Annotated in this window: 50 protein-coding genes (1 of these 50 running past the window's edge); 37 read left to right on the top strand and 13 right to left on the bottom strand. The window is 28.7% G+C overall.

Going from position 1 to position 57,671, the window contains the following annotated elements; all coding sequences use genetic code 11:
- Window positions 1-1,201, bottom strand: partial view of a glutamate formimidoyltransferase gene (gene ftcD / locus ABDX67_RS11915; protein WP_347175259.1) — the 5' portion only. 494 nt of this gene lie to the left of the window's left edge; only the first 1,201 of its 1,695 coding nucleotides appear in the window; the start codon lies at window positions 1,199-1,201; its stop codon lies beyond the left edge, outside the window.
- Window positions 1,202-1,337: 136 nt separating this feature from the next.
- Here ftcD and ABDX67_RS11910 point away from each other — a divergent pair, with 136 nt between their 5' ends.
- From ABDX67_RS11910 to ABDX67_RS11765, 30 genes are all read left to right on the top strand, one after another.
- Window positions 1,338-2,201 (top strand): ABC transporter permease, encoded by an 864-nt coding sequence (locus ABDX67_RS11910; protein ID WP_347175258.1) that lies wholly within the window; start codon window positions 1,338-1,340, stop codon window positions 2,199-2,201.
- 1 nt (window position 2,202) lies between these two features.
- A complete protein-coding gene (locus tag ABDX67_RS11905) occupies window positions 2,203-3,474 on the top strand; it encodes an ABC transporter ATP-binding protein (RefSeq protein ID WP_347175257.1) in 1,272 nt (423 codons plus the stop codon).
- A gap of 3 nt (window positions 3,475-3,477) precedes the next feature.
- The gene (locus tag ABDX67_RS11900) at window positions 3,478-4,557 is read left to right on the top strand and encodes a DegT/DnrJ/EryC1/StrS family aminotransferase (protein WP_347175256.1); all 1,080 of its coding nucleotides are present in this window, start codon (window positions 3,478-3,480) and stop codon (window positions 4,555-4,557) included.
- A 1-nt stretch (window position 4,558) separates the two neighbouring features.
- Window positions 4,559-5,260: a WbqC family protein gene (locus ABDX67_RS11895; protein WP_347175255.1), complete on the top strand. Its 702-nt coding sequence runs from the start codon at window positions 4,559-4,561 to the stop codon at window positions 5,258-5,260.
- Complete coding sequence (locus ABDX67_RS11890; protein ID WP_347175254.1) at window positions 5,260-6,816, top strand: amino acid adenylation domain-containing protein; 1,557 nt, start codon at window positions 5,260-5,262, stop codon at window positions 6,814-6,816. The genes ABDX67_RS11895 and ABDX67_RS11890 overlap by 1 nt, the downstream gene beginning before the upstream one ends.
- Complete coding sequence (locus tag ABDX67_RS11885; RefSeq protein WP_347175253.1) at window positions 6,816-7,496, top strand: acetyltransferase; 681 nt, start codon at window positions 6,816-6,818, stop codon at window positions 7,494-7,496. Before ABDX67_RS11890 ends, ABDX67_RS11885 begins: the two co-directional genes overlap by 1 nt.
- Window positions 7,497-7,503: 7 nt before the next feature.
- Entirely contained in the window at window positions 7,504-7,725 is a 222-nt protein-coding gene (locus ABDX67_RS11880) for an acyl carrier protein (RefSeq protein ID WP_347175252.1), read from the top strand.
- A gap of 8 nt (window positions 7,726-7,733) precedes the next feature.
- Window positions 7,734-8,486 carry an SDR family oxidoreductase gene (locus ABDX67_RS11875; protein ID WP_347175251.1) on the top strand — a complete coding sequence of 251 codons (753 nt, stop codon included), beginning with the start codon at window positions 7,734-7,736 and terminating at the stop codon, window positions 8,484-8,486.
- Window positions 8,483-9,022, top strand: coding sequence for a GNAT family N-acetyltransferase (locus tag ABDX67_RS11870; RefSeq protein WP_347175250.1), 540 nt, complete (start codon window positions 8,483-8,485; stop codon window positions 9,020-9,022). The genes ABDX67_RS11875 and ABDX67_RS11870 overlap by 4 nt, the downstream gene beginning before the upstream one ends.
- A 5-nt stretch (window positions 9,023-9,027) precedes the next feature.
- On the top strand, window positions 9,028-10,050 hold the full coding sequence (locus ABDX67_RS11865) for a class I SAM-dependent methyltransferase (RefSeq protein ID WP_347175249.1): 1,023 nt from the start codon (window positions 9,028-9,030) through the stop codon (window positions 10,048-10,050).
- A 2-nt stretch (window positions 10,051-10,052) separates the two neighbouring features.
- Window positions 10,053-11,000 carry a glycoside hydrolase family protein gene (locus ABDX67_RS11860; RefSeq protein WP_347175248.1) on the top strand — a complete coding sequence of 316 codons (948 nt, stop codon included), beginning with the start codon at window positions 10,053-10,055 and terminating at the stop codon, window positions 10,998-11,000.
- Window positions 11,001-11,006: 6 nt separating this feature from the next.
- Entirely contained in the window at window positions 11,007-11,864 is an 858-nt protein-coding gene (locus ABDX67_RS11855) for a glycosyltransferase (RefSeq protein ID WP_347175247.1), read from the top strand.
- Between the two features lie 31 nt (window positions 11,865-11,895).
- Window positions 11,896-12,699, top strand: coding sequence for a polysaccharide pyruvyl transferase family protein (locus ABDX67_RS11850; RefSeq protein WP_347175246.1), 804 nt, complete (start codon window positions 11,896-11,898; stop codon window positions 12,697-12,699).
- A gap of 51 nt (window positions 12,700-12,750) precedes the next feature.
- Window positions 12,751-13,707 (top strand): hypothetical protein, encoded by a 957-nt coding sequence (locus tag ABDX67_RS11845; RefSeq protein ID WP_347175245.1) that lies wholly within the window; start codon window positions 12,751-12,753, stop codon window positions 13,705-13,707.
- Window positions 13,708-13,752: 45 nt separating this feature from the next.
- Complete coding sequence (gene wecB, locus ABDX67_RS11840; protein ID WP_347175244.1) at window positions 13,753-14,868, top strand: non-hydrolyzing UDP-N-acetylglucosamine 2-epimerase; 1,116 nt, start codon at window positions 13,753-13,755, stop codon at window positions 14,866-14,868.
- Window positions 14,865-16,112 (top strand): glycosyltransferase, encoded by a 1,248-nt coding sequence (locus ABDX67_RS11835; protein ID WP_347175243.1) that lies wholly within the window; start codon window positions 14,865-14,867, stop codon window positions 16,110-16,112. Before wecB ends, ABDX67_RS11835 begins: the two co-directional genes overlap by 4 nt.
- On the top strand, window positions 16,100-17,095 hold the full coding sequence (locus ABDX67_RS11830) for an N-acetylneuraminate synthase family protein (protein ID WP_347175242.1): 996 nt from the start codon (window positions 16,100-16,102) through the stop codon (window positions 17,093-17,095). The genes ABDX67_RS11835 and ABDX67_RS11830 overlap by 13 nt, the downstream gene beginning before the upstream one ends.
- Window positions 17,096-17,100: 5 nt before the next feature.
- Window positions 17,101-18,258: a UDP-N-acetylglucosamine 2-epimerase gene (gene neuC / locus ABDX67_RS11825; protein ID WP_347175241.1), complete on the top strand. Its 1,158-nt coding sequence runs from the start codon at window positions 17,101-17,103 to the stop codon at window positions 18,256-18,258.
- Entirely contained in the window at window positions 18,258-18,956 is a 699-nt protein-coding gene (locus ABDX67_RS11820; RefSeq protein WP_347175240.1) for an acylneuraminate cytidylyltransferase family protein, read from the top strand. Before neuC ends, ABDX67_RS11820 begins: the two co-directional genes overlap by 1 nt.
- A gap of 5 nt (window positions 18,957-18,961) precedes the next feature.
- The gene (gene asnB / locus ABDX67_RS11815; RefSeq protein ID WP_347175239.1) at window positions 18,962-20,665 is read left to right on the top strand and encodes an asparagine synthase (glutamine-hydrolyzing); all 1,704 of its coding nucleotides are present in this window, start codon (window positions 18,962-18,964) and stop codon (window positions 20,663-20,665) included.
- A complete protein-coding gene (locus ABDX67_RS11810) occupies window positions 20,662-22,050 on the top strand; it encodes a glycosyltransferase family protein (protein ID WP_347175238.1) in 1,389 nt (462 codons plus the stop codon). The genes asnB and ABDX67_RS11810 overlap by 4 nt, the downstream gene beginning before the upstream one ends.
- Before the next feature lies 1 nt (window position 22,051).
- Complete coding sequence (locus tag ABDX67_RS11805; RefSeq protein WP_347175237.1) at window positions 22,052-23,191, top strand: glycosyltransferase family 4 protein; 1,140 nt, start codon at window positions 22,052-22,054, stop codon at window positions 23,189-23,191.
- A gap of 31 nt (window positions 23,192-23,222) precedes the next feature.
- Window positions 23,223-24,218, top strand: a complete 996-nt coding sequence (locus ABDX67_RS11800) for a glycosyltransferase family 2 protein (protein ID WP_347175236.1) — start codon at window positions 23,223-23,225, stop codon at window positions 24,216-24,218.
- Window positions 24,215-25,330: a glycosyltransferase gene (locus tag ABDX67_RS11795; protein ID WP_347175235.1), complete on the top strand. Its 1,116-nt coding sequence runs from the start codon at window positions 24,215-24,217 to the stop codon at window positions 25,328-25,330. Before ABDX67_RS11800 ends, ABDX67_RS11795 begins: the two co-directional genes overlap by 4 nt.
- The gene (locus ABDX67_RS11790; RefSeq protein WP_347175234.1) at window positions 25,331-26,401 is read left to right on the top strand and encodes a glycosyltransferase; all 1,071 of its coding nucleotides are present in this window, start codon (window positions 25,331-25,333) and stop codon (window positions 26,399-26,401) included.
- Window positions 26,401-27,726 (top strand): O-antigen ligase family protein, encoded by a 1,326-nt coding sequence (locus ABDX67_RS11785; RefSeq protein WP_347175233.1) that lies wholly within the window; start codon window positions 26,401-26,403, stop codon window positions 27,724-27,726. Before ABDX67_RS11790 ends, ABDX67_RS11785 begins: the two co-directional genes overlap by 1 nt.
- Complete coding sequence (locus ABDX67_RS11780) at window positions 27,713-28,729, top strand: glycosyltransferase family 4 protein (protein ID WP_347175232.1); 1,017 nt, start codon at window positions 27,713-27,715, stop codon at window positions 28,727-28,729. The genes ABDX67_RS11785 and ABDX67_RS11780 overlap by 14 nt, the downstream gene beginning before the upstream one ends.
- Window positions 28,729-30,126 (top strand): phenylacetate--CoA ligase family protein, encoded by a 1,398-nt coding sequence (locus ABDX67_RS11775; protein WP_347175231.1) that lies wholly within the window; start codon window positions 28,729-28,731, stop codon window positions 30,124-30,126. Before ABDX67_RS11780 ends, ABDX67_RS11775 begins: the two co-directional genes overlap by 1 nt.
- Window positions 30,119-31,333, top strand: a complete 1,215-nt coding sequence (locus ABDX67_RS11770; RefSeq protein ID WP_347175230.1) for a glycosyltransferase family 4 protein — start codon at window positions 30,119-30,121, stop codon at window positions 31,331-31,333. The genes ABDX67_RS11775 and ABDX67_RS11770 overlap by 8 nt, the downstream gene beginning before the upstream one ends.
- A gap of 87 nt (window positions 31,334-31,420) precedes the next feature.
- A complete protein-coding gene (locus ABDX67_RS11765) occupies window positions 31,421-32,803 on the top strand; it encodes an exopolysaccharide biosynthesis polyprenyl glycosylphosphotransferase (protein ID WP_347175229.1) in 1,383 nt (460 codons plus the stop codon).
- On the opposite strand, the gene ABDX67_RS11760 is transcribed toward ABDX67_RS11765, so the two are convergent.
- The 3 genes from ABDX67_RS11760 to ABDX67_RS11750 all read right to left on the bottom strand — a co-directional run bounded on the left by ABDX67_RS11760 (window position 32,783) and on the right by ABDX67_RS11750 (window position 36,332).
- Window positions 32,783-33,961, bottom strand: coding sequence for a lipoprotein N-acyltransferase Lnb domain-containing protein (locus ABDX67_RS11760; RefSeq protein WP_347175228.1), 1,179 nt, complete (start codon window positions 33,959-33,961; stop codon window positions 32,783-32,785). The genes ABDX67_RS11765 and ABDX67_RS11760 overlap by 21 nt on opposite strands.
- A 5-nt stretch (window positions 33,962-33,966) precedes the next feature.
- Entirely contained in the window at window positions 33,967-35,037 is a 1,071-nt protein-coding gene (locus ABDX67_RS11755; protein ID WP_347175227.1) for a putative type IX sorting system protein PorV2, read from the bottom strand.
- Between the two features lie 323 nt (window positions 35,038-35,360).
- Window positions 35,361-36,332: a YheT family hydrolase gene (locus tag ABDX67_RS11750; protein ID WP_347175226.1), complete on the bottom strand. Its 972-nt coding sequence runs from the start codon at window positions 36,330-36,332 to the stop codon at window positions 35,361-35,363.
- Window positions 36,333-36,442: 110 nt separating this feature from the next.
- Between ABDX67_RS11750 and ABDX67_RS11745 the strand changes: the two genes are divergently transcribed.
- Window positions 36,443-37,186, top strand: a complete 744-nt coding sequence (locus ABDX67_RS11745; RefSeq protein WP_347175225.1) for a CDP-alcohol phosphatidyltransferase family protein — start codon at window positions 36,443-36,445, stop codon at window positions 37,184-37,186.
- Between the two features lie 85 nt (window positions 37,187-37,271).
- On the opposite strand, the gene lptB is transcribed toward ABDX67_RS11745, so the two are convergent.
- From lptB to ABDX67_RS11725, 4 genes are read right to left on the bottom strand one after another with little or no spacing between them, the layout of a single operon-like run.
- Window positions 37,272-38,006, bottom strand: a complete 735-nt coding sequence (gene lptB, locus ABDX67_RS11740) for an LPS export ABC transporter ATP-binding protein (RefSeq protein WP_347175224.1) — start codon at window positions 38,004-38,006, stop codon at window positions 37,272-37,274.
- 43 nt (window positions 38,007-38,049) lie between these two features.
- Window positions 38,050-38,400 (bottom strand): carboxymuconolactone decarboxylase family protein, encoded by a 351-nt coding sequence (locus ABDX67_RS11735; RefSeq protein WP_347175223.1) that lies wholly within the window; start codon window positions 38,398-38,400, stop codon window positions 38,050-38,052.
- Window positions 38,390-39,202 carry a twin-arginine translocase subunit TatC gene (gene tatC, locus ABDX67_RS11730; protein WP_347175222.1) on the bottom strand — a complete coding sequence of 271 codons (813 nt, stop codon included), beginning with the start codon at window positions 39,200-39,202 and terminating at the stop codon, window positions 38,390-38,392. Before tatC ends, ABDX67_RS11735 begins: the two co-directional genes overlap by 11 nt.
- Window positions 39,203-40,171, bottom strand: a complete 969-nt coding sequence (locus ABDX67_RS11725) for a KpsF/GutQ family sugar-phosphate isomerase (protein ID WP_347175221.1) — start codon at window positions 40,169-40,171, stop codon at window positions 39,203-39,205.
- Window positions 40,172-40,333: 162 nt separating this feature from the next.
- Between ABDX67_RS11725 and recQ the strand changes: the two genes are divergently transcribed.
- Window positions 40,334-42,529: a DNA helicase RecQ gene (gene recQ / locus ABDX67_RS11720; protein WP_347175220.1), complete on the top strand. Its 2,196-nt coding sequence runs from the start codon at window positions 40,334-40,336 to the stop codon at window positions 42,527-42,529.
- Window positions 42,530-42,775: 246 nt separating this feature from the next.
- On the top strand, window positions 42,776-43,876 hold the full coding sequence (locus ABDX67_RS11715) for a hypothetical protein (RefSeq protein WP_347175219.1): 1,101 nt from the start codon (window positions 42,776-42,778) through the stop codon (window positions 43,874-43,876).
- 7 nt (window positions 43,877-43,883) lie between these two features.
- Here ABDX67_RS11715 and ABDX67_RS11710 read toward each other — a convergent pair whose 3' ends face one another.
- Genes ABDX67_RS11710 through ABDX67_RS11700 form a run of 3 tightly spaced genes read right to left on the bottom strand, consistent with a single transcriptional unit; the run spans window position 43,884 to window position 47,750 of the window.
- On the bottom strand, window positions 43,884-44,561 hold the full coding sequence (locus ABDX67_RS11710; protein ID WP_347175218.1) for a ZIP family metal transporter: 678 nt from the start codon (window positions 44,559-44,561) through the stop codon (window positions 43,884-43,886).
- Window positions 44,561-45,289, bottom strand: a complete 729-nt coding sequence (locus ABDX67_RS11705; RefSeq protein ID WP_347175217.1) for a class I SAM-dependent methyltransferase — start codon at window positions 45,287-45,289, stop codon at window positions 44,561-44,563. The genes ABDX67_RS11710 and ABDX67_RS11705 overlap by 1 nt, the downstream gene beginning before the upstream one ends.
- A gap of 7 nt (window positions 45,290-45,296) precedes the next feature.
- Window positions 45,297-47,750 (bottom strand): T9SS type A sorting domain-containing protein, encoded by a 2,454-nt coding sequence (locus ABDX67_RS11700; RefSeq protein WP_347175216.1) that lies wholly within the window; start codon window positions 47,748-47,750, stop codon window positions 45,297-45,299.
- Window positions 47,751-47,818: 68 nt separating this feature from the next.
- On the opposite strand from ABDX67_RS11700, the gene ABDX67_RS11695 reads away from it, so the two are divergent.
- The 4 genes from ABDX67_RS11695 to ABDX67_RS11680 all read left to right on the top strand — a co-directional run bounded on the left by ABDX67_RS11695 (window position 47,819) and on the right by ABDX67_RS11680 (window position 53,442).
- Window positions 47,819-49,009 (top strand): THUMP domain-containing class I SAM-dependent RNA methyltransferase, encoded by a 1,191-nt coding sequence (locus ABDX67_RS11695; protein ID WP_347175215.1) that lies wholly within the window; start codon window positions 47,819-47,821, stop codon window positions 49,007-49,009.
- 101 nt (window positions 49,010-49,110) lie between these two features.
- Window positions 49,111-51,537, top strand: a complete 2,427-nt coding sequence (gene pheT / locus ABDX67_RS11690; protein ID WP_347175214.1) for a phenylalanine--tRNA ligase subunit beta — start codon at window positions 49,111-49,113, stop codon at window positions 51,535-51,537.
- Between the two features lie 134 nt (window positions 51,538-51,671).
- Window positions 51,672-52,733 carry a quinone-dependent dihydroorotate dehydrogenase gene (locus ABDX67_RS11685; protein WP_347175213.1) on the top strand — a complete coding sequence of 354 codons (1,062 nt, stop codon included), beginning with the start codon at window positions 51,672-51,674 and terminating at the stop codon, window positions 52,731-52,733.
- 94 nt (window positions 52,734-52,827) lie between these two features.
- Complete coding sequence (locus ABDX67_RS11680; RefSeq protein ID WP_347175212.1) at window positions 52,828-53,442, top strand: LysE family translocator; 615 nt, start codon at window positions 52,828-52,830, stop codon at window positions 53,440-53,442.
- A 144-nt stretch (window positions 53,443-53,586) separates the two neighbouring features.
- Here the strand turns inward: ABDX67_RS11680 and ABDX67_RS11675 are convergent, their stop codons facing one another.
- Both ABDX67_RS11675 and ABDX67_RS11670 read right to left on the bottom strand, forming a co-directional pair.
- Window positions 53,587-55,152 carry a GMC family oxidoreductase gene (locus tag ABDX67_RS11675; protein ID WP_347175211.1) on the bottom strand — a complete coding sequence of 522 codons (1,566 nt, stop codon included), beginning with the start codon at window positions 55,150-55,152 and terminating at the stop codon, window positions 53,587-53,589.
- Window positions 55,153-57,519, bottom strand: a complete 2,367-nt coding sequence (locus ABDX67_RS11670) for a glycoside hydrolase family 95 protein (protein WP_347175210.1) — start codon at window positions 57,517-57,519, stop codon at window positions 55,153-55,155.
- Between the last annotated feature and the right edge of the window lie 152 nt (window positions 57,520-57,671).

Below are 57,671 nucleotides of genomic sequence, written 5' to 3'. Positions count from 1 at the left end.
AATTTGCAACCATTGTTCCGAGTGAAACACCTAAGGCTCCAACATAAGCAGCAATACTTCCGCCGCCAGGCGCCATAGATTCTGAAGCTGTTTCTTCGGCAAAATCTTTAACTGTAAAGTCGATTAATTTTTTATCAGCATCAGCATTCATCACGTACTCTATAATTCTTTCTTGCGGATTGAAAGGTTTTAAATCGTCTAATCCAAGGGATTTTATAGCAATTTTTATCTTTTCACTTTCGCTAACTCCCAAAGAACGTTCTTGTTTTTTTAAGAAATGATCTGCAGCATCCAGCATTGCTTGAAGTGGAACCAAACCAACTAATTCTGATCCAGTAACTCTTAATCCACGTTTTGTTGCCGATAAAACAGTTTCTTCAAAAGCTTCGTGCATCGATGTAATACTGATGTTTGTTAAATTGTATGAAATTTGTGCAATTCCATATTCATCAATAAACCAACCAATTCCTTTTACCGCTTTTAATTTTCCAGGAACTCTTTTTGGTTCGCCATTTTTATCCAATACTTTTTTTCCAGTAATAGGATTTCCTTCACGCAAAACTCTTCCAGCTTCTCTAACATCAAAAGCGATTGCATTTGCACGTCTTGTAGAAGTAGAGTTTAAGTTTACGTTATAAGCGATTAAAAAATCACGGGCAGAAATTGCCGTAACTCCAGAAGTAACAGTTTGTTTGTTAAATTCTGATGGTCCAAAGTCTGGTTTCCAGCTTTTATTATTTAGCTTTTCTTTTAAGCCTTCATATTCTCCAGAACGAACCGTTGCTAAATTTTTGCGTTCATCAGAAGTTGCAGCATTTTCGTAAAAATATCCAGAAATCCCTAATTCATCTCCAACTCGCTTTCCTAATTGATGCGCAAACTTTGCAGTTTCTCCCATTGAAATATTTGCAATCGGAACTAACGGACAAACATCAGTTGCGCCAAATCTTGGATGTTCACCAGAATGTTTGCTCATGTCTATTAATTCTGATGCTTTTTTTATCAACCTAAAAGCAGCTTCAATTACATTTTTAGGCTCACCAACAAAAGTAATAACAGTTCTATTCGTTGCTTTTCCAGGATCAATATCAAGTAATTTAACGCCATCAACTTCTTTTACAACGTTTGCGATGGTATTAATTTTATTTAAATCCCGTCCTTCGCTAATATTTGGCACACATTCTATAAGTTGTTTGTTCATTGGTAGTTTTGTTTGTTGAATTCAAAAGTAAAGAAATATCGATTTATAATTAAAGAAGAATTGTAAAAATTTCTTAAGAATTAACTATATTTGCTTTAGATCTCCCCAAAATTTGTTCAATCCCTATATTTTAAGAATGAAGAATGATAAATGGCTTTTTGAAATTACCCCAAAACAAAACTTATTTGACTTAAATTTAAAAGAGCTTTGGAGGTATAGAGATTTATTAATGCTCTTTGTAAAGAGAGATGTTATTACGCTCTATAAGCAAACAATATTAGGGCCTTTATGGTATATTATACAACCTTTATTTACTTCAGTTATTTTTACGCTGGTTTTTAATAATTTAGCTGATATTTCTACGAATGGAATCCCTCCTTTTTTATTCAATTTAGCTGGAATTACAGCTTGGAATTACTTTAAAGATTGTTTAATTAACACATCAGATACATTTAAGAAAAATGAACAAATTTTCGGAAAAGTATATTTTCCAAGAGTAATAATGCCAATGTCTATAATTGTTTCAAATTTATTAAAATTTGGAATTCAATTACTTATCTTTATTGTATTTTACATATATTTTGTTTCTATAAACGCATTAGACTTTAGTTTTTCTTTTGATTTATTATATCTTCCTTTTTTGTTTGTTTCAATGGGGTCTCTAGGTTTAGGTTTAGGAATGATAATATCTTCGATGGTAACAAAATATAGGGATTTAACATTCTTAGTTTCTTTTGGTGTACAATTGCTAATGTATTTGTCTGCGGTTGTTTATCCTGTTGAATTGATTATAGAGAAAGTTCCTAATTATTCTTGGCTAGTTGAATATAATCCTATGACAATTGTTATTGAAAATTTTAGAAAAATTGTTTTTCCTACTATAGATGCTAGAGTTTTACCTATAGATATATTTTATATGTTGTTAATTTCGTTTGTTGTTTTTATACTTGGATTACTTATTTTTAACAAGACTGAAAAAAGTTTTATTGATACAATTTAGGATGAAAGACGATGTAATATTAAAAGTAGAAAATTTATCTAAACAATATCGTTTAGGAATGGTTGGTACAGGAACTATTAGCCATGATTTAAATCGATTTTTTGCAAAAATTAGAGGAAAAGAAGATCCATATTTAAAAATTGGCGAATCTAATGACAGAAGCACTAAAAGTGATTCACAATATGTTTGGGCACTAAAAAATATTAATTTTGAAGTAAAAAGAGGAGAGGTTCTCGGGATTATTGGTAAAAACGGTGCGGGAAAATCTACGCTACTTAAAGTGCTATCTAAAGTTACTGGACCAACTACTGGTTCGATAAAATCTAAAGGAAGAATTGCTTCACTTTTAGAAGTTGGTACGGGTTTTCATCCAGAAATGACAGGTAAAGAAAATATTTTCTTGAATGGTGCTATTTTAGGAATGACCAAAAAAGAAATAGCAGATAAATTAGAGGAAATTGTCTCTTTTTCTGGTTGCGAACGCTATGTTAATACACCTGTAAAACGGTATTCAAGCGGAATGAAAGTTCGCCTTGCTTTCGCTGTTGCAGCTCATTTAGAACCAGATATTTTAATTGTAGATGAAGTGTTGGCTGTTGGTGATGCAGAGTTTCAAAAGAAAGCCATTGGTAAAATGCAAGATATTTCAGGAACAGACGGAAGGACTGTGTTGTTTGTGAGTCATAATATGGCAGCAGTAAAAAGTTTGTGTACCACAGGTATGGTATTAAGAAATGGCGTAACACAATTTGTAGGGGAAATAAATAATGCAGTTACTGAATATTTAAAACAATTTACAGAAGATAAAAGAGAAATTTCAATACCACTAGATGCAAATAATCATGATTTTGCACAATTTATTCATGCCAAAGTAGGTCCTTTAAAGGAACGGGAAAACGGATTAATTTTAGAAGGGGATGCTTTAAAATTAGAATTTGAATTTTTTAAAAAAGAAAAAGGAGAACATATATTAGGAATAACTTTTCATATTCATGATGAATTAGGAAGTTTAGTTTTTGTAAGTTCTTCATTTGAAAAAGAGAATGTTGTAAATGAAGGATATTATAAAGAAGAAGCTATAATACCTGAAAACTTGATGAATGAAGGAGTATATAATATTTCTAGGGTTATTCTTGTTCATAACGGAAGAGGTGTCTGTAGAGTAAAAGATATTTTACAATTTGAAATTATTCCAAAAAATAGAGGTTTTGGATATTCTGGTGGTAAAGAAGGGGTTGTAAAGCCTAAATTAAATTGGAAAAGAATTCATTAAAAAATGAAAAAAATTAATGTAACAAAAACGTTCTTACCGTCCATTGAAGATTATACCTTTCAATTAAATCGAATTTGGGATAAAGCGTGGCTAACTAATAGAGGTCCTTTAGCTTTAGAGTTAGAAACTAAATTAAAAGAGTTTTTAAAAAGTTCAGACTTAATTACTACTACAAATGGCACATTGCCTCTGCAAATAGCTTTAAAAGTTTTAGCTAAAAAAGGAGAGATCATTACCACTCCGTTTAGTTATGTGGCGACAACAGCATCAATTGTTTGGGAAAACTGTACACCTGTTTTTGTTGATATTCACCCAGAATATTTAACCATAGATGAAACTAAAATTGAGTCTGCAATTACAGATAAAACTACTGCAATTTTAGCGACTCATGTTTTTGGAAACCCTTGTAATGTGGAAGTAATTGAAAAAATAGCGCAAAAAAATAATTTAAAAATTATTTATGATGCTGCACATTGTTTTGGTGTAGAATATAAAAATAAATCCATATTTGAATATGGAGATGTAAGTACTTGTAGTTTTCATGCAACAAAAATATTCCATACTGGAGAGGGAGGAGCAATGTTTTGTTCAAATAAAGAGTTATTTAAACAACTTTTTTATAGTCATAATTTTGGTCATAAGAATGAGTTTGAGTTCTTTGGACTTGGTATTAATGGAAAAATTTCTGAATTACAAGCTGCAATGGGGTTAGCTGTGTTGCCAAATATGAGCGTTATACTTAAGGAAAGAAGGAAAGTAATTTCTTTTTATGATGAAAATTTAAATTTTAATCATTTAAGTAAAATTAAGATTAGAAATAATGTTAAATGGAATAATAGTTATTATCCAGTAATTTTTAAAAATGAAAACGCTTTATTACGTTGTAAAGAATTGTTAAATAAAAAAGATATTTTTCCAAGACGTTATTTCTACCCGTCATTAAATTCTTTACCTTATGTTGAAAACGTAAAAATGTCTGTTTCAGAAGATATTTCAAAAAAAGTATTATGCTTGCCCTTATATGTTGGATTATCAGAAGATAATTTAAAGCTTATTTGTTCAATAATTAATATATCTTTTTAATATGAAAATAGCTATAATGCAGCCTTATTTATTTCCATACATTGGGTATTTTCAATTAATTAACACTGTTGATACTTTTGTTATTTATGATGATGTTAATTTTATTAAAAAAGGATACATCAATAGAAACTCAATTTTAGATAATAGTAATAGAATGCTATTCTCTTTCCCATTAATAAAAGCTTCCCAAAATAAAAAAATAAATTCTATTAATATTGATAGTAGTTTAAAATGGAGAGAAAAATTTATAAAATCAATTCAACACAACTATAAAAAAGCACCTTTTTTTAACGAAGTTTTTCCAATAATTGAAGAAATTGTTTTTTATAATCAGAGTGAAAATCTTTCTCATTTTTTAATTAATTCATTAAAGTTAGTGAGTGGATATTTAAACATTGATACAGAATTTATTATTTCTTCTGCTTTGGAGAAAAATAATGATTTAAAAGGAGAAGATAAAATTTTAGAAATCTGTAAAATTTTGAAAGCAGATCAATATATAAACCCTATTGGAGGATTAGACTTATATAAAAAAGATTTTTTTTCAAGGGAAAACATTAAATTAAACTTTCTAAAATCAGAAGAAATTACTTATAAACAGTATAATAATAATTTTATACCTTGGTTGTCAATTATAGATGTTTTGATGTTTAATTCGAAAGAAAATATAGACGAAATTCTAAAAAGTTATAGTTTATTATAATGGAAATTAATTATCAATATAATTTAGGACAGTTATTCGATAGAGTAGCAACAAAAAACCCAGATAACATAGCTGTTAAGTCTATTGATTTTGACAATACAACATTTCAAGAATTAAATAATTTATCAAATAAAATAGCAAATTTTTTAATTTCAAATCATATTAAACGAAATGATGTTGTTGCTTTATTAAACGACAAATCTGCAACCTCTTACTCAATTATGTTGGCCTGTTTAAAAATTGGTGCTATTTATACCAATTTAGATGCAAAAAGCCCATTAGAGAGATTTAATAAAATGATTACAGTTTGCACCCCTAAAATTCTTTTTTATTACAAAGATGATACTTCAGTTATCAATGATTTTGAAAATATAAATATTAAAACGACTGATTATTCTTTGTGTAGTTTTAGTAATCTATTAAATGATTTTTCTGAAACACTGCCCAAAGAAAATAGTGCAGTTTGTTCAAATACACCTGCTTATATTATGTTTACTTCTGGATCGACAGGCTTTCCAAAAGGTGTTGTAATTTCTCATCAAAATGTTATAAATTTTATAAAATGGGCAAAGGAAACTTATCAAATTAAAAAAAATGATGTTTTTACAAACCTAAATCCGATGCACTTTGATAATTCGGTTTTTGATTTTTACGCATCTATATTTAATGCAGCGAGTATTGTACCTGTAAGTGAAAAATTAACACGAAACCCAAGAAAACTATTAGACGAATTAAACAGTGTACAACCTACAATATGGTTTAGTGTACCTTCTATGTTAGTTTATGTTTTAAACATGAGAGCTTTAAAAGAAACAGATTTACCAACTTTAAGAATTGTAACTTTTGGAGGAGAAGGGTTTCCAAAAAATCAGTTAAGAAAATTGTGGAAATTTTGGGGCGATAAAGTTTGTTTTATAAATGTTTATGGTCCAACGGAATGTACCTGTATTTGTTCTTCTTACATAGTTAATGAAAAAGATCTTATAAGCGATGATTTACTTCCTTTAGGATTTTTAGCACCAAATTTTCAAGGATTAATTATAGATGACTCTGGTAACGAAGTAAAAGAAGGCGAAATTGGTGAGTTGTATATTGGAGGTTCAAATGTTGGAATAGGATATTTTAATGAATTGGAGAAAACATCTCAAGTTTTTGTAAAAAATGCAACTATAAATACACATCAAGAAATAGTTTACAAAAGTGGTGATTTGGTGAAATTAGATTTGGAAACAAAAATGTTTCTATTTGCTGGTAGAAAAGATAACCAAATTAAACGAATGGGGTATAGAATAGAATTAGAAGAAATTGAAAATGCTTTAAATATAATAGATGCTATAAAAGAAAGTGCAGTGTTATATATTGATAATGATAAACATAAGTCTAAAATTATAGCGTGTTTAACTTCTAGCTTTGAAAATGATACTGAAATTTCTATGCATTTAAAAAAGTATTTACCTTCGTATATGCTTCCAGATTTGTTTTTTTATTATGATTCATTACCAAAAAATCAAAATGGAAAAATTGATAGATTAAAATTAAAAAAAGACCTTACTTAATGAAAAAACAACTAATTATATTTGGTGCAGGAAAAATTGCAGAAGCTGTAAGTTATTATTTTAATAGAGATTCTGAATATAACATCGTTGCTTATGTAGTCGATGATGTTTTTATTACAACAGAAAATTTTTTAGAAAAACCTTTAGTTAAATTATCAGAAATTGATAAAAAATATCCAGCTACAGAATTTTACGCTTTTGTAGCTACAGGCTACCAAGGTATTAACGAGTTAAGAACTACTAAATACGAGTTTTTAAAAAAATTAAAATACACTTTTGCTAGCTATGTTAGCCCTTATGTAAAAGGAGATTTTAAATTTGGAGAAAATACAATTATTATGGACAATGCTGTTATACAACCTTTTGCAAATTTCGGTAATAATGTTTTTGTTTGGGGGGGAGCCATGATTGGACACCACGCGACAATAGAAGATAATTGTTGGTTAACAGGTGGCTGTTTAATTGGTGGGATTACAAAAATTGGAAATAGTACATTTGTAGGTTTAGGCGCTTCCATTGGAAATGAAATTAATATTGGTGCTGAATGTATGATTGGCGCAGGTACATTAACTACCAAAAGTTTAAAAGATAAATCAGTTTTAATAAAAGAACCTACAGCAATTCATCGATTAAATGCAACACAATTTAAACGAATGTCTTCCTGTTTTAGAAGTTTATAAAAAAAATATGGATAAAGTAAATGAAATATTAGCAGAAGTTCTTAAAATAGACCTTAAGCAAACTACCGAAAATTTAACTATGGACGATGTGGACAATTGGGATTCACTAACTCACATGAGTTTAATTGTAGATATAGAAAGTAATTTAGACATTGAATTGTCTGGTGACGATATTGCAGAAATGACCACTTTTGATGCAATAAGAAAAATTGTAAGTAAATATCTATAAATTTAAATATGGATATAAAGAATACTAATGTTATTATAACTGGTGCAGCTGCTGGTTTCGGTAAAGCGATGAGTTTGCACTTTTTAGCAAAAGGAGCTACTATTTTTGCTTTAGATATTGATGAGGATTCTTTAAGTAGTTTAAGAAAAGAATCTAACTACAAAATTAACGTTTATAAATGTGATGTTTCAAATAACACGGAAGTTGAAGAGGTAATTGAAAATATATTTAAAACGGAGCGAAAAATAAATGTATTAATTAATAACGCAGGCATTATGAAAAATGCGCCGTTGGTTAATTTATTAAATCGCCCTGATGGTAGACATTCTACTGAATTATGGGATAGCGTAATAAAAGTAAATCAAAATTCGGTTTTTTATATGACTCGATCGGTTGTAAATCAAATGATTAAAAACCGAAATAAAGGAGTAATTATAAATATTAGTTCCATTGCCGCAAAAGGTAATATTGGGCAAACCGCTTATTCGGCAACAAAAGCAGCAGTAGAAGCCATGAGTAAAGTATGGTCTAAAGAATTAGGTGTTTTTGGAATACGATCTATGTGTGTGGCGCCAGGTTTTATAAATACCATTGGTGCTCACGATGCTTTAGAAGAAAAAATGCTATCTAATTGGGTAGCTAGAACACCTTTAAGAAGAACTGGTGAAGTGGAAGAAATAGTAAAATCGATTGACTTTATTATTGAAAATGATTTTTTAAACGGTGAAGTTATTCATGTAAATGGAGGATTATCAATATGATAAATTTTGATATTAAAACAGAACGATTAAACTTGTTGACACCAAAACAAGAAGATAAATTCAGGTTTTACGAATTAATGTCAAATAATAATCTTACTGAATTTTTAACTTGGGAAGCACATAAAGATGTGTTAACAACAGAAAAAGTATTAATTTCTTTAAAATTAGCGCAAGAGTCAGACAAAGGTTATCATTGGGCCATACATTTTAAAAATCAAATAGTAGGTTTAATATCTTTAATAGATGTAAAGCGAACAATAAGAACTTGGACAATAAATAAAGCAGAATTGTCTTATTGGATAGCAAAAGATTTTCAAGGAAAAGGCTTTGCTACAGAAGCTTCACAAGCTGTAATTGATTTTGGATTTAAAGAATTAAAATTACATAAAATAATAATAGCGCATGCTAAAGAAAATTATCAATCGAGTAGAATTTGTGAGAAATTAAAATTTGAGCAATTTTCTTACGAAAAAGATGCTTTTTTAAAAGATAAAAAATGGCATGACTTAATTTGGTACCAAAGAATAAATAAATAAAAGAAATGAAAGTAAAAAATATTTCCATATACAAATGTCCATTAACTGGATGCAAATTAGAGTTTATTGAAAATTCAGAAACAGTTATAAAAGAAGGTAAAATAATTGAAGGTATTTTATTTTCTAAAGAAGCAAATAGAAACTATAGTATAAGAAATGGTTGTGTAGATTTTATAACACCAGAACAAGAAATAAAAGGAGCTGCTTTTGCTAGAGAGTATTATTCTCAAATAGCTAAAACTTATGATGAAAATGTTCATATAACTTTTGAATTATATAAAGAAGATGAACTAGAGGTTAGAACAAGCATGATTGATTTGTTAAATTTATCTCCAGAACATAAAATTTTAGAAGTTTCTGCCGGAACGGGTAAGGATTCTGAACTGATTTCAAAAAGATTAGGAGCTAAAGGAGGACATTGGATTTTAGATATTTCTCCAGACATGTTAGCTTTTAATATGGAAAGAATGAAAGATGTTGATATACCTACGGAACACATTGTTGCTAGTGCTTGTGAATTACCTTTTGAGGACAATAGTTTTGATGCTCTTTATTGTTTTGCAGGTGTTGGACATTTTCCTGATTTACCAAAAGGTTTAAAAGAAATGGCTAGAGTTGTAAAACCAGGTGGAAAAGTAGTTTTTTCTGAAAAAAATGTGCCTGAATGGTTAAAAGAAACTACTTATGGTAAGATATGTGTAAACAACAACCCAATGTTTAATGACCCTGTACCTTTAAAACATATACCTGTGGAGGCTAGAAATGTTGGTGTTAGATGGATTAATGGAAATGTTCATTATGTATTCGACTATACAGTTGGAGAAGGTGAGCCAGAAGGTAATTTTGATATGGAATTACCTGGTCATCGAGGAGGTACTTTTAACTCTAGATACTATGGTAAATTAGAAGGTGTTACTAATGAAACAAAAAAGCTAGCTATTGAAGCAAGAAAGAAATTAGGTATATCAATGCATCAATGGTTAAATGAATTGATAAAAAATGAATCAGAAAAAATATTAAATAAATAGATATGTTTAATTGGGATAAATTAGGGAGAGTGTTTGAAGTAGATGAAAATTATTCTTGGATGAATAGTCATACTACTCCGATTGCAGTTTTATATATCGATAATGTTATTAGAGTTTATTTCAGCACTCGTTCTAAAATTGATAAAAAAGGGAACTTTATATCAAATTCCTCATATATTGATTTAGACAAAAACGATCCAACAAAAATTATTTATATCCATGATAAACCGCTTTTTGATTTAGGAGATTTTGGTGCTTTTGATGAATTTGGTGTTATGGTTACTGATGTAGTCCATTACAAAGATAAAGTATATTTATATTACGCTGGCTGGCAAAGATTAGGGGGAGACACAGCAGCTTATCAGGTTATGCTAGGGTTAGGAGTTTCAACTGACAATGGAAAAACTTTTAGCAAAATATCAAAAGGTCCAATAATGAGTGTAGATTATTATGACCATATTTCTATAGGAAATGTTGGTGTTATTGTTGAGAATGATGATTGGAAATTGTATTATACTAATTTAACTCAATGGGTTTTGTCTGGAAAAAAGCCAACTTATGAATATGAAATAAAATATGCAACATCAAAAGATGGAATATTTTGGAATAAAACAAATAAAGTTGTTATCGGTGTAGAAAATAGATTTGGCGCTGCTACACCTACGATTCATAAAATAAATAACAATTATCATATGTGGTTTGGTTATCGTAAAGCTTATGATAAAGAGGATAAAGTAGGTGGTTACAGAATGGGTTATGCTAGTTCTAAAGATGGTGTTAAATGGTTAAGGAATGATGATATTTCAAGTATTAAAACGTCAGATAAAGGTTGGGATTCAGAAATGGTTTGTTATCCTGATGTAGTAAAAGTAGATGATAATTACTATATGTTTTATTGTGGGAATGGATTTGGAAAAGAGGGTTTTGGAGTAGCAAAATTAGTTTTATAGTATAAAATGAATAATGAAAATTACGTTTTAGTTTCTGTACATATAATATGCTATAATCAAGAGCCGTATTTAAGAAGTTGCATCGAGAGTATTTTAAATCAAGTTTGTAATTTTAAATATGAAATTTTAATTGCTGATGATTTTTCAACAGATGGAACAATTAAAATAATTGATGAGTATTCTTATAAGAACAAAAATATTATTAAACCATTTTATTCAAAAGAAAACAATGGTGCTTTAAAAAATCATTTGAGATTGTTTTCTGAAAGTAAAGGAAAATACATTGCACTTTGTGAAGGGGATGATTATTGGACAGATCCTAGTAAATTACAAATGCAAGTCGATTTTTTAGAAGCGAATGAAGACTTTCATATTTGTCATTCTGATGTGATTTTTATTGATGAAAATAATACACAAATTGAAAAAAAATTCAAACGTTGGAGGTATAAGCACGATGTTTTAGATTATAGAGCAGCAATTTTTGAAGTGATAACATTTACATGCACAACAATGTTTAGAAATGACATTAATTTAAATATATCTAGTCGTCAACAAGTAGAAGGTGCCAGTCATTTGTGGTTATTATTAGCATTAAAAGGAAAAGTAAAATTTTTAAAGGAAAAAACAGCTGCATATAGAGTTGGCGTAGGTGTTTCTAAAGATGCTATTTGGCATAAAATATTTTATAAAAAAGCTTATTTTATTTTTAGAAAAATTTCGTTAAAAAATAGTTTTAAGATGAATATTTGGTTATTTAGAGGTTCCATTTATTATCTATTAGTTAAATTGTCTTTTGATTTAAATATTTATAAATTAAGGCAAATAGCAAGAAAATTTAGATACAACAAAATTTATGTGGATTAGTTTATATTATTGGAAAGCAAACAATAAATCATTGAAAGAGAATTTTGGTGATTTATTATCTAAATATATTGTAGAAAAGATATCTAATAAAAAAGTTATCCATGTAGATCCTACAAATAGATGGGTTCGAAATTTAGGTATTAAACATTATTTAGCAATTGGTAGTATTATAAATAAAGCTACAAAAAAAAGTATAGTTTGGGGTAGTGGTATAATAAAAAAAGACCAAAACATAAGAGAAAGTAATTTTGTTGCTGTAAGAGGGCCAAAAACAAGTAAAAGAATTGAAGAACTTGGTTATGAAACTACTTATATTTATGGTGATCCTGGTATATTAAGCAACTTGTTTTATAGAAAAGAAATCAAAAAAAAATACAAATATGGAATTATACCACATTATGTAGACTATAAAGAAATCAAAAAAAAATATAGCAAAAATAATTCGACTTTAGTAATAGATTTAATGTGCAGTAATGTTGAAGATATTTTTGAAAAGGTTAAGAGTTGTGAATTTGTTTTTACTACATCTTTACATGGAGTTATTATTTCTCATTGTTTTAATATACCAGCATTATGGATTAAATTTAGTGATAAATTGGCAGGAGACAATGTTAAATTTTACGATTATTTTGAATCTGTAGGTTTGCAATATCCTATTGTTGAATTTAGTTCAAGCACCTATGAACTTGAAGATTTAATAAATGTAATGAATAAAAATAATGCAATTACAAAACCCAAGAAAGGTGTTATAAGCAAATTACAAAAAAACCTTATCATAGCATGTCCTTTTATAAAAGAGAAAAGAAAAACGAAATTATTACTACTTATTAATTAGTAAAAGGTTTATTTATGTTTATTTTAATTAAAAAATGGTAATATAATTTTTATGAGAATTGGAACAAATCCTGAAAAGGATAAAAAAATAAAAATTAATTATAAACAGCATCGAGTTATAATACCAGTTTATATCCCAGATTCTAATGAAAAATATTTTAAAAACCTATTTGATGTATTTAAAGTTTCCATAAATTCTTTAATTAAAACAACAAACTCTAAACAAACTAATATTACAATTATAAATAATAATTGCAACAAAGATGTTACAACATACATAGATAATTTACTGGAAGAAAAAAAAATAGATAAACATCTAAAAATGGCAAGTAATTATGGAAAACTATATACCATTTTATCTGAAGCTAAAGCTAGTTACGAAGAATTAATTACCATTGCAGATGCAGATGTATATTATTTTAATAATTGGTTTAAAGAATCAGTCGATATTTTTAACACTTTTGCTAAAGTTGGTTTGGTTGCACCATTACCAATGCCAGAGTTGGCATATTATTCTAACAACTCTCTCTTCACAAAAGAACTATTTAATATAAAAAAAAGTAAAATAGTTTCAGATATAGACTTTAAACTATTTAAAAAAAGTTTAGGTTTTAAAGAAGTAGATATTGATAGTATTGTTTTTAAAGATCAATTATTTTTAAAAAAGAATGATGTTGTTGCTGTTGTTGGAGGAGGACATTTTGTGGCAACGTACAGAAAAACAGTTTTAGATAATTTAGAAAATAAAAAACCAATTTATGTTTTTAAAAATAGAGATGAAAAAGATTTTTTAGATGAACCTATTGATAAATTAGGATATTATAGAGTTTCTACAGTAAAAACTTTTGCTTATCATTTAGGCAATTCAATACCAGATTGGATACAGGATAACAATAACATCCAAGAGAAAAACAGAATACACTTTAAACAGTATCAGTTAAAAAAAACATTTATTCCATATTTTCTAAAAAAAGTAATAACAAAATTGTATAAAAAACTTAGAAAATAGTTGAATTTTAATAATGTGTGGTTAAAAATCTATTTTTAATTTCTTATGAATAAAAAAATACTAATTGTATTTGGTACAAGGCCGGAAGCAATCAAAATGGCTCCAGTTGTAAAAAGCATAATAGCTAATGATAATTTTGTTGCTAAAATTTGTGTTACTTCTCAACACAGACAAATGCTGGATCAGGTTTTAGATTTTTTTAAAATTATACCAGATTATGATTTGAATTTAATGAAGCCAAATCAATCTTTAAATGAATTATCTTCTAGAATTCTTTCAAAAATTGATGTAGTTTTAAAAGATTTCAATCCAGATTTAGTTTTGGTTCATGGAGATACTACAACAAGTAGTATGGTTGCATTAGCAGCGTTTCATAAACAAATAAAAATTGGTCATATAGAAGCAGGTTTACGAACTTATGACAAAACGGCCCCGTTTCCAGAAGAAATAAATAGACAAATAACAGGTAGATTAGCAGACTTCCACTTCTCTCCAACACAAAAATCTGCGGATAATTTAATCATCACAGAAAAAGTTAATAAAAAAAATGTATTTATTACTGGTAATACAGTTATTGATGCATTATTATGGGGAATTAATCATGTTGATGAAAATAGAAATGAAATAGTAGATTTAAAAAAGAAAATAGACGTTAATAAAAAACTTATTTTAATTACAGGGCATCGAAGAGAGAATTTTGGTGATAAATTTATTGAGTTTTGCGAAGCACTTTTACAGCTGTCAAAGAGAGATGATGTTCAGCTAATATATCCAGTTCACTTAAATCCAAATGTACAAGATGTTGTTTATAAAATGTTATCAGAAAATAAAAACATTTTATTAATTAACCCTTTAGACTATGAAGTTTTTATATGGTTGATGAATCAGTCATATTTTATCATAACAGATAGTGGTGGCGTACAAGAAGAAGCTCCAACTTTAGGAAAACCAGTTTTAGTTACTAGAGATGTTACAGAAAGACAAGAAGCAGTAAAAACAGGAGTTGTAAAACTCGTCGGAACAAATAAAAATACAATTTTAGAAAATTCTTATAATCTTTTAGATTCTAAAGAACTGTATGCTAAAATGAGTTCTAAAGAAAATCCTTATGGAGATGGAAAAGCTGCTAAAAAAATAATTGAAATAATAAAAGGTTTATGAATGTTTTAGTTTTAGTTGAATCTTTAAGAATTAATGAAACATCATCAGGTATAGTTTCATCCACTTTTTTGAAAGCTTTATCACATAATAAAGATATTAATATTACTTGTATTTATGATAAGGCTTTTAATTACGATATAACTTGGTTAGATGCAAGTAGTTTTATAAAGTTAAACAAAACAACATTTAAAGAAAAATCTTATGTAAGAAAAATACCTAAATTAAATGGCTTAATAACAGCTATTAATGGCGTTAATTCTATTGTGAAAAATGAAATTAATAATTGGGTAAAAGCTATAGATATTCAGTTAAAAGAAAATGATTTTGATTTAATAATTACACTTGGTTCAGGAAGTGAATTTTACCCGCATTATGCAATGTTGAATATGAGAACGTCTATAAAATGGTTAGCAAATTTTCATGACCCTTATCCAATGTCTGTGTATCCAGAACCTTATAAGAAAAAAAGAAATATTTTTTTAAAATGGCAAGAACATTATGCAAATAGAATAATTAAAAAAGCAGATTTTGTTTCTTTTCCTTCCCTTTATTTAAAAAAATTAATGCAAGAAAAGTATCACTTTGAAAACAGTAAATCAATTATTTTGCCTCACATTGGTATTACATTAGATAATTTACCAACTTCAAAAAAAGATAACGAAGTTCAGTTGCCTGAAAATAAATTTAATCTTTTACATGCAGGTACTTTATTAGGCCCTAGAAAGGTTGAATCACTTTTTAATGCTTTTCAAACATTTTTATCTTCAAGTAAAGAAAAAGAAGAACTATCAATTTTAAACGTACTAGGAAAAGTAGCAAAGGAACATAAAAATATAAATGAGATTGTAACAAAATTCCCGAATAATTTTAATATAATAACTAAAAGAGTTGGTTATAAAAAAAGTTTAGAGTTAATAGAAAAAGCTAGTATTTCTTTAATTATTGAAGCTGATGCTGAATTTAGCCCTTTTATGCCTGGGAAATTAGCAGATTTAATTTATTTAGAAAAACCTATATTAGCATTAACTCCAAAAAAATCTGAAACTATAAGAATTCTTGGAAGTAATCATCCTTATCAAGCAAGAATTAATGATGAAAATGAAATTTTAAGAGTTTTAAACTTGTTATGGAATGATTGGAGAGCCAATAAATTGAACGATTTAGATTATAAAAGTCAGAAAGAATATATTTCTGCAGAAAAGCTAAATGAAAATATAAACAAAATAATTAAATGTACATCATAGCAGAAATAGCGCAAGCTCACGATGGTAGTTTAGGAATGGCACACGCTTATATTGATGCTGTTGCTAAAACAGGTTGTGATGCAATAAAATTTCAAACCCACATTGCAGCTGCAGAAAGTAGCACTTACGAACCTTTTCGTGTTAAATTTTCCAAACAAGATAAAACTCGTTTTGATTATTGGAAAAGAATGGAGTTTACTTTAGAACAATGGAAAGAAATTAAGCAACATTGCGATGAAGTTGGATTGGAATTTATGAGTTCGCCATTTAGTAATGCAGCGGTTGATTTATTAGAGGAAGTAGGAGTAAAACGATATAAAATCGGTTCTGGTGAAGTAAATAATTTTGTGTTATTAGAAAAAATTGCTCAAACTGGTAAGCCTGTAATTATTTCTTCAGGAATGAGTTCTTATGATGAATTAGACAAAACAGTTTCCTTTTTAAAAAGCAGAAATGTTTCATATTCTATTTTGCAATGCACAACGGCATATCCAACAAAACCAACCGAATTCGGGCTTAATATAATTCAAGAATTAAAAAGCAGATACAATGTTTCGGTTGGGTTTTCAGATCATTCATCAACAATAGAAACCTGTATTGCTGCTACAACTTTAGGTGCAGAAATTTTAGAATTTCATGTAGTTTTTGATAAAGAAATGTTTGGGCCAGATGCAAAAGCATCCTTAACAATTGAAGAAACTACTAAATTGATAAAAGCGGTTAAAAATATAGAAACAGCTTTAAAAAATCCGATTGATAAAAATGATAGTACTAAATTTTCGGATTTAAAACAAATTTTTGAAAAGTCACTAGCAATTAATAAAGATTTAAAAAAAGGACACAGCATCACTTTTTCGGATTTAGAAACTAAAAAGCCAAAAGGATATGGTATTTTAGCAAGTGAATATGAAAGTGTTTTAGGGAAAAAACTCAATAAGGATTTAAGTCAATGGAGTTTTTTAAATGATAAAGATGTAATATAATAAAAATGTCCATAAAAAAAATATGTGTAGTAGTTACCGCAAGGCCTTCTTATAGCCGTGTTAAAACAGCTTTAACAGCAATCAAAAATCATCCAAAATTAGAACTTCAATTAGTAATTGCTGGCTCAGCTTTATTAGGTCGTTATGGAAATGCTGTGGATTTTATAGAAAAAGATGGTTTTGAAATTGCAGAGAAAGTTTTTATGATTTTAGAAGGAGAAAATCCAACTTCAATGGCAAAAACAACAGGTTTAGGTGTAATGGAATTGGCAAATGTATTTTACAAATTACAACCAGATGCAGTAATTACAATTGCAGATCGTTTTGAAACAATTTCTACAAGTATTGCAGCTTCTTACCAGAATATTCCATTAATTCATATTCAAGGTGGAGAAGTTACTGGAAACATTGATGAAAAAGTACGTCATGCAAATACAAAATTAGCAGATTTACATTTAGTTGCTTCTGAGGATGCTAAAAAACGTGTTTTAAAAATGGGTGAAAACCCAGAAATGGTATTTAACACCGGTTGTCCGTCTATAGATTTAGCAAAAGAAATAAAAGAAGATTCAAAATTAGATTTTAACCCAATTGAAAAATATGGTGGAGTTGGAGAAGTTATTGATTGGGAAAAAGGATATTTAGTGGTGATGCAACATCCTGTAACCACAGAGTATAACTCAGCCAGAAAAGATGTTTTAAAAACGTTGGAAGCAATTCACGAATTAAATATTCCTACATTTTGGTTTTGGCCAAATGTTGATGCAGGATCTGATGGAACATCCAACGGAATACGATATTTTAGAGAAACTGTAAAACCAAAAAACATTCACTTCTTTAAAAACATGGAACCGAATGATTTTTTACGATTATTAGTTAATAGTAAATGTTTAATTGGTAATTCTAGTGTTGGAATTAGAGAGTGTTCTTATTTAGGTGTGCCAGTTGTAAATATAGGAACTCGTCAAAATAGAAGACAAAGAGGTTCTAATGTTTTAGATACTATTTACGATAAAGGTGAAATTATAAAAGCAATACAGAACAGAATTTCATCAAAAAATATAGTTTCAGAGAATATTTATGGAAATGGAAATTCAGGAGAAAAAATTGCTGATATTATTGCAGCTACGCAACTAGATTTTCATAAAACAATAATGTATTAGTGAAAATATTAGCTATTATACCAGCAAGAGGAGGTTCTAAAGGCGTTCCAAGAAAGAATATTAAATTATTAGTAGGAAAACCTTTGCTTGAATATACTTCTGCTGTTGCATTAAAATCTTCTTTATTGTCAAAAACTATTGTTAGTACAGATGATGATGAAATTATTTCAGTTGCAAAAACCTTAGGAATAGAAACTCCTTTTAAAAGACCTGTAGATTTAGCTTCTGATAGCGCTTCTTCTTTAGCAGTCATTCTTCATGCTTTAGAGCATTTTGAATCGAAAGATATTTTTTTTGATGCAGTTTGTTTGTTACAAGTAACAAGTCCTTTTAGAACGGTTGAATTTTTAGACAAAGCAATTCAAGAATTTATAAAAAGTGGAGCCGATTCGTTAATTTCTGTACAAGAAGTTCCGCATGAATACAATCCACACTGGTGTTTTGAATTAGATGACACTGAAAGTTTAAAAATAGCTACAGGAGAAACTGAAATTATAAGTAGAAGACAAGATTTACCTAAAGCGTTTCATAGAGATGGCAGTATTTACATCACTAAAACAAAAATATTAAAAGAAAAAAAATCGTTATTTGGAGATAAAATATCGCACATAGTTTCACCAAAAGAGTTTTATGTAAATATTGATACAATGGATGATTGGAAAAAAGCTGAAGAATTGGTAAAACATTTAAAATTTTAAAAATTATGTGTGGTATTTCAGGAGTAATTGGCAATAATTTAAATGAAGATGTACTATCAAAAATGATAGCTACTCAAAAACATAGAGGACCAGATAGTTCTGGTAAATATGTTAAAAACGGAGTTTGCTTAGGACACAATAGATTATCAATTATAGATTTAACTGATGCTGCAAATCAACCTTTTATTGATAAAACAGAGCGTTATATTTTAGTTTTTAATGGAGAAATTTATAATTATTTAGAATTAAAATCAGAATTAGAAGATTATAATTTTAAAACAAATTCTGACACAGAAGTCCTTTTAGCAGCCTATATTAAATGGGGAAAAGAATGTTTACACAGGTTAAACGGAATGTTTTCGTTTGCTATTTGGGATTCTACTGAGCAAAAACTTTTTGCTGCAAGAGATCGATTTGGAGTGAAACCATTTAACTATCATTTTTCAAAAGATACTTTTTATTTTGCTTCGGAAATAAAAACAATACATGCAGCTGGTGTAAATAAAAAGCCAAATGAGAAAGTTTGGGCAAATTATTTTGTATACGGTAGTTACGGAATGCCAAATGAAACTTTTTGGGAAGAAATTCATCAATTGCCAGGAGGACACACATTAGAATTTGAGAATAACCAAATCAAAATTGAAAAATGGTATGTTTTTGAAGAAGAAATAAAAAAGCATGAACAGAAAAAAAGCTACGAAGAAGTAAAATCAGAATATATAGCTTTATTAAAAGATAGCATAAAAATAAGATTTAGAGCAGATGTTCCTGTTGGATTTAATGTTAGTGGCGGATTAGATAGCTCGGCGCTTTTAGCTTTTGTAAATTTACTTGACGAAGATAAAAGTAAAATTAATGCATATACTTTTTATACTAATGATGAAAGGTATGATGAGCTACCTTGGGTAGAAGAGATGATTTCACTTACGAAAAATCCATTAAAAAAAGTATTATTAAACGTAGATGAAATTGAGGATTTATCAGAAAAAATAAACAGTTTTCAAGATGAACCTTTTGGTGGAATACCAACATTAGCGTATTCTAAAATATTTGAAAAAGCTAGAGAAGATGGAGTTTTGGTGCTTTTGGATGGTCAAGGAATGGATGAGCAATGGGCGGGTTACGATTATTATGTTAAAAAATCTGGAAGCTTAATTCAAGGAGTTAATAAATCGCCATTTCGTAAAAATGTACTTTCTGAATATTTTTTAAATCTTGCTGAAAAACCTAATTATCCTAAGCCATTTAAAGATGATTTATTAAATTTACAGTACAGAGATTTATTTTACACAAAAGTACCTAGAGCATTACGTTTTAATGATAGAATCTCTATGGCACATAGCACAGAATTGCGAGAACCTTTTTTGGATTACAGATTGGTAGAGTTGGCTTTTTCTCAACCTTTAGAGTACAAAATAAAAGATGGAGTACAGAAAAGCATGTTACGAGAAATTGTTTCAGAATACTTAAATGATTCGATTAGTTATGCACCTAAAAGGCCATTGCAAACTCCACAAAGAGAGTGGTTAAATAATGAATTGAGAAGAAATGTTGATAATAGTATAAAGAAAATAAAAAAATCAACTTTTAGAAATTGGTTTAATCTAAATGAACTTGATTTAGAATGGAAAAAATATGAGGACGGTAACATAGATTCTAGTTTTCATATATGGCAATGGGTTAATTTTGAATTATTAATAACGGAATGAATAAAAAAATATTAATTTTTTTACCAGACGGAGTTGGTTTACGAAATTTTGCTTTCACTGATTTTTATAAAAAAATGTCAGTAGATAATGATGTTTTTTTTATGAATAATACTGGTTTTCCACTAAAAGAAAACTTAAACATAAAAGAGATAAAAATTTCTGGTTTAAAACCTCATTACTTAACAAATATTTTAAAAGTTGCCAAGAATACAATTGAATTAAAACAAAATTATAATAATTCAAAAAATAAAGTATATCTGTCATATCTTTTTCCTAGAAAAAGTAAAACGTTAAAACATTTAATTAAAAATAGTTTAATTAATTTTTATATCAAATTTTATAATTCTAGTAATGGAGTTCTTAAAATTAATAAAAAAATTAATAAATTAGAGAGAACAACTCCAACTTATAAAGCAAGTTTAAAGCTGTTAAAAAAAGAAAACCCAGATTTTATTTTTTGCACAAATCAAAGGCCCATTGTTGCGGTTTCAACCATTTTGGCAGCAAATGATCTTAATATACCAACTGCTACTTTTATTTTTTCTTGGGATAACCTACCCAAAGCAACTTTGGTTTTAGAAACAGATTACTATTTTGTTTGGAGTGATTTCATGAAAAATGAATTAATAAAATATTATCCATCAATTAAAATAGATCAAATCAAAGTTACAGGAACACCACAATTTGAAAACCATTTTGATGAAAAATTATTAGACAAAAAAGAAATATTTTATAAAGAGAACAATCTAGATGTCAATAAAAAATATATTTGTTTTTCTGGCGATGATATTACCACTTCACCTTATGACGAATATTATTTAGAAGATTTAGCACATGAAGTTCAAAAATTAAATAAAGATGGATATAATTTAGGTATTATTTACAGAAAATGCCCAGTTGATTTTACAGGTAGAGCAGATAATATTATTAGAAAATATAAAGACATTATTTATGTTATAAATCCAAAATGGAATAATTTAGGAAATTCTTGGAATAAAGTAATGCCCTTAAAAGAAGATTTAAAACTATTATCAAATACAATAGCACATTCTATCTTAGTAGTCAATATTGGTTCATCAATGGTTTTTGATGCAGTAATACACAATGTTCCTTGTGCATATATTAATTATAATACAAATAAGGTAAAGACATCAATTTGGGATATAAATAAAATATATAAATTTATCCATTTTAAGTCTATGCCATCAAAAAAATCTGTGTTATGGATAGAAAAAAAAGAAGAATACAAAGAAATTATAACAGATGTTGTAAATAAAAAATATTCTTTAGAAGATACTAATAAATGGTTTAATAAAATAGCAATTGAACCACAAAACTTAGCTTCGGATAATATTAAGAAAGAAATACAAAAAATAATATCTTAATATGCATGTAGCTTTTGTTACCTCAGAATACCTTTATGTCAATTCTAAAAAAAGCGTTGGTGGTATTGGTACTTTTACAAAAAGTTTAGCAGAGCAATTAGCTCGTAATAATTTTTCAGTGACTATATTTCTGTACAGCCAATCTGAAAATAAAATTATTGTAGAAAATGGAGTTCAAATTCATTTAGTAAAAAGGAAAATTTTAAAAGGCTTAACTTGGTTGTCCAATAGATATTATTTTAATAAGTACGTAAACAGTATTATTTTAAAAAATAAGATAGATGTGATTGAAGCACCAGAATGGACAGGTTTTACAGCTTTTATGAAATTTAAATGTCCTTTTATAATTAGATTGCATGGATCTGACACTTATTTTTGTGATTTAGAAAACAGAAAAGTTAAATTTAAAAATAAATTTTTTGAAAGAAATGCACTTATTGGAGCAGATAAAGTAGTTGGAGTAAGTAAATTTGTAGCTACAAAAACCAAAGAAGTTTTTAAATTAAATATTAAAATAGAAGTAATATATAACACTGTTGATGTTACTGTTTTTAAACCAAACCATCAAAATATTATTTCGAATTCATTATTATATTTTGGAACATTGGTGCGTAAAAAAGGAGTGTTAGAAATTGCAAAAATGTTTAATATATTAGTAGAGAAAGATAATGAAGTTACTTTATTTTTTTTAGGAAAAGACAGTAAAGATGTATTTACTGGAGAATCTACATTAAGAATGATGAAAGCTATTTTATCAAAAAAAGCATTAGAAAAAGTAAAATTTATTAATGCTGTACCATCTGCAGAAGTAATTAAATTTATACAAGAAGCAGAAGTAGTTTTATTACCAAGTTTTGCAGAAGCATTTCCAATGACTTGGTTAGAGGCTATGGCAATGGAAAAGAAATTAGTTACTTCAAATATTGGTTGGGCAAAAGAATTAATGATTGACGGAAAAACAGGATTTACAGTAAATCCTAATGAAACAAATAATTTTGCAGTTAAAGTATTAAACTTATTAAATGATAAAGAGTTATCTGTTTTAATGGCAGAAGAAGCAAGAAATAGAATTATTAATAAATTTAACATGAAAAATTCAATTCAAGAAAACATTAACCTCTATAAAAGTTTGAAAAATTGATGGATTTATTATGTAATTTAATTTTTGAAACATGAAATTTAGTTTAATTATTTGCACATATATGCGTCCCAATGCAATTGTGACTCTTTTAGAATCTGTAAAAATACAGACTGTTTATCCTACAGAAATTATTATTGTTGATGGTTCTACTGATAATCAAACTACAAAAATTTTAAAAGAGAGTAATTTTGATAAATTAATTTATTATAAAGTTTCGAAAGAAGATAGAGGTTTAACAAGACAGCGTAATTTTGGCATTAATAAAGTAACCAAAGAAACTGATATTGTTTGTTTTCTAGATGATGATACAGTTTTAACTAAAAATTATTTTGAAGAAATATTAAAAACTTTTATTTCAGATGATGAAATAGTAGGAGTTGGCGGATTAGCTATAAATCAAAATAGATGGAAAATAAAAGATAAAAATTATAATAAACTTTTGTACTACGAATTTGATGGTTACATAATAAAAGAAAGCTCACGAAATGTTATAAGAAATATTTTAGGTATTCAGTCTAACTTGCCTCCGAGTAGAATGCCAGAGTTTTCTAATGTTAGAACATATGGTTATCCATTTAATAATAAAACTTATGAAGTAGACCTATTAGTTGGAATGAGTTTTTCTTTTAGAAAAAAAGTTGTTGATACTATTAAGTTTTCAAAATATTTTGAAGGTTATGGTTTGTATGAAGATGCAGACTTTTCCATAAGAGCACAAAAGTTTGGTAAAAATGTAATTAATACCAAAGTACAACTTTACCATTATCATGCCAGTGAAGGAAGGCCTAATAAATATAATTATGGAAAAATGGTTGTTAGAAATGGTTGGTATGTTTGGCGTTTAAAATACCCAAACCCAAGTATCATGGCACGTTGTAAATGGAACATTATTGTTATTACCTTAATATATATGCGTTTTCTTAATGTTTTTACTACAAAAAAAAGAAAAGAAGCTTTTACAGAATTTTTAGGAAGAAAAGTAGGTTTGCTAAGTTTACTTTTTAATAAACCGACTATAATTAGATGAAGTTTGGTATCATAACACATACATGTCATAAAGTAAAAGGAAAAGAAATTTTCGCTTATGAACCTTATGTAAGAGAAATGAACTTATGGATAAAATATGTAGATAAAATAGTCATTTTAGCCCCAAAATCTAAAGAAAAAGAAGTTTCAAAAATTGAATCTACATATAACCACTCAAAGATAGAATTTGTTGAAGTATCGAGTTTTAATTTATCAACTATTAAAAACAGTCTTTTATCACTTTTAGTAATTCCAAAAATTTGTATACAAATTTATAAAGTAATGAAATCTGTAGATCACATTCATTTACGTTGTCCAGGAAATATTGGATTATTAGGGTGTTTTGTGCAAATATTTTTTCCTTCTAAACCCAAAACAGTAAAGTATGCTGGTAATTGGGATCCAAAAAGTAGACAACCATTAAGCTATAAATTTCAAAAATGGATTTTATCAAATACTTTTTTAACCAAAAACTGTAAAGTGTTAGTTTATGGCGAATGGAAAAACCAATCTAAAAATATAATTCCTTTTTTTACAGCTTCATACTCCGAAAATGAAATTACAGATATTAGAACTAAAAATTTAAAAAGTAAGATTAAATTGTTGTTTGTTGGTAATTTTAGTAAAGGAAAACAACCTTTCCTAACTGTTAAAGTAGCTGAAAAATTAGCAAATAAAGGGTTTGATGTACAGTTAAATATGTTTGGAGATGGAGTTGAGTATAATTTAATAGAAAATTATATTACTGAAAAAAAATTAAACAAAAATGTAATTTTACACGGAAATCAATCAAAAGATATTGTAAAAAAAGCTTTTCAAGAAAGTCATTTTTTAGTTTTTATTTCTAAATCTGAAGGTTGGCCAAAAGTTGTTGCAGAAGCTATGTTTTGGTCTTGTTTACCCATATCTTCTAAGGTTTCTTGTGTGCCATATATGTTGGGTTATGGAGAAAGAGGTAGCGTTGTAAACAAAAGTACAACTCAAATTATATTTGAATTAGAGAAATATATAAGTCAAGAGAACATATATTTAAAAAAAGTTACTAAAGCAAAAAAATGGTCTCAGCAATTTACTTTAGAGAAGTTTGAAAAAGAAATTAAAAATTTACTATAATTGAAAAAACTTGGTGTTATACAAATAATAGATTCGCTTAATGTCGGTGGAGCAGAAGTGCTAGCGGTTAATATTGCCAACGGTCTTTTCGACCAAAATATTAATTCACATTTATGTACAACAAGAAGTGAAGGGGTTTTAAAAGAAAATTTAAATCCAAATGTTGGATATGTTTTTCTGAACAGAAAAAAAATAATTGATTTTAAAGCAATAATAAAGCTTAGTAAATATATTAAAAAAAATAATATTAAAATTGTTCATGCACATTCAACATCTTCATTTATTGCTGTTTGTGTAAAAATATTAAACCCAAAAATTAAAGTTGTTTGGCACGATCACTATGGAAAAAGTGAGTTTTTAAATAACAGAAAAGTTTTTTACCTAAAGGTGTTTTCATATTTTTTTTCTGCTATAATTTCTGTAAATAATGATTTAAAACGATGGGCATTAAAGAACTTAAAAACAAAACATGTTTTTTTTATTAGAAATTTTCCTGTATTTAGTAATCAAGATAAGTCGACTACATTAAGTGGGCTTGAAGAAAAAAGAATTGTTCATTTAGCTGGATATAGAAAACAAAAAGATCATCTAAATCTATTAAATGCATTTCTTCAAGTGTCAAAAGAAAATAATGATTGGACTTTGCATTTGATTGGTAAATCATATAATGATGATTATTCTGACAAAATTCAAAATTTTATTGACGATAATAATTTATCTAATAAGGTATTTCAGTATGGAGTTTGTTCAGATATACAACATATTTTAACACAAGCAACCATTGGAGTTTTATCTTCAAAATCAGAAGGATTACCAATCTCATTGTTGGAGTATGGCTTAGCCAAAATCCCTGCAATAGTTACAGATGTAGGAGAATGTAACTTAGTTATTAAAGATTTGAGTTTTATTGTTCCTCCGTCAAATAGTACTATTTTAGCGAAAGCTATACAAACATTGATAAACTCTAAAAGTAAAAGAGAAACCTTGGCTTTAGAAATTAACAATATTGTTGTTTCAAATTTTTCTAAAAAAGAAATAATATTTAAACTAATTGACATTTATAACAAATAATGTTAAACAGAATAATAGAGAATAAATTATTATTAATTGTTATCCATATTTTTATTGGGTATTTAGCTACATTTTCTTTTTTTCCTAAAATATTTGGTTTTATTTGTATTGTTGTACCTATACTTTACTTAACAATTCAAAAGAATTTTAATGAGGAAGCATTAATTTTTTCTGCATATATTGTTGGAGCTGAAGTTTTTTTAAGGATGACAAGTTCTTTTGTATTTTATGAGTCAGGAAAATACTCAGTAATTATTTTTTTAACCTTGGGTTTCTTTTTAGGTAGGTTTAATCAAAAATTTGGTATTCATTTTTTATTTTATCTTTTTTTTCTTTTTATTGGGATTCTATTTACAAATGTGCCAGGAGGAGAATCTATAAAGAATGCTATTGTATTTAATTTAAGTGGACCTTTAGTTTTAGGTATTTCTGGTATATATTTTTATAAGAGAATGATTTCCAAAAAGAACTTACTTAATTCATTATTTTGTATGCTTTTACCTTTGTTTTCTACTGTTTCTTACCTTTATCTTAGAACTCCAGATTTAAAAGAAATTGTTTTTGGAGGAACTGCAAACTTTGTAACATCAGGAGGATTTGGACCAAACCAAGTAGCAACTGCAATTGGAATAGGAATTTTTATTCTTGCTATTTTTATTTTAATGAAAAAAAGGGTGACTGGTTTTGTGTTTTTAGATTTAATTTTATTATTATATTTTATTTATAGAGGACTGTTAACTTTTTCTAGAGGAGGTATTGTTACAGGTATCATTGCATTAATAGTCTTTGCTATATTTTATATTCTATCAAATAAAAATTCATTACAAACTTTTATTAAGTATTTTACAGTTGGGATTACTTTTTCAATTGCAATTTGGGTATATACTTCTGGAGTTACAGGTGGTATGCTAGACAATCGATATACTGGAAAAAATGCAAGAGGAATTCAAAAGGAAGATATTACGTCTGGTAGATTAGATATTGTTGAAGAACAAATACAAAGTTTTATTACTAATCCTTTAGGTATTGGTGTTGGAAACGGTAAATATAAAAGATTAAATTCGGGTGAAAAAATAACTGCTGCATCTCATAATGAAGCAGGAAGATTAATAGAAGAACATGGAGTTTTTGGTTTAGTTATTTTAATAGGTTTATTAATCACTCCACTTTTTAATATTTTGAGTTCTACAAATTATCAAAGAGGATTTTTAATAGCCTTTTTTTTGATTTGGTTTTTAACAATTAACCACTCTGCCATGAGGATTGCATTGGCAGGGTTTATTTATGCTTTAAGTTTGATAATAATTATTGATGAAGAAGAATAGCATTTTATACGTAGGTAATGATTTAGTTAAAAAAACTAATTACAATACATCAATGGCTGTTTTAACCAAGTTATTATGTAAAGAAGGTTTTTATGTTTTAAAAACTTCTAAAAAACAGAATAAAATTTTGCGTTTAAGTGATATGTGTTTTTATGTTTTAAAAAACATAAAAAAAGTTGACTATATTTTAATTGACACTTTTAGCACTTCAAATTTTTATTTTGCCTTTTTTACATCTCAAATTGCAAGATTATTTAAGCTTAAATACATCCCTATTTTAAGAGGTGGTGACTTACCAAATAGATTAGATAATTCTATAAAATTATCAAAAATGATTTTTAAAAACTCCTATTTTAACATTGCACCATCTGGTTATTTAGAATATGAATTTAATCAAAGGGGATATATGACAAAATTTATTCCAAATATTTTAGAAATTGATAACTATATATATAAAGAAAGAAAAATTATTTCACCTAAAATTCTTTGGGTAAGAGCCTTTAAAGAATTATATAATCCAAAATTAGCTATTAAAGTATTATCAATTATAAAAGAAAAGTACCCAAATGCTAAATTATGTATGGTTGGGCCTAATAACGATGAATCTTTTACGGAAACACAAAAATTAGTTACCACATTAAGTTTAGATAATTCAGTTGAATTTACAGGCGTGTTGCCAAAAGAAGAATGGCATAAAAAAGCAATAGATTTTGATCTTTTTATAAATACTACAAATTTTGATAATACACCAGTTAGTGTTATGGAAGCAATGGCTTTAGGTTTAGTAGTTATAAGTACTAACGTAGGTGGTTTACCTTATTTAATAAATAATAAAGTAGATGGATTTTTAGTTGATAAAGATGATGAAGTTACTATGAGTGATGTAATAATTACTCTACTCGAGCATCAAAATCATTTAGAAATAGTTAAAAATGCAAGAAAGAAAGCAGAAAGTTTTGGTTGGAATATTGTGAAACATGAATGGTTGTCAATTTTAAAATAATGCATAAAGTTATCAATACTATTTTTTTTAAATTACCAATACTATTACAAAATGGATTGATTTCTTTATATGGGTATTACTGGAAAAATAGAAGATTAGGTAAAGTCTTTAAAAATGAAATTAAATTTTGGAAGGATAGAGAAAATTTTACAAAAGAAGATTGGAAACTTCATCAAACAAAAGGATTAAGAGCATTATTAATTCATGCTTTCACAACGGTTCCATTTTATAGAGAGTTGTATTCAGAAAAAGGATTTACACTTAAAGACTTTGAGAATTTTGAGTTAACCGATTTACATAAATTACCATATTTAGAGAAAGAAGCCCTACGTAAATATGGAGATACTACATTATTATCAGAAAAAAAGAAAAAAGGAAAGTTTTATTCTAGTAGTGGAAGCACTGGTACTCCGGTAAAAATATTTATTACAAAAGAATTTCATCAAAAATGGAATGCAGCATATGAAGTGCGCGTAAGAAATTGGGCTGGCGTTAATTATAGAATGGCTAGAGGTATGATTGGAGGTAGAAAAGTTGTAAAAAATGCTACTAGTAAAGCTCCGTTTTATAGATATAATTTAGCAGAAAAGCAGACTTATTTTTCTGCCTATCATATTTCAGATAAAAATCTTTTAAATTATTATAATGCTATCAATAAAAACAAGATAGACTATATGGTTGGTTATGCTATGAGTAATTATTTTTTAGCAGATTTAATTGTAAAAAGAAAATTACCTCCGTTAAATTTAAAAGCAGTATTAACAAGTAGTGAGAAATTAACTACCGAAATGCGAGAAACATTTCAAAAAGCATATAATTGTAAAACTTTTGATGCATATAGTGGAGTTGAAGCTTGTGGTTTAATTTCAGAAAATTTAGATGGGGATTTTTTATTAAGTCCCGATACAGGAATTATGGAACTAATAGATAAAAACGGAAACCAAGTTAATTTTGGAGAAGAAGGGGAAATTATATCTACAGGTTTATTAAATTTTGACCAACCTTTAATTAGATATCGTATAGGTGATAAAGCAAAATTGTCTAAAAATCAACAAACAAAATCTGGGTTAGAAATGCCCAAATTCGATGAGATTTCTGGTAGAGTAGAAGACACTGTAACTACAAAAGATGGAAAAAAAATAGTACGTTTCCATTCACTTTTTATAGATATTGATGGATTATTAGCTGCTCAAGTTATTCAAGAGAAAATTGATTGTTTTAGGATCAATTTAATTACTACAAGTAGTTTCAATAAAAAGGATGAAACAGAAATTGAAAAGAAAATTAAAAATCAATTAGGTAATATTCAATTAATATTTGAATATTTAGATCAAATACCTAAAAATAAGAATGGTAAATTCCAAGCAGTAATTTCAAAAATAAATTTTAATGAATAAAATAATTTGGGTTTTAAATATGACCGCTGGGAAACCTGATTCTGGTTGGGGTGAGCGTCATTATTATTTTAGTAAATATTGGATTAAAAAAGGCTATGACATAAAAATAGTGTCTGGTTCTTATAATCATTTGTTTCATAACCAGCCAAAAACAAATCCAAAAGAAAATTTCACTTATGAAAAAGTTGAAGACGGAATTACATTTTGTTGGGTAAAAATACCTAAATATGATGGTGGGAGTATTTTTAAATTATGGAGTATGATTGTTTTCGCATACAGAATTCTTTTTTTATCCATCAAAAAATTAGGAAAACCTGAAATAATTTTAGTTTCTTCAATGCCTATTTTTCCAATACTATCTGGTTGGTATTTAAAAAAGAAACACAAAGCAAAACAATTAATTTTTGAAATTAGAGATTTATGGCCATTAACGCCAATGTATCTTAAAGGATATTCAAAATATCATCCAATGGTTTTGGTCATGGCTTGGGTAGAAAAATTTGGTTATAAAAAAGCTGATAAAATAGTGTCATTATTACCTAATGCTGGAAGCTACATTAATAAAATTTCGAAAGATGAAAGTAAATTACATTGGATACCAAACGGAATTGATGAAACACTTTTAGTACATGAAAACTTACCAATTGAAGTAGTAAATAAGTTGCCAAAAGATAAATTTATTATTGGTTATACTGGAACAATGGGAATGGCAAATGCTTTAGAATATTTAATAGAAGCAAGTATTTTTCTAAAAAATAATGATGATATTCATTTTGTACTTGTTGGTGATGGTTACTTAAAACAAGAACTGCAAGAAAATGTTAAAGGAAATAAAAATATAACTTTTATTTCTAAAATCAATAAGAATCAAGTACAACAAATGTTGTCTAATTTTGATGTTTGCTTTGTAGGTAGAAACAAAACGCCACTTTTTGATTATGGAGTTTCATCAAATAAGTTTTTTGATTATATGTTGGCAAAAAAACCAATAATTTCCTCTTCTAATAAGATTAAAGATCCTGTTGAGTTATCTGGTTGTGGATATGTGGTAGAACCAGAATCTTCAAATGCAATTGTAAAAAGCATTATTCAATTACAAAACATGTTACCAAAAGAAAGAAATGATATTGGAATAAAAGGATATGACTACGTCAAAAAATTTCATAATTTTGATTATTTGAGTAGTTTATATGTAAAATTATTTTAAATTCTCTTTATTAAAAATAAATCATAAAAAATTCATACTTTTGAATTAATAGATTACTTCATTAATAGTGTTCCCCTAAAAATTATTATGAGTAAAAAATCATCACATATTGATATCTCTGAAAGAAAACTTCTTTTAAGATCATTAGACGTAATTGTTATAATTTTAAGTCTAACTATTGCATCAAAATACACAGACTTTACATATATAAATATTAATAACGACTTAATTTATAGTTGGTTTATTATTTTAGCAATTTACTTTTTATTGTTTGGCGAAATTTTCCAGTTATATAACTTAAAAGTTTCAAATAACAGATTTTTAGTTGTAAGAAGTATTTTTATTACTTCCTTTGTAACTACATTTATTTATATATTTTCACCTTATATTGCACCTTCCTTACCAGCAAATAGGCTTCAAATTATTTACTTTTTTCTGCTTATTACTATTCCAGTTATTGTTTGGAGGTTTTTATATATAGCATTATTGTTTTCACCTAAATTTTTTAAAACGATAATTGTAATTGGTCATACATCAAGAACAAAGAAGTTAATTGAAATAATGAAATTTAAGAATTTTCATAATATTGCTACTTATATTTCTGATGCAGAAATTAAAGGATTAAATAACTTTAATGACATAAAGAAAGTAAATTTAGAAGAAATTGTACAGACTAATTTTGTGTCAGAAATTGTGATTTCTACCTCTGGTTTTTCTACCGAAATAATTGAGAATTTAAATAAACAATTAATACTACTTTTTGAAAAAGGAATCAATATCAAAAGTTTTGAAACGTATTATGAAGAAGTTACTAATAGAGTTCCGAAAGAGTATTTAGATCATAACTTTTATAAAAAAATAAACTTTAGTAAAAATAGCGACAGTCGATTTTACCATTTTACACAAAGAGTTTTAGATATCATAATTTCAATAATAGGTTTAGTGTTTTTTGTTTTGATTACTCCTTTACTTTTTATTGGAAATTTATTTGGTAATCGAGGACCTTTATTTTATACTCAAGAGCGTGTTGGTTTTAAAGGTAAAACTTTTAAAATTTTTAAACTGCGTTCTATGATAAAAAATGCAGAAACTGATGGTGCTGTTTGGGCGCAAAAAAACGATATTAGAATCACTTCTTTTGGTAAGTTTTTAAGAAATACTCGATTAGATGAATTTCCACAATTTATAAATATCTTAAAAGGAGAAATGAGCTTAATTGGGCCAAGACCAGAAAGACCAGAATTTGTTTCTGACTTAGAAGAAAAAATTCCTTTTTACGCAATTAGACACATTGTTAGACCTGGATTAACAGGTTGGGCACAAGTTAATTATCCGTATGCAAACACCATAGAAGAGCAAGAAACTAAATTGCGATACGATTTGTATTATATAAAAGAAAAAAGCTCTTTCTTAGACTTTAAAATACTTATCAAAACAGTTTCTACAGTTTTATTTTTTAAAGGGCAATAACACTTTATTTAGAAAGAAAAAACGAATACTTAATAGCAATAATAAAGGTAGAATTGCGAACGGTAACAACTGTATTTTTCCAATCCAAATTACTGGAATAATTAAAAGCAAAACAAAGAGTATTTTTACATACGTTTTTACCCATAACTTCGGGTTTTCTTTTACAATATAAAATGCTACAATTATATTTGGAGCAAATGCCCATAAAAAATTAAAGTTGGTTGGAGTTGTAGAATGATTGGTGAAAAACCATAAAAACACAATTAAAACTCCAATAACTCCGGTAAATAAGAACAAGAAGAAATCGAACCATTTTGTTCTTTGTTTTCTTTTTACATCTTTATACGTAATAAAAATACCGAGTAAGAAAATTAAAGTAAAAATTAAAAACGGACTAAAAAATAAAGGCTTAATCTTTATTTCTTCAAACTTTAAAATATACCGATCACTTTTAATTAAATTTTTAGAAATTGCACCTCGTTTTACAGTTGCGTTTTTAAATCCACTATACACATAATCTGGTAAATACATGTATTGTTTTGCAGTCGCAACATTATCTAATTTACTTCCTAAGGCTAAATTTATTCCGAAACTACCCCAAGTGTTCCAAGGAATTTCTTTATTCATTAATTGTCTAAAAGATTGATCTTTTTCAATATAATTTTCTTTGAATTGAACCTTGTCTTTTAAAATGATATCAGTTATATCTCTTAAGATTGAGGCACAATTATTAAAAAAAGGATCATATAAATACGTAGCATTTTCTGGTTTTGCATTATTCTCTAAATATTCAAAAATTTGTTGCTTTTCTTGTTGATTAAGATTTAAAACTTGCTCTTTTATCCAACGTTTATCTCTTTGATAACTTCTAACAAAGTAATGAAAAGGATAACTTTCTAATTTGTATAATAATTTTCCTTTGGTGAAGTTTAAATAAAAATTTGGTGCATCAAAATCAAAGAAGCCGTAATTGTAAGCAGTATCAAATTCAACATCTTTTACTCTTATGGCGCTATGACCAAAACCTTCGTACAATACTTTTCCAGGTCCAGCTGTTATAATACTAATTTCAGCTTTTTCTGATAATTGTTTATACTGAGAAAATGTAAGTTGAACTACAAATAACATCAGAAATAAAGCATTAGTTTTTGTTTTCATAGTTGTTAATTTCTAAAAAACTTATAATCAATTTTAATTGAAAATATATTTGAATACAATGCGTTTCCAACACTTCCGATGTTTGTTAATGCATAATCAATATGAATTCCGTTGTACTTAAATCCAACTCCAAAATTTGGTTGTAAAGAGATTGATTTACTTCCATCAAACTGCGTTGTATTTTGAATATTTCCAATTCCGCCACGTAAATAAACCAAATCTGTATAATCTAGCTCAAATCCAAAAGTTGGATCAACACTTATAACGTTTGATGAAATAATATCGTTGGTTTTTGCAAAACGCATGTTTAAATCGATTTCTGTTAATAGGTGAAAATCTCTTGCAACTCTAAATTTTCGTGCAACACCAAGCTGTATTTTAGGTTTTGTAAGTTCTGTGGTTTCTGGTAATTCTTGATTTTGACCAGGAATTGAGTTTTTAATTTTATCAAATTCAGTTTCGTTAATATTCCAAGTATTATACGTTGTTGTAATATCTCTAACCATTAAACCAAACTTCCAATCATTTCTTTCAAACTGAATTCCGGCATCAAATCCAATTCCCCAAGAAGAAGCAAAATCACCAATAACTCTTCTAAGTACTTTGGCATTTACACCAAAATACATGTCTTTAAAAATTAAGTTTCTTGCGTAAGAAATTGTAAAAGCATAATCAGCTGCAGAAAATAAGCTGATTCTATTAAAATTAATGTTTCCTTGACTATCAATAAGTTCTGTTGTGTTTAATATATCATCAACTCCAAATCTAATTACAGAAATTCCAACAGCACTTAAATCATCAATTGGTAAAGCAATGGCGGTAAAATTATAATTTGCCATTCCTGCAAAATAAGAAGCATGCATTAACGAACCTTCATAATCTTCTAAATTAACTAAACCTGCTGGATTCCAGTAAATTGAATTAACATCATTACTTGTTGCAACAACAGATTTGCTCATACCTAATGATCTTGCATCAACACCAATATTTAAAAATTCGTTAGAATAATTTCTAAATGTTTGCGCTGTAATTTGAAGAGAACAGAAAAGTAATAGAAAGAAATATAGTTTTTTCAAAATAATTGATTGCTAATTACAAATATCTAAAATCCTATTGTAATAACAGATGTTTTATAAAGTTATTGTTTTATAAAAATTGGGTATTTATACTTATTGCTTCTTAGTGTTATGTTGCCTAGTTTTACTTAGCGATATTAAGCACTTAATGCTAATAAAATGAATGGATGTCCAAATTGTAATTCTATAACTTTAAGAAGAAAGAGAAGAAAAGGGTTGCTTAAGCTTATTCCTTATACAAAAGTTTTTAGTTGTTTTAATTGTAGAACACGCTTTTCTTATAACTCAGTTTTTAACAAATACTACATATTTCATAAAAGTTATTAAAAAATATTTTCTTCTATAAAACGACTAATTCGTTTTTCTAACCATCTGCTTTCATTTTGTTTAAATGTTGATATGAATCCAACATGACCACCATATTTTGTAACTTCTAAAAAGAAAAATTCTGAATCGCTAGCTTCTTTATACGGAAAACATTCTGGACTTAAAAACGAGTCGTCTTTTGCGTTTATTAATAATGTTGGTTTATTAATTTTAGTTAAATAAGGTTTAGAACTTGCTTTTTGCCAATAATCTTCTGGACTTTCGAAACCAAAAACAGGAACGGTATATAAATGTTCTAACTGTTTAAATTTTTTTGCTTTAAACAGTTTGTCTTTATCTAATTTAAAATCTGGAAATTTATATGACTTCTCTAAAACTTTTAATCGGATGGTTTTTAAGAATTCTTCGAGATATAATTTGTTTTTTAATTTATCCATTTCGCGCTCTGAACTCGTTATATCAATTGGAACAGAAGTAGCAATGGCTCCTTTTATTTTTGGAGAAATGTTTTCTGAATATTCTCCCATGTATTTCAAGGTTAAATTTCCGCCTAAACTAAATCCGATAATAATAATATTTTCATAATTATATCTGTCTAAAATATGCTTGACAACAAAATCTACATCTTCAGTTTTTCCGCTGTGATAGGTTCCTAACAACCAATTATCTTCACCGCTACAACCGCGTAAATTAAACGAAACAGTATCAATTCCTTTTCCATTTAATTCGTTTGTTGTAGAAAGCATGTATTTAGATTCTGAGCTTCCTTCTAAGCCATGAATTAAAATTGCCAATGTGTTTGAATTTACTTTAGAAAAATCTAAATCTATAAAATCATTATCCCAAGTAAAAACTCTTTTACGAGAATAAGTACAGGTTTCTTTCATAAATAACGGACGATACATTGTGTTAAAATGTCCGTTTCTAAAAGGTAAAGAAGGGTTAAAATCCGAAGTTAATAATGGCATAAAATATTTTTTAAAGCAATTTAGTGTACAAAGATGATAAAAAAAGAAGTAAATTGAAAAATGAGCAAATTGATTTCCTTATTTTTGCTTTATAAAACGAACTAAGCAAAATGAAAAAACACATTCCGAATTTAATTACTTTAGGAAATTTATTATTTGGAACAATTGCTACAATTGCAGCTGTAAACGGAAATTTTGAAATTGCCGCATTGTCTGTTACAATAGGTATTTTACTTGACTTTTTTGATGGTTTTTTTGCGAGATTGCTTAATGTTTCTGGCGAATTAGGAAAACAATTAGATTCTCTTGCCGATATGGTTACAAGTGGTGTTGTGCCTGGAATTGTAATGTATACATTACTCCAAGAAAACGCCTTAAATTTATTTGCAAGAAAGGCAGATACTTTACAAATTGCTTCTTTTAGCACCGGGTATTTACCTTATTTTGGTTTATTATTAACATTAGCAGCTTGTTATCGTTTGGCAAATTTTAATATTGATGAACGTCAATCTGATTCTTTTATAGGAATGCCAACTCCGGCAATGAGCTTGTTTGTGCTTTCGTTACCGTTAATTCCGATTTATTCTGATAATGAATTTTTTATTGATTTAGTGCAGAACAATTATTTTTTGATAGGAATTACGTTAGTGTTAAGTTTCTTAATGAATGCTGAGATACCGTTATTTTCTTTGAAATTTAAGAATTATAGAATAAAAGAAAATGCGTTAAAATACTTTTTTCTAGTTGCTTCTATAGGTATGATTTTAACGTTGGAAGTTATTTCGATACCGTTAATAATCATATTATATGTTGTACTTTCTGTAGGAAGTAATTTGAGTAAGCAAAAAGTGTAATTTACTTTATATAATTTGTTCTCAATACATCAAGTCAAAAAGCGTGACGCTCGAATTGATATTATATAAAAAAGCGTCTTTAATACTAAAATTTTTTCTTTTTCAATTCAAAATCTTTACCAAGATATACTTTACGTACAGTTTCATCAGCTGCTAATTCTTCTGGAGTTCCACTTTTAAGAATACTTCCTTGATACATTAAAAAAGTTTTATCAGTAATGGCTAAAGTTGCTTGTACATCATGATCTGTAATTAAAATACCAATATTTCTGTTTTTAAGTTGGGCAACAATACTTTGAATATCTTCTACCGCAATTGGGTCTACTCCAGCAAAAGGTTCATCTAATAAAATAAACTTAGGATCAGAAGCTAAACAACGAGCAATTTCTGTTCTTCTACGTTCTCCACCAGACAACAATTCTCCTTTATTTTTTCGAACATGACCTAAACTAAATTCTTCTATTAAAGATTCTAGTTTTTCTTTGCGTTCTTTTTTTGTTCTATCTGTAAATTCTAAGACAGACATAATATTTTCTTCTACAGATAACTTTCTAAATACTGATGCTTCTTGCGCTAAATAGCCAATCCCTTTTTGAGCACGTTTGTACATCGGATCGTTGGTAATTTCTTCATTATCTAAATAAATATGACCAGCGTTGGGTTTTATCATGCCAACAATCATATAAAAAGAAGTGGTTTTTCCAGCGCCATTTGGACCCAATAAACCAACGATTTCTCCTTGAGAAACTTCCAAAGAAATTCCTTGAACCACCTTTCGGCTTCCATATATTTTTTCGATGTTATCTGCTCTTAATATCATGTATCAAATATACAAATTGAGATTTAGTGAACTCTTAAATTAATTATAAATCCTTTTGTTCTAAAGCTTCCCAAAACTCGTACGCTCTACGTAAATGTGGAATTACAATTGTTCCGCCAACCAAAGTAGCAATAGACATTGTTTCCATCATTTCTTCTTTTGTAACACCATTTTTATAGGCTGTTTCTAAATGATATGCAATACAATCATCACAACGTAAAACTGCAGAAGCAACCAAACCTAAAAGTTCTTTGGTTTTTACTGGTAAATGTCCTTCTGTAAAAGCGTTTGTGTCTAAATTAAAAATTCTCTTAATAACTTTATTGTCGTTGCTTAAGAGTTTATCGTTCATTTTCTGACGATATGCGTTAAATTCTTCAACTTTATTTGGCATTTTTTAATTGTCTTTTTAAAACGAAACCAGAAATATAAATACTGATTTCATATAAAATTAATATTGGAATAGAAACTATTATTTGACTAGCAACATCAGGTGGAGTAATAATTGCAGATAAAAGCAATACTAATACTAACGCATGTTTTCTATATTTTCTTAAAAATGTTGGAGTAACCAATCCTAATTTTGATAAGAAATAAATAACAACAGGTAATTCAAAAACTAAAGAAATACCCAACATTGTATTAGTAAATAAACTGATATAAGAATCTAATGTAAAATTATTAATGATGTTATCACTAATTTGATATCCGTAGAAAAACGAAACAGACATTGGCATAATTACGTAATAACTAAAAGCAACTCCAACAAAGAAAAGAAAAGACGCAATAAATAAAAATCCTCTTGATTTTTTTCTTTCTGTTTTGTGTAATCCAGGAGCAATAAAACGCCACATTTCCCATAATAAATAAGGAAATGCAAGAATAAATCCTAAAATTATTGAAACCCAAAGAGAGCTCATTAATTGTTGAGTTAATGATAATGCTTGAAGTTTGCTAGGAATTTCAATTGCACAGAAACTACTTTCTATACCAATGCTACCAAAAACATAACAGAAAAACCGATAGGTAACAAAATCTGAATGCGTATGTGCAATGATAAAATCATTATATACTTCTTCTCTAAAAACAAAAAGTACAATTGCAATAACAAATATTACAACTGAACTTCTAACTAAATGCCAGCGTAATTCTTCTAGATGTCCTAAAAAAGACATTTCTTTTTGTTCATCACCCATTTAAAAAATTCCTTCTTTAATTAAATCGTGTAAATGTACAACACCTAAATAATTATGAGTGTCGTTTGTCACTAAAATTTGTGTAATGTCGTTTGCTTCTAAAGTTTCTAATGCATCAATTGCCATAGCATTTATAGAAATTGTTTTAGGATTTTTAGACATAATATCATTTGCTGATAACGAATTAATTTCTGTAGATTTACTTAACATTCTACGAATATCTCCGTCTGTAATAATCCCAACAATTTTATTATTTTCAATAACAGCTGTAACTCCTAATCTTTTTTCAGTGATTTCTACAATTACTTCAGAAATGCTACTGCTTTTATCAACTTTCGGAATTTCATTATTCTTTATTAAATCAGAAACACGTAAAAATAAACGTTTTCCTAATGCACCACCGGGATGATATTTTGCAAAATCATTACTAGAAAAACCTTTTAATTTTAATAGACAAACAGCTAAAGCATCTCCCATAACTAATTGTGCAGTAGTGCTTGTAGTTGGAGCTAAATTATTTGGACAAGCTTCTTTTTCTACAAATGTATTTAAAGCGAAATCGGCGTTTGTTCCTAAAAAAGAATCTACATTACCAGTAATTGCAATAATTTTATTTCCGTAGTTCTGAATTAACGGAACTAAAACTTTTATTTCTGGTGTATTACCACTTTTAGAAATACAAATTACAACATCATCTTTTTGTATAGCTCCTAAATCGCCATGAATTGCATCTGCAGCGTGCATAAAGATAGCAGGAGTTCCTGTAGAATTAAAGGTGGCAACAATCTTAGTAGCAATGTTTGCACTCTTACCAATTCCTGTTACAATAACTCTTCCTTTAGAGTTTAAGATATATTTAACCGATGCTTCAAAATTTGCATCAATAAAATTTACTAAATTAGCAATAGCATTACTTTCTATTAGAATTGTTTCTTTTGCCGTAGTAATGATAGAATTAAAATCTTTCAACGTTTTATAATTTTAGTAGTAAAAAAAAAAGTTATATCTTTAAAATATTGTAGGATATACTTTATTATTAACTTCTACAAATTTACTATAAATAATGATAGACCCAAACCAAAACTTGGTTTTTAAACAGACACTAATAAATACCCAGATTGATTGATTGATATGAGTGATGAAATTGATTTATATGTACCGTTAAAAAAGTTTTTCGGATTCAATAAGTTCAAAGGTTTACAGGAAGAAGTTATTAAAAGCATTTTACAAAAAAAAGACACTTTTGTAATAATGCCAACCGGAGGAGGAAAATCGTTGTGCTATCAATTACCTGCATTGATGAGCGAAGGAACAGCAATTGTTGTTTCTCCTTTAATTGCTTTAATGAAAAACCAAGTAGATGCAATTCGTGGTATCTCTGAACAAAGAGGAATTGCACACGTGCTAAATTCTTCATTAAATAAAACTGAAGTTGCACAAGTTAAAAGTGATATTGAAAATGGAATAACAAAATTGTTATATGTTGCCCCAGAATCTTTAATAAAAGAAGAATATGTTACTTTTTTAAGAACTCAAAAAATATCTTTTGTAGCCATTGATGAAGCACATTGTATTTCTGAATGGGGGCACGATTTTAGACCAGAATATAGAAACCTTAGAACAATAATTAAACAAATTGATAATGTTCCTGTAATTGGTTTAACTGCAACAGCAACAGAAAAAGTTCAAGAAGATATTTTAAAAACATTAGGTATTTCTGATGCTAAAACGTTTAAAGCGTCTTTTAATAGACCAAATTTATTTTACGAAGTAAGACCAAAAACAAAAGATGTAGATAAAGATATCATCCGTTTTGTTAAACAACGCGTAGGTAAATCAGGAATCATTTATTGTTTAAGTAGAAAAAAAGTAGAAGAAATTGCACAAGTATTACAGGTAAACGGAATTAAAGCGGTTCCGTATCACGCAGGATTAGACGCCAAAACAAGAGTAAAACATCAAGACATGTTTTTGATGGAAGATTGTGATGTTGTAGTTGCAACAATTGCATTCGGAATGGGAATTGATAAACCAGATGTGCGTTTTGTAATTCATCATGATATTCCTAAAAGTTTAGAAAGCTATTACCAAGAAACGGGTAGAGCTGGTAGAGATGGCGGCGAAGGTTATTGTTTAGCTTTTTACGCTTATAAAGATATAGAAAAGTTAGAAAAATTTATGGCAAGTAAACCAGTTGCAGAACAGGAAATTGGTCATGCTTTATTACAAGAAGTTGTTGGTTATGCAGAAACTTCTATGAATAGAAGAAAGTATATTTTGCATTATTTTGGAGAAGAGTTTGATGAAGTAAATGGTTTGGGTGCAGAATTAGATGATAACACAAAAAACCCAAAGAAAAAACACGAAGCGAAAGAGGAAGTTGTAAAACTACTTTCTGTAGTTAGAGATACTAAAGAAAAATACAAAGCAAAAGATGTAGTTAGTACCATTGTTGGTAAAGAAAATGCCATGTTAACTTCTCACAGAACACATCGTCAACCATTATTTGGAATTGGAAAAGACAGAGATAAAACGTATTGGATGGCGTTGATTAGACAAGTTTTAGTTGCTGGATATTTGCGTAAAGAAATTGAGCAATACGGAGTTATTAAAATAACAAAAGAAGGATTAAACTTTATTGATTCTCCAACCTCATTTTTAATGACGGAAGATCATACGTATTCTAGCGAAAACGATAACTCTATCATTACAAATACTAAAGGAAATGCTGGTGGTGTAGATGATAAATTAATGGCAATGTTAAAAGATTTACGAAAAAATATTGCAAAGAAACTAGGTGTTCCGCCTTTTGCTGTTTTCCAAGATCCTTCTTTAGATGATATGGCGTTAAAATATCCTATTTCTTTAGAAGATTTAGCTAATGTTCATGGAGTTGGAGAAGGAAAAGCACGTAAATATGGAGCAGAATTTATCAAACTAATTGCAAAATATGTTGATGAAAATGATATTTTAAGACCAGATGATCTAGTAGTAAAAAGTACTGGAGTAAATTCAGGTTTAAAATTATACATCATTCAGAATACTGACAGAAAATTACCTTTAATCGATATAGCAAAATCAAAAGGATTAAGCATGGAAGAATTGATTAAAGAAATGGAAGCTATTATTTTTTCTGGCACCAAATTAAACATCAATTATAGCTTAGATGATTTATTAGATGAAGAACAACAAGAAGAAATTTTTGACTACTTTATGGAAGCTGAATCTGATAAAATTCAAGAAGCTTTAGATGAATTTGATGGAGATTATGATGAAGAAGAACTTCGATTAATGCGAATTAAATTTATAAACGAAGTTGCTAATTAATTATACAGCAGTGTTTTAAAAACCCTGTCTTCTTTTTTAACACTCCTTTGACATACTCTTAACATTTTTAAGGCACGATAATTGTACTTTTCGCTCCATAAAAATATAAATATACTAATTAAAAGAAGTGCACTACTTGTGTTATTGTTATTTTCAATAACTGCAACTTTCTCTCAAGAAAAAGAATCTAAATTAAATGTTTTTTTAAATTGTAATTTTTGTGATCAATCCTATATCAAACAAAATTTGGAGCATGTCGAATTTGTAAGAGATCAGGAATTTGCTGACGTCTATTTATTTTTTACCAACCAAAACAATGGAAGTGGTGGTAGAGTTTATGAAATTGAAATTGTTGGGCAAAATGATTATAAAGAGTTTAAGGGTAAAATTGCTTTCTCTTCAAACTCAAATAATACAAGAGATGAAGTCCGTAGTTTAATGCTAAAGAGTATTCGTTTAGGTTTAATTCGTTTTTGGTTAAAAGCAGGTTTGCAGGATAAAATAACTATTTCAATAAAAAAATCTAAACCAGAAGATATATTAGAGGAAGTTGATCCTTGGAATAATTGGATTTTTAGTTTGGGGGCTAACGGTTTTTTTAGCGGACAAGAAACATATAGTAGCAGCAATTTAAACTTTAATGCATCTGGTAGAAGAATAACAGAGAAAAATAAATTTATCTTTAGATTAAGATATGGAAGTGATAAATCTGTGTATAAATTTGAAGGTGAACCAGATCAAGTGTATAAAAATAGTAATAAAAATGTAACCTTATACAATGTGTTTAGTATAAACAGTCACTGGTCAGCTGGTGTATTTAGCTATTTTGGTGGTTCTGATTATTCAAATAAAAGTTTATATGCAAAATTAGCTCCAGCCATTGAATATAACTTTTTTGATTATGCAGAGTCGTTTAAAAAGCAATTGACTTTAGCGTATAGAATTGGAGGAGATTACACAGAATATATTGAAAAAACAGTTTTTGGAAAAAATGAAGAACTTTTATGGAATCATTCTTTAGGTATAGAAGCTAGCGTTAAGCAAACTTGGGGAAATATTAATGGCGCTGTTCGATATGAAAGTTATTTGCATGATACTGCATTGAATCAATTTTCTTTTAATCTAAACGCTAGAGTTAGACTCTTTAAAGGCTTTTCTTTTAATGTTGGAGGGAATTATAACATTACAAATAATCAAATTAATTTACCAGCAGGTAATCTAACTGTAGAGGAAATTCTATTACAACAACAACAAATAAAATCTGGTTATAATTATTTCTTTAATATAGGATTCAGTTACACGTTTGGATCGATGTTTAACACAGCTGTAAACCCAAGATTCGATTAAATTTTTGCTAAATTGTAAAAATAGTTACTAAAATTCCTAGTAAAATAGCAATAAACTTCTGAAGGTTAAATTTATGATTTTCAGAACTTTCAAATAATATAATGGTAGAAATGTGTAAAAACACTCCAATTATTAATGCAGTAATTTCTGTGTGATAATCTGATATATAAGCTATTTTATCAGCTACTAAAACTCCTAACGGACTCATGAAAGCAAAAACACTTAAGAAAGTTATTATTGTGCTTTTTTTAAATTTAGAATGAATTAAAAAAGTTATTAAAACAATTGCAATCGGAATTTTATGTACAACAATTGCTAATAATAAATTAGTGTCATCAGAATGAATTGGAATTCCCTCAGAAAATGCATGGATACATAAACTGATAAAAAGTAATATCGGAAATTTTGTTTTATGAGAATGTACATGAATATGCCCGTGTTCTGCACCTTTAGAAAATGATTCTAAAATTGATTGAATTACAATTCCGGTTAAAATAAAAATACCAACTCTTGTTGTATTGTTTGTTTCAATATAAACTTCTGGCATTAAATGTAAGATGGTAACAGATAATAAATAGGCGCCACTAAACGACAACAATAATCGTGTAATTTTGTTTGATGGTTTAAAAATTAAAACCACCAAAGCACCAACTAATACAGAAAGAATTAACAATATATAACTCATTACGATACTACAAATATTAATCTATTTGAGGTTTCTTTATCAAAATCTGACAAAGAATAATTACCAAAAGTATGATTTATTTTTAATCCGGCTTTTTTAAAATAGGAAGTGAATTTTTCTTTGTCTAAATATTTAACTCTTTCAAAATAAGAGTGCTTTTCTCCATCAACAGTAAATTCAATTTCTTTAATGATAAAACCGTTTTCAATTTTTTTATGAATAAAGAAGTCAATTCCATCAACAGATTTTACTTCATTGCTAACCAAATTCTTTTTTACATCAAAAACATTTAAAAAATCGATAACGGCTATTCCATTTTCTTTCAATCCGTTTTTTATGTTTTGTAATACTTTAATGTCTTCTTCATCATCTTCAAAATATCCGAAACTGGTAAACAAATTAAAAATAGCGTCGTATTTATTTTTAATAGAACTTCGCATATCATGTTCTGTAAAACTTAAGTTTTCATTGGCAAAAGTAGTTGCAAAAGAAATATTATTTTCAGATAAATCTGCTCCAGTAACTTTATAACCTAAAGAATTTAAGAAAACCGAATGTCTTCCTTTTCCACAAGCTAAATCTAAAATATGTGTTTTGGGTTTTAATTGTAAAAACGTAGTAATGTTTTTCATAAAAATACGCGCTTCAGTATCGTCTCTATCTTTATACAGAATATGATAAAATGGCGTATCAAACCACGATGTAAACCAATCTTTTTTAGTGTTCAATTTTGAGTTATTCAATTAAAATTTTTGATGTTTTTCTTTGCCCGTTTAATAAATGATAACTTACAATATACATTCCTTTACTTAAATGCTCAATATTTATTTCTACTTTGTTATTATTTACTTTGTATGCTTTTTTAAGCACACGTTTTCCCAATATCGAATAGATTTCTATGTCTATACTTTTTAAATTATTGGACTGCAAATCTAAAGTAATTTTACCTGAACTTGGATTAGGATATACATTTTTTATTGCTGAAATATTATTAAAAGTATCAACTGCTAGCGTAGAAGTGTTGTATGAAAAAACTCCAGCTCCTTTTGTTCCTGTAAATACTATTTTTCCATCAGATGAAAAAGCTAAAGAAGTGATTGCTCTATTGGTTAATCCTTGAGAAATATTTGTCCAATTTGCGCCAGCGTCAGTAGACATATATGCTCCTGTATGAATATCACCAACAACTATATTGTTTTTGTTTGTAGGATTTACAACAATTCCTGTAATTAATTTTGTAGGTTCATCACCGATAGTAGTATTTACTTCACTTAAAACTTGCGTCCAACTGTTTCCGTTGTCGGTTGATTTATAAACACCTTTACTTTTAGTACCAGCATAAATAATTGAATTATTATCTGCCAACGCGATTGCGTGTATAGTTTGGTCAGGAATTCCTTGACCAATATTTGTCCAATTTGCGCCACCATCAGTAGAATGAAATAATCCATCTCCTCTTAAACCAATATAAACCGAGTTTTCATCAGTGTTATTTACTGCTAAAGCTGTAATGTTTAAGTTTGTTGCTGCAATTCCTGTAGTTCCACTTTGAAACCAATTTTCACCACCATCAATAGATTTATAAACTCCAAAACTATTTGGAAAAGTTGTGCTATAAGGATCAGTATAAAAAAATTGATACGCAAAACCAGCATACATTGTGTTTGGATTGCTTTTAGAAATCACAATTTCTTTTGCACCATGCCTTTGATTAAATGTACCTGCATTTGCAGTTGGTTGATTAAATTTTGTAGTCCAACTATTTCCACTATCAGAACTTTTTAAAATAACTCCTTCATGTTCATCAGAAATAAATAACAAATTGCTGTTTGTTGGATGAATAGCCGCACTATACCATTCTGCATTATTTGCTTCTCTATAGTATAAACCATCATAAGTTGCACCAATATTAGTTGATTTAAAAGGACCACTTCTTCCGATAGTTAAAAATGAAGCTGAATTTTGTGGATCTGTAGCAATTTTATGAATAGTTGCACCAGAATAACCTGTGCCAAGAATTTCCCAAGTTTTGGCTCCATCAATAGATTTAAAAATTCCGCCTCCATAATTTGAAGCGTATAAAATATCAGGATTTGTTTTGTCAATTGTAATTTCAATTGGAACTCCAGCTCTTATTCCTGCTGGTCCCCAAGGTGCTGGAGAACTTGGTGTTCCACCTCGATGTCCAGTCCAAGTAGCTCCTGCATCATCACTTCTATAAAAGGCATAACTACTTGCTGCATAGACAATATTGTTATTTGAAGGAGCAATTTTTACTGCGTTAAAAACATCTTCTGTATAACCAGGTAAAATTACATCTGTTGAAGAAATTACTTGCATCCAAGTGGTTCCACCATTGGTAGATTTAAAAACTCCACCTTTAATTGGTGTATTTAAATTTACTTCAGCATTATTTCCTGTTGCTATATATATCAAACCTGGTGTTGCAGCATCAGACATTCCGCCAACAAAAAGACTTCCAGTAATTCCTGTGTTTGATTGATTCCAAGTTGTTCCGCCATCAGTAGATTTAATAATTCCTACTCCACTAGTATTTGATGCTTCACGATCAAATATTCCTGTTGATGAAACTAAATTAATTGGATTTGTACCAATACATAACCATCTAGCTAAACTATTGCCTTCCCAGATTTTTGTCCAATTTTCTCCTCCGTCTGAAGATTTATAAATTACTCCATTTACTTTCTCAAACTCGTTTCCTTGATTTCCAGTAGGAACTTCACCACTTGCAAAAATAGTATTAGAATCACCATTAACAATACTAATTTCTCTAAAAACAATGTTTGTTTCTATAATACCTTTGTTTTTCTTTGTCCAGTTCTCTCCACTATCAGTAGATTTATAGATTCCACTATCATATTGTGTTCCTGCCCAAACAGTTGTTGGGTTATTTTGATCAATAGCTACAGTAAAAACAGGAATTGCATCATTAGAATCTCCATTTCTTGAAGTGATTCCATTGTTTTTTGGAACCCAAGTATTACCACCATCTATACTTTTATGAATTCCAGATAGTGCATCCGTTATATAAATAATCTGATTATTTGTTGGGTCAATTTTTATATTATAACCTAAACCTCCAATTGGCCCACCAGTTCTTTGCCACTGTTGGCTGAATAAACTAAATGTGCATAAGAAGGATAAAATGAAAAGTAATTTTGTTCTCATAACTAGATATTTTAAATTTTAAAAAAGAAGTCTATTCAAAGATATTAAATTATTTTTGCAGAATGAATATGAATAAAGATTTTAAAATGGTGGCGACCACCATGTTTGGTTTAGAAGAAGTGTTGGCAACTGAATTGCGAAATTTAGGAGCGCAAGATGTTGTAGTTGGAATCAGAAATGTTTCTTTTAAAGGCGATAAAGGCTTTATGTACAAAGCAAATATTGCATTAAGAACTGCTATCAGAATTTTAAAACCTATCAAATCTTTTAAAGTGTATGATGAAGAAGATTTGTACGAAAGTTTGCAAAAAATTAACTGGGAAAATTATTTAGATGTTGATGGAACTTTTTCTATTGGAGCAGTTGTAAATTCGAAGCATTTTACTACAAATTCTCATTATATTACCTTAAAATCTAAAGATGCAGTTGCAGATTATTTTAGACATAAATATAGCAGAAGACCAAATGTTGATGTAAAATATCCAGATTTAAAAATTCATGTGCATATTCAAAAAGAATGGTGTACAGTTTCTTTAGATTCTTCGGGAGATTCTTTACATAAACGTGGCTATCGTTCAGCAACAAATATTGCGCCAATAAATGAAGTTTTAGCTGCTGGTTTGGTGTTGCTTTCTGGTTATACAGGTGATGAAAATTTCATAGACCCGATGTGTGGTTCTGGAACTATTTTAATTGAAGCAGCCATGATTGCAAATAATATTCCGGCAAACATCAACAGAAAACATTTTGGATTTGAAAATTGGAAAGATTATGACGAAGATTTGTACTTTTTAATTCAAGATGTATTATTGAAAAAAATACGTAGTTCTCATTTTAAAATTATGGGATTTGATAAAGCACCATCTGCCGTTAGAAAAGCACAAGACAATATCGAAAATGCAAATTTAGATGAATTTATTGGTGTGCATCACGTGAACTTTTTCAATTCAAAAAAAGAAGTTTTTGGCAACACCACAATTTTGTTTAATCCGCCGTATGGCGAACGTTTGAATATTGATACTGAAGAATTTTACAAGAAAATTGGAGATACGCTAAAAAACGGATATCCAGATTCTAAAGTGTGGTTTATCACTTCAGATTTACAAGCTTTAAAACATGTTGGGTTGCGAACATCAAAAAGAATTCCGCTTAAAAATGGAGATTTAGATTGTCGTTTGGTTCGGTATGATATCTATGCTGGAACAAGAAAAATACGTTCTGACGAACGTGAAATCCCAGAAGAAGATTTAGAAGATTAATTAAAAAATAAGTATAAAAAGAAGGACAAAACAAGCTATTTTACTGATAAATAATACAGATAAAATGCTTAAATTTGCACCTGAAATTTGATAAAAGAAACATGAAGATATCTTACAATTGGTTGCGACAATTTTTACAGGTTGATTGGGAAGCACAAAAAGCAGGAGAATTATTAACTGACTTAGGACTAGAAGTAGAAGGAATTGAAACCAAAGAGTCGATAAAAGGAAGTTTAGCAGGAATTGTAATTGGAGAAGTATTAACTTGTGTTCAACACCCAAATGCAGACAGATTAAAAGTTACTACAGTAAATCTTGGCTCTGGAGAACCAGTTCAAATAGTTTGCGGCGCGCCAAATGTTGCTGCCGGACAAAAAGTCCCTGTTGCAACTATTGGAACAACTTTGTACGATGAAAATGGCGAAGGGTTTAAAATCAAAAAAGGAAAAATTAGAGGCGAAGAAAGTCACGGAATGATTTGCTCTGAAGATGAATTAGGCTTAGGAAGTTCTCATGACGGAATTTTAGTTTTAGATGCTAATTTAAAACCAGGTACACCAGCTGCTGAAGTTTTTAATATAGAAAAAGATGAAGTTTTTGAAATTGGTTTAACACCAAACAGAGCAGATGCCATGAGTCATTTAGGTGTGGCAAGAGATTTACGTGCTGGTTTAATGCAGCAAGATATTAACATCGAATTAATTTCTCCTTCTGTTAGTGATTTTCACGTAGATGAAAGAAAGTTAAAAATTGATGTTGAGGTAGAAAGTAAGGATTTAGCACCTCGTTATTGTGGAATTTCAATTACTGATTTAGAAGTTAAAGATTCTCCAGAATGGATTCAAAATCGTTTAAAAGCAATAGGAATTACACCAAAAAATAATATAGTTGACATTACTAATTATGTGTTACATGAGTTAGGTCAACCTTTACACGCATTTGATGCGCAAAAAATTAAAGGGAATAAAGTATTGGTAAAAACCTTACCAGAAGGAACAAAATTTACAACTTTAGACGAAATAGAAAGAGAATTAAGTGCGGATGACATTATGATATGTGATGCAGAATCTAACCCGATGTGTATTGCTGGTGTTTTTGGAGGATTGGCTTCTGGAGTTTCAGAAAACACAACAAGTATTTTCTTAGAAAGCGCTTATTTTAATCCCGTTTCTATTCGTAAATCAGCAAAAAGACATGCATTAAATACCGATGCTTCTTTTCGTTTTGAAAGAGGAATTGATATTAACTTAACAGAATACGCTTTAAAACGCGCCGCATTATTAATAGAAGAATATGCTGGCGGAACATTAGCTTCAGACATTATGGATTTTTATCCAGAAAAAATTGAAGATTTCCAAGTATTTTTAGCGTACGAAAATGTAGATCGTTTAATTGGTCAAGAAATATCTAGAGAAACTATTAAAAATATTTTAGCTTCTTTAGAAATTAAAATTAGTAGCGAAACTGAAGGAGGATTAGGATTAACAATTCCATCTTACAGAGTAGATGTACAGCGTGAAGCTGATATTATTGAAGAGATTTTACGTGTGTACGGATATAATAATATTGAGTTTTCTCATAAATTAAATACATCAATTTCTTTTGACATCAACAAAGAAGTTAAAGTAGAAAATATTGTTGCCAATCAATTAAGTTCATTAGGATTTAATGAAACGATGGCAAATTCGTTAACAAAAACAGATTATCTTACATTAACAGAAAATTTAAACGAAGAGAATAACGTTGAAATGTTGAATCCGCTGAGTAGCGATTTAAAAGTAATGCGTCAATCTTTATTGTTTAGCGGATTAGAATCGGTTGCGTATAATATCAATAGAAAAAATGCTGCATTAAAGTTGTATGAGTTTGGAAAAACATATCATAAATACAATGATAAATATCAAGAAGACAAGCATTTAACCTTATTTGTAACTGGTAGCAGAACAAAAGATAGTTGGAAAACCATATCGCAAAGTTCAGATTTCTTTTATGTAAAAGGAATTATTACAGCTGTATTAGAACGATTAGGAATAAACAACGCTAAAACAACACCTACAAGAAATGATGTGTTTTCTGAAGGAATTACATTGAGTTTAGGGAAAAATAAATTGGTAGATTTTGGAGTGGTAAAACGTTGTGTTTTAAAGGAATTTGGAATTAAACAAGAAGTTTTATTTGCAGATATTAATTGGGATAATGTTTTAAAACTGTGTGGAAATAAGAAAATTAAAGTTTCAGAATTACCAAAATATCAGGCAGTAAAAAGAGATTTAGCATTGCTAATTGATAACAAAATCACTTTTAAAGAGATTTATAATTTAGCAAATCAATCAGAAAAAAATCTATTAAAAGAAGTAGATTTATTTGATGTTTACGAAGGGGATAAATTACCTGAAGGAAAGAAATCGTACGCTGTGAGTTTTGTGTTGCAAGACGAAAACAAAACTTTAGAAGACAAACAGATTGATAAAATAATGCAAAAATTACAAGCAACTTTTGAGAAAAACTTAGAAGCTGTTTTAAGATAAATTTTAAGCTCCTTTTTGGAGCTTTTTTTATAAATAATAATAATTAATAAAATGTCACCTCGAGCGGAGTCGAGAGGTCATTAAAATGTGTAAGCTTAAAATAGGTCTCGACTCCGCTCGACCAGTCAAAGAAGATGTACAAACTACTTATCCGACCAATATTATTCCTTTTTGATCCAGAAAAAGTGCATTATTTTACTTTTTCGGTGATTAAATTCTTGCATAAAATTCCGTTTGTACCAGGGATTATTAGTAGTATGTATCAGGTAAACGATAAACGTTTAGAAAGAAATTTATTCGGAATTACTTTTAAAAACCCAGTTGGTTTAGCTGCGGGTTTTGATAAAAATGCAGTAATTTATAACGAACTGGCAAACTTCGGATTTGGTTTTATAGAAATAGGAACGGTGACGCCAAAAGGACAAATTGGAAATCCTAAAAAGCGTTTATTTCGCTTAAAAGATGATAAAGGAATCATCAACCGAATGGGCTTTAATAATGACGGAATTGAAGCTGCGATTAGCAATTTAAAAAAGAATAAAGGTCAGGTTGTTATTGGCGGAAATTTAGGGAAAAACACTACGACAACACCAGAAAATTATACGACAGATTATTGTGAAGTTTTTAAAGCCTTACATCCGTATGTAGATTACTTTGTATTAAATGTGAGTTGTCCAAATGTTGGAAGTCATGCAAAACTAAACGACAAAGCTTATTTGGTTGAGTTGATTACGGCTTGTCAAAAACTAAATACAGAATTAGCTTCTTTGTCACCTCGAGCAGAGTCGAGAGGTCTTAGACCAATATTACTTAAAATCGCTCCAGATTTGAACAATACTCAGTTAGATGAAATTATTGAATTGGTTGCAGAAACAAAGATTGACGGAGTAATTGCTTCCAATACATCAACCACAAGAGATAATTTAAAGGTTTCTAAAGAACGTTTAGCGGAAATAGGAAATGGTGGAGTTAGCGGACAACCGATTAAAGCACAAAGCACTAAAGTGATTAAATATTTAGCAGACAATTCTAACAAATCATTTCCAATTATTGGAGTAGGAGGCATTCATTCTGCTGAAGATGCGTTAGAAAAAATCAAAGCTGGTGCAGATTTAGTCCAAATTTATACGGGTTTTATTTATGAAGGCCCGAGTTTGATTAAGAAAATTAATAAATCGATTTTACAACAAATATAAGAGTTGTCATTCCTGCGAAGGCAGGAATCTTATAATAAAAATGTCTAGATTCCAGCTTTCCTAGGAATGACAAAAAAAGAGTAATTTTACCTCAATGATAGAAATCCTTTTTTCATTTGTATTGGCTACGCTAGCTTTAGCTGTTTCTCCAGGGCCAGACAATATTTTTGTGTTGACACAAAGTATGGTAAACGGACGAAAATTTGGTTTGGCAACTGTGTATGGATTGATGACAGGCTGTATCATTCATACTACCTTGGTGGCATTCGGGGTTTCAGAAATCTTAAAGAGAAACGAAAACCTGTTTTTTGCGATTAAACTTTTTGGTGCTGGTTATTTATTGTATTTGGCGTATCAAGTTTTTAGAAGTAGCTCTGAAATTGTTTTTTCTACGGATAACGTACAACAAAAAACTACATTTCAATTGTTTAAAACTGGTTTTTGGATGAATGTATTAAATCCAAAAGTAACCATATTTTTCTTGGCATTTTTTCCGCAGTTTTTATTCTCGGAAGAAATTTCTACAGTAATTCAGTTTTATGTGTTGGGCGGACTTTTTATTTTAACTTCTTTTATTGTATTTAGCGCTATTGCATTCTTAGCAGGTAGTATTTCTAAATACACAACAAGTCATAAAAACGCAGGAGTGTTTTTTAAATGGTTACAAATTGTGGTATTTGTAGGAATTGCTGCTTTTATTTTGATTTAAGAGTAGATTCACGAACTTAGATGTTTTAGGACATTTCAATACCAAAACTAGTTCAGCATAAATGTTTTATATCAAGAGTTAGCTAAGTTATCAAAAAACAAGTTTAGAAACAAAGGAATTAATTTCAGTAAGACCTAAAGTAAACTATAAAACTGATTTTGGTTGTATTTTAGACATGGCTCTTTCTGCAATTGCGGTAATTGATAAAGACGGATTTACACCTGGATTTGCAGAAATCATGGAGCCATCAATAATATACATGTTTTCATATCCAAAGACTTTATTGTTTTTATCAATAACGCCAGTAGAACTATCTTTTCCCATAACAGCGCCACCTAAAACATGTGCCGTAGATGGAATTCCCAACAATGCTTCGCCAATAAAAGTAGTTGGTTTTCCGTTAATTTCTTTAGCATATTGAGAAGTTAATGCTATCGATTCTGGAATAAATGGCGTAGGTTTTTTACCAAAACCAACGTTGGTTTTCATGCCGCCAAAAATACTATTCTTAAAAACCAACGTGCTGTCAAGTGTTTGCATAAACAGCAACACCACCGTTTTTTTTGCCCAACTGTTTTTAACATAAATTTTAAAATATGCTAATGGCGTTTTTAAAAAGTTCCAAAAGATATTCAAATATCTTATAAGATGATTTTTTGATACTGAATAAGGCACGTGTAAAAATTTCCAAGCATTTGATCCTTCGCCATATCTAACAATTTCTAAATGGCTGTTTTCATCAGTATGTAAAATACTACCAATGGCAACTCCTTTAGAAAGATTTAATGTGTCATCTAAAGTAGAAACACTAATCAACGTTTCATTATTTGTTCTAATATCTTGACCTAATCTATCAGAAAATCGAGGTAAAGATGTTTTTTTAAGTTTAAGAAGTAATTTAATAGTTCCTATAACGCCGCCAGAAACAATAATGCCTTTTGTGCTAATTTTTTGTTTCTTCTTAAAAAAGCTTGTACTATTTTTTATATACACTTCATATCCATCAGAACCATCGCTACTTTTAGTTGGTTTGATATCAAAAACCTCTTTTTCTGCCATTATTTTAACGCCATTTTTTTGCGCAAAATATAGGTAATTTTTATCCAACGTGTTTTTTGAATTATTTGGACAGCCAGTCATACAAGCTCCACAAAAAATACAACCAACTCTTTCGGGTCCTTTTCCTTCAAAATATGGATCTGGATGAGAAACATTTGGTTTGCCAAAATACACAGCAACATTTGTTGGTGAAAATTGTGCTTCTTTTGAAAGTTTTTTAGCAACTTTTTGCAAGGCTTTATCTCCGTCAAATAATTGTGGAGTAATCGTTGCGCCTAACATTTTTAAAGCTGTTTGATAATGAGGTTTTAAATCCTCTTCCCAATTATTGAGTTCGCTCCAACTTCCAGAATTAAAAAAAGGCGATTTAGGAATTGGTAATGTATTTGCATATACTAACGATCCGCCACCAACACCAACTCCAGAAGCGATGGTTATATGTCTAAAAAAAGACAATTTCATGATTCCGAAACACTTAATGAAAGGTAGCCAAAGCCATCTTTTGATGTCCCAATTTGTTTTGGGAAAATCTGCTGCTTGATACCATTTTCCTTTTTCTATCACTAAGACTTTATACCCTTTTTCGGACAATCTTAAAGCACTTACAGAACCTCCAAAACCGCTACCAATTATGATGTAGTCGTATTCCATTTAAATGTTGTTTTTAGGTTTGTAAATAAAATTTTCACCTTTTATAATTTTGATACGTTCTTTTTTATTTTTATAAACTAAGTGAAATGTATTGTTATGAGTTGCGTTAAAAACTGCTTTTTGTAATTGATTATTTTTCCAATACAAATCTACAGTAATTCCGCCACGCGCTTTTATTCCAGTAATACTTCCCGTTTTCCAATTGTTTGGTAATGCTGGTAATAATCGTATAATGTTTTCTTCATGAGATTGCAATAACATTTCTGTAACTCCAGCTGTATAACCAAAATTTCCATCAATTTGAAAAGGAGGATGCGCATCAAACAAATTATTAAACATCGATTTTTTTAATAATAATTGAATGTGTTCATAAGCCATTTCGCCATCTAATAACCGTGCGCTACAATTAATCAACCAAGCACGACTCCAACCCGTTCCACCGCCACCATTTTCTAATCGATATTTTAATGTTTCTTTTACGGCTTTAAATATTTTGGGAGTTTTATCAACAGAAACACTGTTTCCTGGATGAAAACCATACAAATGAGACATATGTCTGTGTCCAGGTTCCGTTTCTTTATACGGTCTGTCCCATTCTAAAATGCGACCATTTTTATCAATTACAAATCCTTTTCTTAGCTTTTTACGTTGCTTTTTAATTTTCTCTAAAAAAGGATTCTCTTTTTTTAAAATTTCTGATGCTTTGATATAATTATCAAACACTTCTGCAATTATTTGTTGATCCATTGCAGTTCCTAAAGTACTTGACACTGCTTTGCCACCTTTGGTGTAAAATCTGTTTTCTGGTGAAGTAGAAGGAGCGGAAATTAAAGAACCATCTCTTGGATCTTCAATCAACCAATCGCTATAAAATTTTGTTACTTCTTCCATCGCAGGAAAAGCTCTATTTTGTAGAAAAGTACTATCTTTTGTAAATACATAATGTTGCCAATAATGTTGCATTAACCATCCGCCAGCGCCAACAGAACAACCCCAATAAGCAGTTGGAGCTCTTAACCAAGTTGAAGCCCATAAATCTGATGCATGCGGAATAAATGTTCCGTTACATCCAAAATTCTTTTTTGCAGTAACTTTTCCGTTTGCAACCAACTTGTCAATATAATCAAATAAAGGAGCGTTTAGTTCGTCTAAATTGGTCAAATTAGCCAACCAATAATTCATTTGCAGATTGATGTTTAAATGATAATCGCTATTCCAAGGTGCTTTTATATACGGATTCCATAATCCTTGTAAATTTGCAGGATTTGTACCTTTTCTTGAAGAACTTATTAATAAATAGCGTCCAAATTGAAAAAGCATGGTTTCTAAACCAATATCTGTTTTATCGTTTTTTACTCTTGCCAATCTTTCTGTTGTGGTTAGTGAATCTAGCGAGTTAGATTTTACTTGTAATTCTACTCTGTCAAATAAGTTTTTGTAATCTTTTACGTGTGTGTTATTGATGGATTCTAAAGTTGATTTTTCAATTTTATCTAAATCTATTTGATTTTGTTGCTGATAATTTGGATAATAATAAGACGAATTAGAAACAATATAAAGTGTTACTTTGTTGACGTTTTGTAGTTCTAAAAAAGTATCTCCGTAAAGTATGTTACCGTTTTCGTTCACCGCTTTTAAACGTGTTTCAAACTTTACACCTTTCAATATTGGCGCAGGTTTAGAATCAAATTGACCATCGCGCTGTGTAACTTCTCCATTCATTATTAACAACTGGTTGCTTACTTTGGTAGTAGCGGTTTCAAAACCTTTGTCTTTTGGTCTAGTCAATCTTATTTTTCCATTAAATCCGTTTTTAGCTTCTGATTCTAAGGAAATAACAATGACATTATTTGGATTAGAAACAAACACTTTTTCGCTAATTTTTTTCCCGTTAGCCTTATAAGTAATTGATGAAGTTGCATTGCTAATATTTAATTCTCTTCTGTAATCCGTAATGTTTTTGTGATTAAAATCTAAGAACAAATCACCTAAAGTTTGATGCGATCTTACAACGGTTTTATTAGAAAATTTTTCAACATACAAGGCGTCTGCTTTATCATTTTGACCTTTAAATAATAGTTGTCTTATGGTGTTTAAATCATCTTTCGTTCCACTTGGTTCTTCCCAATTTAAATCTGCTGGCCAAAGAGAATCGTCATTTAATTGAATTCTTTCGTTGCTTGTATTTCCAAAAACCATCACGCCTAATTTGCCATTTCCAAGCGGCAAAGCTTCATTCCAATCTTTTGCAGGATGTTTGTACCAGAGTTTTAAATCGTTTTGATGTATTTGTTTCTTGCAGCTAATAAGTATCGTTAGCAATAACAAAAAAGAGAATTTGACTAGAATAGAACGTGTAATTCTCATGAGTAGATATTTATACTATTTTAAGAATGTCTAGTCCTGAAATATGGCTACAGGTTAAAATTGAATTTACGCTGATAATTTATATACCATATTTGGTGTTTTATAGTCTAAAGATACGTGTAATCTTATTTGGTTGTATAAATTAATTGCAT

Origin of the sequence: Polaribacter uvawellassae (genome assembly GCF_039748955.1) — a bacterium.
GTDB classification, from domain to species: Bacteria; Bacteroidota; Bacteroidia; order Flavobacteriales; family Flavobacteriaceae; genus Polaribacter; species Polaribacter uvawellassae.
The sequence above is the reverse complement of the archived record's forward strand: the minus strand, read 5'-3'. Positions and strand labels throughout refer to the sequence as shown.

Coding starts and splice junctions, on each gene's coding strand:
- ABDX67_RS11800 (WP_347175236.1), top strand. CDS start 23,223: ATGAAATTTAGTTTAATTATTTGCACATATATGCGTCCCAATGCAATT.
- ABDX67_RS11830 (WP_347175242.1), top strand. CDS start 16,100: ATGTACATCATAGCAGAAATAGCGCAAGCTCACGATGGTAGTTTAGGA.
- ABDX67_RS11900 (WP_347175256.1), top strand. CDS start 3,478: ATGAAAAAAATTAATGTAACAAAAACGTTCTTACCGTCCATTGAAGAT.
- ABDX67_RS11785 (WP_347175233.1), top strand. CDS start 26,401: ATGTTAAACAGAATAATAGAGAATAAATTATTATTAATTGTTATCCAT.
- ABDX67_RS11760 (WP_347175228.1), bottom strand. CDS start 33,961: ATGAAAACAAAAACTAATGCTTTATTTCTGATGTTATTTGTAGTTCAA.
- ABDX67_RS11745 (WP_347175225.1), top strand. CDS start 36,443: ATGAAAAAACACATTCCGAATTTAATTACTTTAGGAAATTTATTATTT.
- ABDX67_RS11805 (WP_347175237.1), top strand. CDS start 22,052: ATGCATGTAGCTTTTGTTACCTCAGAATACCTTTATGTCAATTCTAAA.
- ABDX67_RS11770 (WP_347175230.1), top strand. CDS start 30,119: ATGAATAAAATAATTTGGGTTTTAAATATGACCGCTGGGAAACCTGAT.
- ABDX67_RS11670 (WP_347175210.1), bottom strand. CDS start 57,519: ATGAGAATTACACGTTCTATTCTAGTCAAATTCTCTTTTTTGTTATTG.
- ABDX67_RS11710 (WP_347175218.1), bottom strand. CDS start 44,561: ATGAGTTATATATTGTTAATTCTTTCTGTATTAGTTGGTGCTTTGGTG.
- tatC (WP_347175222.1), bottom strand. CDS start 39,202: ATGGGTGATGAACAAAAAGAAATGTCTTTTTTAGGACATCTAGAAGAA.
- asnB (WP_347175239.1), top strand. CDS start 18,962: ATGTGTGGTATTTCAGGAGTAATTGGCAATAATTTAAATGAAGATGTA.
- wecB (WP_347175244.1), top strand. CDS start 13,753: ATGAATAAAAAAATACTAATTGTATTTGGTACAAGGCCGGAAGCAATC.
- ABDX67_RS11795 (WP_347175235.1), top strand. CDS start 24,215: ATGAAGTTTGGTATCATAACACATACATGTCATAAAGTAAAAGGAAAA.
- pheT (WP_347175214.1), top strand. CDS start 49,111: ATGAAGATATCTTACAATTGGTTGCGACAATTTTTACAGGTTGATTGG.
- ABDX67_RS11750 (WP_347175226.1), bottom strand. CDS start 36,332: ATGCCATTATTAACTTCGGATTTTAACCCTTCTTTACCTTTTAGAAAC.
- ABDX67_RS11910 (WP_347175258.1), top strand. CDS start 1,338: ATGAAGAATGATAAATGGCTTTTTGAAATTACCCCAAAACAAAACTTA.
- ABDX67_RS11880 (WP_347175252.1), top strand. CDS start 7,504: ATGGATAAAGTAAATGAAATATTAGCAGAAGTTCTTAAAATAGACCTT.
- ABDX67_RS11775 (WP_347175231.1), top strand. CDS start 28,729: ATGCATAAAGTTATCAATACTATTTTTTTTAAATTACCAATACTATTA.
- ABDX67_RS11845 (WP_347175245.1), top strand. CDS start 12,751: ATGAGAATTGGAACAAATCCTGAAAAGGATAAAAAAATAAAAATTAAT.
- lptB (WP_347175224.1), bottom strand. CDS start 38,006: ATGATATTAAGAGCAGATAACATCGAAAAAATATATGGAAGCCGAAAG.
- ABDX67_RS11890 (WP_347175254.1), top strand. CDS start 5,260: ATGGAAATTAATTATCAATATAATTTAGGACAGTTATTCGATAGAGTA.
- ABDX67_RS11695 (WP_347175215.1), top strand. CDS start 47,819: ATGAATAAAGATTTTAAAATGGTGGCGACCACCATGTTTGGTTTAGAA.
- recQ (WP_347175220.1), top strand. CDS start 40,334: ATGAGTGATGAAATTGATTTATATGTACCGTTAAAAAAGTTTTTCGGA.
- ABDX67_RS11860 (WP_347175248.1), top strand. CDS start 10,053: ATGTTTAATTGGGATAAATTAGGGAGAGTGTTTGAAGTAGATGAAAAT.
- neuC (WP_347175241.1), top strand. CDS start 17,101: ATGTCCATAAAAAAAATATGTGTAGTAGTTACCGCAAGGCCTTCTTAT.
- ABDX67_RS11855 (WP_347175247.1), top strand. CDS start 11,007: ATGAATAATGAAAATTACGTTTTAGTTTCTGTACATATAATATGCTAT.
- ABDX67_RS11685 (WP_347175213.1), top strand. CDS start 51,672: ATGTACAAACTACTTATCCGACCAATATTATTCCTTTTTGATCCAGAA.
- ABDX67_RS11780 (WP_347175232.1), top strand. CDS start 27,713: ATGAAGAAGAATAGCATTTTATACGTAGGTAATGATTTAGTTAAAAAA.
- ABDX67_RS11905 (WP_347175257.1), top strand. CDS start 2,203: ATGAAAGACGATGTAATATTAAAAGTAGAAAATTTATCTAAACAATAT.
- ABDX67_RS11895 (WP_347175255.1), top strand. CDS start 4,559: ATGAAAATAGCTATAATGCAGCCTTATTTATTTCCATACATTGGGTAT.
- ABDX67_RS11735 (WP_347175223.1), bottom strand. CDS start 38,400: ATGCCAAATAAAGTTGAAGAATTTAACGCATATCGTCAGAAAATGAAC.
- ABDX67_RS11835 (WP_347175243.1), top strand. CDS start 14,865: ATGAATGTTTTAGTTTTAGTTGAATCTTTAAGAATTAATGAAACATCA.
- ABDX67_RS11675 (WP_347175211.1), bottom strand. CDS start 55,152: ATGGAATACGACTACATCATAATTGGTAGCGGTTTTGGAGGTTCTGTA.
- ABDX67_RS11865 (WP_347175249.1), top strand. CDS start 9,028: ATGAAAGTAAAAAATATTTCCATATACAAATGTCCATTAACTGGATGC.
- ABDX67_RS11810 (WP_347175238.1), top strand. CDS start 20,662: ATGAATAAAAAAATATTAATTTTTTTACCAGACGGAGTTGGTTTACGA.
- ABDX67_RS11765 (WP_347175229.1), top strand. CDS start 31,421: ATGAGTAAAAAATCATCACATATTGATATCTCTGAAAGAAAACTTCTT.
- ABDX67_RS11700 (WP_347175216.1), bottom strand. CDS start 47,750: ATGAGAACAAAATTACTTTTCATTTTATCCTTCTTATGCACATTTAGT.
- ABDX67_RS11680 (WP_347175212.1), top strand. CDS start 52,828: ATGATAGAAATCCTTTTTTCATTTGTATTGGCTACGCTAGCTTTAGCT.
- ABDX67_RS11870 (WP_347175250.1), top strand. CDS start 8,483: ATGATAAATTTTGATATTAAAACAGAACGATTAAACTTGTTGACACCA.
- ABDX67_RS11885 (WP_347175253.1), top strand. CDS start 6,816: ATGAAAAAACAACTAATTATATTTGGTGCAGGAAAAATTGCAGAAGCT.
- ABDX67_RS11875 (WP_347175251.1), top strand. CDS start 7,734: ATGGATATAAAGAATACTAATGTTATTATAACTGGTGCAGCTGCTGGT.